54 protein-coding genes, 3 pseudogenes and 1 riboswitch (1 of these 58 running past the window's edge) are annotated in these 57671 nt (G+C 42.2%); of the genes and pseudogenes, 3 read left to right on the plus strand and 54 right to left on the minus strand.

The window, feature by feature from the left end; translation table 11 throughout:
* From DOT_RS10820 to DOT_RS10870, 11 genes and pseudogenes are all read right to left on the minus strand, one after another.
* On the minus strand, nt 1-202 hold a 202-nt coding region (locus tag DOT_RS10820), incomplete at its 3' end, for an NAD-dependent epimerase/dehydratase family protein (RefSeq protein ID WP_009618241.1).
* Between the two features lie 138 nt (nt 203-340).
* The gene (locus DOT_RS10825) at nt 341-904 is read right to left on the minus strand and encodes a hypothetical protein (RefSeq protein WP_009618243.1); all 564 of its coding nucleotides are present in this window, start codon (nt 902-904) and stop codon (nt 341-343) included.
* 302 nt (nt 905-1206) lie between these two features.
* Nucleotides 1207-1887 carry a class I SAM-dependent methyltransferase gene (locus tag DOT_RS10830; protein ID WP_009618245.1) on the minus strand — a complete coding sequence of 227 codons (681 nt, stop codon included), beginning with the start codon at nt 1885-1887 and terminating at the stop codon, nt 1207-1209.
* Between the two features lie 565 nt (nt 1888-2452).
* On the minus strand, nt 2453-2785 hold the full coding sequence (locus tag DOT_RS10840) for a DUF6054 family protein (RefSeq protein WP_009618247.1): 333 nt from the start codon (nt 2783-2785) through the stop codon (nt 2453-2455).
* A gap of 105 nt (nt 2786-2890) precedes the next feature.
* Nucleotides 2891-3025: pseudogene (locus tag DOT_RS29685) on the minus strand (S26 family signal peptidase); the annotation flags it as partial.
* A gap of 34 nt (nt 3026-3059) precedes the next feature.
* The gene (locus DOT_RS10845) at nt 3060-3317 is read right to left on the minus strand and encodes a hypothetical protein (RefSeq protein ID WP_009618250.1); all 258 of its coding nucleotides are present in this window, start codon (nt 3315-3317) and stop codon (nt 3060-3062) included.
* A gap of 230 nt (nt 3318-3547) precedes the next feature.
* Nucleotides 3548-4144, minus strand: a complete 597-nt coding sequence (locus DOT_RS10850; protein ID WP_009618252.1) for a DJ-1/PfpI family protein — start codon at nt 4142-4144, stop codon at nt 3548-3550.
* Between the two features lie 141 nt (nt 4145-4285).
* Nucleotides 4286-4885, minus strand: coding sequence for a hypothetical protein (locus DOT_RS10855; RefSeq protein WP_009618254.1), 600 nt, complete (start codon nt 4883-4885; stop codon nt 4286-4288).
* Between the two features lie 332 nt (nt 4886-5217).
* Entirely contained in the window at nt 5218-5523 is a 306-nt protein-coding gene (locus DOT_RS10860) for a hypothetical protein (protein ID WP_040411876.1), read from the minus strand.
* Nucleotides 5524-5845: 322 nt separating this feature from the next.
* Nucleotides 5846-6331 (minus strand): GNAT family N-acetyltransferase, encoded by a 486-nt coding sequence (locus tag DOT_RS10865; RefSeq protein WP_040411899.1) that lies wholly within the window; start codon nt 6329-6331, stop codon nt 5846-5848.
* Between the two features lie 86 nt (nt 6332-6417).
* Nucleotides 6418-6660: pseudogene (locus DOT_RS10870) on the minus strand (ATP-dependent RecD-like DNA helicase); the annotation flags it as partial.
* 194 nt (nt 6661-6854) lie between these two features.
* Between DOT_RS10870 and DOT_RS10875 the strand changes: the two are divergent.
* A complete protein-coding gene (locus tag DOT_RS10875) occupies nt 6855-7478 on the plus strand; it encodes a leucine-rich repeat domain-containing protein (RefSeq protein WP_009618260.1) in 624 nt (207 codons plus the stop codon).
* Nucleotides 7479-7612: 134 nt separating this feature from the next.
* On the opposite strand, the gene DOT_RS10880 is transcribed toward DOT_RS10875, so the two are convergent.
* From DOT_RS10880 to DOT_RS10985, 21 genes and pseudogenes are all read right to left on the minus strand, one after another.
* Nucleotides 7613-8353: a TatD family hydrolase gene (locus tag DOT_RS10880; RefSeq protein WP_040411878.1), complete on the minus strand. Its 741-nt coding sequence runs from the start codon at nt 8351-8353 to the stop codon at nt 7613-7615.
* A 375-nt stretch (nt 8354-8728) separates the two neighbouring features.
* Nucleotides 8729-9274 carry a cysteine hydrolase family protein gene (locus DOT_RS10885; protein WP_009618264.1) on the minus strand — a complete coding sequence of 182 codons (546 nt, stop codon included), beginning with the start codon at nt 9272-9274 and terminating at the stop codon, nt 8729-8731.
* A 106-nt stretch (nt 9275-9380) separates the two neighbouring features.
* Nucleotides 9381-9608 (minus strand): hypothetical protein, encoded by a 228-nt coding sequence (locus DOT_RS30395; protein WP_040411879.1) that lies wholly within the window; start codon nt 9606-9608, stop codon nt 9381-9383.
* A gap of 91 nt (nt 9609-9699) precedes the next feature.
* Entirely contained in the window at nt 9700-9915 is a 216-nt protein-coding gene (locus DOT_RS30400) for a hypothetical protein (protein WP_009618266.1), read from the minus strand.
* Between the two features lie 1070 nt (nt 9916-10985).
* A pseudogene (locus DOT_RS31820) lies at nt 10986-11126 on the minus strand (metallophosphoesterase); the annotation flags it as partial.
* Nucleotides 11127-11266: 140 nt separating this feature from the next.
* Nucleotides 11267-11875: an AAA family ATPase gene (locus tag DOT_RS10905; protein ID WP_242833818.1), complete on the minus strand. Its 609-nt coding sequence runs from the start codon at nt 11873-11875 to the stop codon at nt 11267-11269.
* A gap of 267 nt (nt 11876-12142) precedes the next feature.
* A complete protein-coding gene (locus DOT_RS10910; RefSeq protein ID WP_242833819.1) occupies nt 12143-12574 on the minus strand; it encodes a hypothetical protein in 432 nt (143 codons plus the stop codon).
* A 1393-nt stretch (nt 12575-13967) separates the two neighbouring features.
* Nucleotides 13968-14417 (minus strand): GNAT family N-acetyltransferase, encoded by a 450-nt coding sequence (locus DOT_RS10920; protein ID WP_009618282.1) that lies wholly within the window; start codon nt 14415-14417, stop codon nt 13968-13970.
* Between the two features lie 457 nt (nt 14418-14874).
* Nucleotides 14875-15870 (minus strand): M42 family metallopeptidase, encoded by a 996-nt coding sequence (locus tag DOT_RS10925; RefSeq protein WP_009618284.1) that lies wholly within the window; start codon nt 15868-15870, stop codon nt 14875-14877.
* A gap of 29 nt (nt 15871-15899) precedes the next feature.
* Complete coding sequence (locus tag DOT_RS10930) at nt 15900-16913, minus strand: M42 family metallopeptidase (RefSeq protein ID WP_009618291.1); 1014 nt, start codon at nt 16911-16913, stop codon at nt 15900-15902.
* On the minus strand, nt 16904-17971 hold the full coding sequence (locus DOT_RS10935; RefSeq protein ID WP_040411902.1) for a M42 family metallopeptidase: 1068 nt from the start codon (nt 17969-17971) through the stop codon (nt 16904-16906). Before DOT_RS10935 ends, DOT_RS10930 begins: the two co-directional genes overlap by 10 nt.
* A 1626-nt stretch (nt 17972-19597) precedes the next feature.
* A complete protein-coding gene (gene larA, locus DOT_RS10940; RefSeq protein WP_009618295.1) occupies nt 19598-20881 on the minus strand; it encodes a nickel-dependent lactate racemase in 1284 nt (427 codons plus the stop codon).
* A 72-nt stretch (nt 20882-20953) separates the two neighbouring features.
* On the minus strand, nt 20954-22231 hold the full coding sequence (locus DOT_RS10945; protein ID WP_009618297.1) for a (Fe-S)-binding protein: 1278 nt from the start codon (nt 22229-22231) through the stop codon (nt 20954-20956).
* Nucleotides 22232-22235: 4 nt separating this feature from the next.
* Complete coding sequence (locus tag DOT_RS10950) at nt 22236-23627, minus strand: FAD-linked oxidase C-terminal domain-containing protein (protein ID WP_009618298.1); 1392 nt, start codon at nt 23625-23627, stop codon at nt 22236-22238.
* A 25-nt stretch (nt 23628-23652) separates the two neighbouring features.
* Nucleotides 23653-24801, minus strand: a complete 1149-nt coding sequence (locus tag DOT_RS27765; RefSeq protein ID WP_050809863.1) for a GDSL-type esterase/lipase family protein — start codon at nt 24799-24801, stop codon at nt 23653-23655.
* Nucleotides 24802-25254: 453 nt separating this feature from the next.
* The gene (locus DOT_RS10960; protein ID WP_009618300.1) at nt 25255-25425 is read right to left on the minus strand and encodes an aspartyl-phosphate phosphatase Spo0E family protein; all 171 of its coding nucleotides are present in this window, start codon (nt 25423-25425) and stop codon (nt 25255-25257) included.
* 178 nt (nt 25426-25603) lie between these two features.
* Nucleotides 25604-26233, minus strand: a complete 630-nt coding sequence (gene thiE, locus DOT_RS10965) for a thiamine phosphate synthase (protein ID WP_040411885.1) — start codon at nt 26231-26233, stop codon at nt 25604-25606.
* Nucleotides 26226-26978: a hydroxyethylthiazole kinase gene (thiM, locus tag DOT_RS10970; protein WP_139024188.1), complete on the minus strand. Its 753-nt coding sequence runs from the start codon at nt 26976-26978 to the stop codon at nt 26226-26228. Before thiM ends, thiE begins: the two co-directional genes overlap by 8 nt.
* Before the next feature lie 25 nt (nt 26979-27003).
* Complete coding sequence (cytX, locus tag DOT_RS10975; protein WP_009618304.1) at nt 27004-28233, minus strand: putative hydroxymethylpyrimidine transporter CytX; 1230 nt, start codon at nt 28231-28233, stop codon at nt 27004-27006.
* Complete coding sequence (gene thiD / locus DOT_RS10980; protein ID WP_009618306.1) at nt 28230-29033, minus strand: bifunctional hydroxymethylpyrimidine kinase/phosphomethylpyrimidine kinase; 804 nt, start codon at nt 29031-29033, stop codon at nt 28230-28232. The genes cytX and thiD overlap by 4 nt, the downstream gene beginning before the upstream one ends.
* 83 nt (nt 29034-29116) lie before the next feature.
* Nucleotides 29117-29229: riboswitch (TPP riboswitch) on the minus strand.
* Nucleotides 29230-29294: 65 nt separating this feature from the next.
* Nucleotides 29295-31913, minus strand: coding sequence for an HD domain-containing phosphohydrolase (locus tag DOT_RS10985; RefSeq protein WP_040411887.1), 2619 nt, complete (start codon nt 31911-31913; stop codon nt 29295-29297).
* A 310-nt stretch (nt 31914-32223) separates the two neighbouring features.
* Here DOT_RS10985 and rmuC point away from each other — a divergent pair, with 310 nt between their 5' ends.
* A complete protein-coding gene (rmuC, locus tag DOT_RS10990; RefSeq protein WP_009618310.1) occupies nt 32224-33552 on the plus strand; it encodes a DNA recombination protein RmuC in 1329 nt (442 codons plus the stop codon).
* A gap of 183 nt (nt 33553-33735) precedes the next feature.
* A complete protein-coding gene (locus DOT_RS10995; RefSeq protein ID WP_009618312.1) occupies nt 33736-34374 on the plus strand; it encodes a lactate utilization protein in 639 nt (212 codons plus the stop codon).
* Nucleotides 34375-34456: 82 nt separating this feature from the next.
* Here the strand turns inward: DOT_RS10995 and DOT_RS11000 are convergent, their stop codons facing one another.
* The 22 genes from DOT_RS11000 to eutL form a co-directional block, all read right to left on the minus strand.
* A complete protein-coding gene (locus DOT_RS11000) occupies nt 34457-34741 on the minus strand; it encodes a LysM domain-containing protein (RefSeq protein ID WP_040411888.1) in 285 nt (94 codons plus the stop codon).
* Between the two features lie 115 nt (nt 34742-34856).
* Entirely contained in the window at nt 34857-36584 is a 1728-nt protein-coding gene (cydC, locus tag DOT_RS11005) for a thiol reductant ABC exporter subunit CydC (RefSeq protein ID WP_009618314.1), read from the minus strand.
* Nucleotides 36581-38344: a thiol reductant ABC exporter subunit CydD gene (gene cydD / locus DOT_RS11010; RefSeq protein ID WP_009618315.1), complete on the minus strand. Its 1764-nt coding sequence runs from the start codon at nt 38342-38344 to the stop codon at nt 36581-36583. The genes cydC and cydD overlap by 4 nt, the downstream gene beginning before the upstream one ends.
* Before the next feature lie 398 nt (nt 38345-38742).
* Entirely contained in the window at nt 38743-39747 is a 1005-nt protein-coding gene (gene cydB, locus DOT_RS11015) for a cytochrome d ubiquinol oxidase subunit II (protein WP_009618316.1), read from the minus strand.
* Complete coding sequence (locus DOT_RS11020; RefSeq protein WP_009618317.1) at nt 39738-41126, minus strand: cytochrome ubiquinol oxidase subunit I; 1389 nt, start codon at nt 41124-41126, stop codon at nt 39738-39740. The genes cydB and DOT_RS11020 overlap by 10 nt, the downstream gene beginning before the upstream one ends.
* A gap of 381 nt (nt 41127-41507) precedes the next feature.
* Nucleotides 41508-42371 (minus strand): uroporphyrinogen decarboxylase family protein, encoded by an 864-nt coding sequence (locus DOT_RS11025; protein WP_009618320.1) that lies wholly within the window; start codon nt 42369-42371, stop codon nt 41508-41510.
* A gap of 167 nt (nt 42372-42538) precedes the next feature.
* Complete coding sequence (locus tag DOT_RS11030) at nt 42539-43372, minus strand: putative manganese transporter (protein ID WP_009618322.1); 834 nt, start codon at nt 43370-43372, stop codon at nt 42539-42541.
* Nucleotides 43357-44301 (minus strand): GTP-binding protein, encoded by a 945-nt coding sequence (locus tag DOT_RS11035; RefSeq protein ID WP_040411890.1) that lies wholly within the window; start codon nt 44299-44301, stop codon nt 43357-43359. Before DOT_RS11035 ends, DOT_RS11030 begins: the two co-directional genes overlap by 16 nt.
* Nucleotides 44302-44313: 12 nt before the next feature.
* Nucleotides 44314-46056 carry an ASKHA domain-containing protein gene (locus tag DOT_RS11040; RefSeq protein ID WP_009618326.1) on the minus strand — a complete coding sequence of 581 codons (1743 nt, stop codon included), beginning with the start codon at nt 46054-46056 and terminating at the stop codon, nt 44314-44316.
* A gap of 1 nt (nt 46057) precedes the next feature.
* The gene (locus DOT_RS11045; protein WP_009618328.1) at nt 46058-47062 is read right to left on the minus strand and encodes a uroporphyrinogen decarboxylase family protein; all 1005 of its coding nucleotides are present in this window, start codon (nt 47060-47062) and stop codon (nt 46058-46060) included.
* 2 nt (nt 47063-47064) lie between these two features.
* Nucleotides 47065-48120, minus strand: coding sequence for a uroporphyrinogen decarboxylase family protein (locus tag DOT_RS11050; RefSeq protein WP_009618330.1), 1056 nt, complete (start codon nt 48118-48120; stop codon nt 47065-47067).
* Nucleotide 48121: 1 nt separating this feature from the next.
* Nucleotides 48122-48769 carry a corrinoid protein gene (locus DOT_RS11055; RefSeq protein ID WP_040411893.1) on the minus strand — a complete coding sequence of 216 codons (648 nt, stop codon included), beginning with the start codon at nt 48767-48769 and terminating at the stop codon, nt 48122-48124.
* A gap of 156 nt (nt 48770-48925) precedes the next feature.
* Nucleotides 48926-49243 carry a hypothetical protein gene (locus DOT_RS11060; RefSeq protein ID WP_009618334.1) on the minus strand — a complete coding sequence of 106 codons (318 nt, stop codon included), beginning with the start codon at nt 49241-49243 and terminating at the stop codon, nt 48926-48928.
* Between the two features lie 473 nt (nt 49244-49716).
* Nucleotides 49717-50373 (minus strand): cupin domain-containing protein, encoded by a 657-nt coding sequence (locus DOT_RS11065; protein ID WP_009618336.1) that lies wholly within the window; start codon nt 50371-50373, stop codon nt 49717-49719.
* A 222-nt stretch (nt 50374-50595) separates the two neighbouring features.
* Nucleotides 50596-51144, minus strand: coding sequence for a BMC domain-containing protein (locus DOT_RS11070; RefSeq protein ID WP_009618338.1), 549 nt, complete (start codon nt 51142-51144; stop codon nt 50596-50598).
* Complete coding sequence (locus tag DOT_RS11075; protein ID WP_009618340.1) at nt 51141-52481, minus strand: 4Fe-4S dicluster domain-containing protein; 1341 nt, start codon at nt 52479-52481, stop codon at nt 51141-51143. Before DOT_RS11075 ends, DOT_RS11070 begins: the two co-directional genes overlap by 4 nt.
* Nucleotides 52482-52497: 16 nt before the next feature.
* Nucleotides 52498-52791 (minus strand): EutN/CcmL family microcompartment protein, encoded by a 294-nt coding sequence (locus DOT_RS11080; protein WP_009618341.1) that lies wholly within the window; start codon nt 52789-52791, stop codon nt 52498-52500.
* On the minus strand, nt 52788-53672 hold the full coding sequence (locus tag DOT_RS11085; protein ID WP_009618343.1) for a flavoprotein: 885 nt from the start codon (nt 53670-53672) through the stop codon (nt 52788-52790). Before DOT_RS11085 ends, DOT_RS11080 begins: the two co-directional genes overlap by 4 nt.
* A gap of 3 nt (nt 53673-53675) precedes the next feature.
* Nucleotides 53676-55016, minus strand: coding sequence for a phosphate propanoyltransferase (gene pduL, locus DOT_RS11090; RefSeq protein WP_009618345.1), 1341 nt, complete (start codon nt 55014-55016; stop codon nt 53676-53678).
* 124 nt (nt 55017-55140) lie between these two features.
* A complete protein-coding gene (locus DOT_RS11095) occupies nt 55141-55452 on the minus strand; it encodes a BMC domain-containing protein (protein ID WP_009618347.1) in 312 nt (103 codons plus the stop codon).
* Between the two features lie 61 nt (nt 55453-55513).
* Complete coding sequence (locus DOT_RS11100; protein ID WP_009618349.1) at nt 55514-57004, minus strand: acetaldehyde dehydrogenase (acetylating); 1491 nt, start codon at nt 57002-57004, stop codon at nt 55514-55516.
* A 24-nt stretch (nt 57005-57028) separates the two neighbouring features.
* A protein-coding gene (gene eutL, locus DOT_RS11105; RefSeq protein ID WP_009618350.1) for an ethanolamine utilization microcompartment protein EutL crosses the window boundary here: on the minus strand, nt 57029-57671 show its 3' portion. It continues 5 nt past the right edge of the window; 643 of the gene's 648 nt are visible here — the last part of the coding sequence; its start codon lies beyond the right edge, outside the window; it ends in the stop codon at nt 57029-57031.

Below are 57671 nucleotides of genomic sequence, written 5' to 3' on the forward strand. Positions count from 1 at the left end.
CTACGTCAATTTCTGGTAGCTTATGAATAGAAGATAGCGGGGAGATATTGTCCCATTCTATTAGCTGAACTTTATTTCCCAAGCTGCTGGCAGTTTTTCGAGAATTCCTCGTTACAACATATACGTGATATCCATAAGCAAGTAATTCCCCTGTCAGGTTTCTTCCAACAAAACCTGTTCCTCCGAAAATTAAAACATTCATCTGCCCACCTCCGGAATGATGATTCTGCAAAGTGTCGGGAATCCGTGTTATACAATGCCGACCCTAGATTCATAGGCTGTCATGAACGAAGACTTCTTCAAATACTGTCCACTATTAGCACTTAGTAAATAAATTTCCTTATAGGAATTTTTGAGTTATATCAGCATCCAACTTATCAAGAAAGCGCACTTTGGGACTGCTGAATTTATCCTGAGAAAATCTAAATACTTGAAGAAAATAATCTTTTCCTTCAATGCTTCTGGTTATTTTATTATTGAGAAAGTCCAATTCTATCGTTTTACCATTTGGTTCGTTTCGACCATATACCACTATCAATCTGTCGTAACCATTTTCTACTGTTTGTCCGAAGTCATGAACACCATATTTTTGATTGACATCTGCTCGACCTGTTATATTACTTCCGCCTAAGCATACATATCTACTCGCAATCAAACTTTGTGGTTTATAATATACCATTCCTAATTGACCTGAAATATTATTTGTAAAAAGTACAAATTGTTCATTTCTACTTTCGGTCATCTGAATTATTTTCACACCAGAAGCTGCTCTCTTCTCAATATCTTTGGCAATGTCGTTTTTATTTAAGTTAATAGTGTATAAATTAATATAGAAATACGCGATTAGAACGCTAATAATAGTCAAAGTAAATACCGCAAGTAATTTCCGGAGGTTATTTTTCACTTAATTCCTCTTCTTTCCCGTGACTGGGCACTCGCACTCGCGAAGTGTCCTTACATGCATCTTGACAAGTTTCGTGAACTGCCTGTATAAGTAATTGGATAATGTGTCGAGCTTAACATTTTACTTATGAATTGAGATTAGTACTTTCCGGTTACCCAAATCTTGAATCTTTATCAATGCACTTTCCTGTCCCATTCCGACATATATAACCGCCAGCGAATCGTCTGGTGGAAATGATCCCTGGACTGATTTAATTGGGCCAAACTGTAATCGTTTAAGACCATTTTATCTGTTTCCGAAGGTTACGGCTTAATTCCACCGAAGATAGCATAATTAAAGTAACGCCAGTGACAACCAACATTAACAAATCCTATTTCTTGTAACCATTTTGTCTGTTCTTCTATTGATGCTGGGATATCTTCTTCCAAGTACTTACTAAACCATTTTTCATCGTCTTCGCCGTTACTTCTTATGTACTCACGCCATATGCAATGATATTGGTTTGTTAATGCCGGTGAATCTCCTAATACTACTTCCCGATTTATAAAAACCCCTCCTGGGTTCATTGATTTATAGATCTTTCTATATAAATTCGGCTTTGCCTTATCATTTAAATGGTGGGTAGCTAGGCCAGATACAATAAGATCGTACCCTCCCCCTATATCATCCCGACCAAAATCCCCTTTCTTCAAGGTTAGACGATTTTTGTATGTGTGTAAATTCTTTTCACATGCCACAAGCATATTTTCTGTCAAATCGAAGGCAACCACTCTCGCCTTTGGAAATTCCATTAAGATGAGATATGATAATATTCCAGTGCCGCACCCTAAATCTAGAACATTCATTTCTGTAGATTTGTCGAACGGAATAATGGATAATATCACATCGTTTTGCTCGTAGTATTTTGGAATAATCCGAGGGATCAGTTCATCATATTCAAATGCTTCTTTTTCGAAGTGTTTGCGCACTTTTTCTAAATTCATATTGCTCATTCCTCCTTTTTCAAACCCAACTATCAAGATCGATCACTTAAGATCAATTAAAATTCAAACTGAAAATGCAAGTATATAATTTTAACGCTTAATTATGTTACACTAATCTGTATATAACTATCATTACACCTACGATATAAAGTGTTGTAAAGATAATTTTGTTATTTTTCGCTACCCACTTCGGTAGAAAAATATCAAATCCAACGTCAGTCCGTTCGGTGTATCTCTCTCCCAGACTGGTAAGCGGACATCGCCATCTGTTAATAAGTAGAATGATTCCTTCCATTATGATTAAAGCAATTGCAAACCAAGTCAAGATATCTATCCTGTCTGTTATTGCCGAATACAGGATGTACAATATAATAAGAACAAAAAATGCCCAAATTACGGTATGAAGAACCTTGATCGTTAAGAGTCTGCAGCTAGGATTTTTAGATTTCCCCACTTAAAACACTCTTGAATATAGATAATTAATTCGTTCTTCCACCATCTGTCATACAATGTCACGAAGGTTTACGACGCCGGCAGAGAATATCATGCTAACCCCCTTATCCTATTACTTATCTACAATGTAATGATGTAGTATTTTCTGGACACTACCGGCAAATTTTTCAGCTGCACCCCAGTCAAATTTTAAAAAAGCTCCTTGTGAACTACCCGTGGAAATTGATCGTACGTCAGTAGCACCATAAATATTGTCAATAATCACAACCAAGGCTACCCGACTTTCAACTCTCATAAAGTATTTTTCGAATACCAATGTACCAATATAAACATTATTGCCTAGGTTATGAATCTCTTCATGAACTAAGTCCGCATTTTCATTTTCCTTGACCAAGTTCATTGCTTCTTCCGGAGTAATTCTTACTTTAAAATTGTATGTACTCATACCCTTTCATCCCCTTTAAGTGTCTCTATTTAATGCATTCCTTTTCCACCCCTATGACAAATCCCCTGTCAAGCAACTTGCTATGCCCCCCCGGGCTGTGTTGACTTAATTCCCGCTGTCTAAAGATCCAACACGATTAAGTGGCCAATATCGAATGAATACCTTACCAACGATGTTTTGATGGGATAATTCACCCCAGTAGTGACTGTCCTTACTGTTGTTCCGGTTATCTCCCAAGACGAAATACGAGCCCTAACAACCTTCAAACTAATACTTACCTATGACTATAAATTATTTGAGTAGCTTTATGAACATCTTCTTTCCTGACAAAAATTTCATAATTCTCTCCTATGTTTGAACTAATTGCCATCATAGAGCGCCCTACGCTGCTAGAAGAATTATTGGTTATCTTAATTTTTGTTTTTACCCCATTGTCAATAAGCCTCCCTCGTATGCGAGCATATTCATCAATATTGCTTGTGAGGTAAACCGTTTCCCAGCCAAATAATATACTAAGTATTCTCTTAATCATATAAATCCATCTCTTTCAATCTATTACGTCATGCCATATTATGAGTGCTCTTTGGTCAAAGAATTACTTTGGTTTTCTTCCTGCAGAACAGTATCCATTTTATAACGCTTAGATGATCAACGAAATATCCCATGAATAACCACAAATGGATACTACATCATATCCTCTAGGATAGTCTGTTGGAACGTTTTTAAACCCTCTGTTAGAAAAAGCCGCTCATTTCCTGAAGTTCAAATACTAATGTCATACTCCATTCTCTTAGCCGTTGTCCTTGCAATCTCTTCTCCAATGAGTTTTGTAATCAGAAAAAATGACATATTAATTCCGGCCGAGATCCCACCAGATGTTATTATTGAACCCTCATCAACATACTTAACCCCTCGTTGGACTACAACATCTGCGAATTCCTTCTCTAACCTATCAATATCTATCCAGTGAGTTGTGGCTCTCTTGCCGTCCAATAAACCCGCTTTAGCCAGCAAAAAAGCACCGGTGCATACAGATGTCATTATTGAGACCTTATTCATTTGATCTTTTATCCAACTGATAAGTATATTGTTATGAATTTCAATCTCTTCCGCACCATATCCACCTGGGATAATCAAAATATCGAAGTCTGGATTATCCGCAAAGCTATAATCAGGTAAAACCTGAAGTCCATAGCGAGTCTGGACTGTTTCTTTTGTTTGAGCAACTGTCTTAACATCAAATGGTTTAACGTTGGACCTTGGGTAAGTGGTAATAGATAATACCTCAAATGGTCCAGCAAAGTCCATTACCTCAACTTCGTTAAAAAGTAAAATTCCTATCTTCCACTGTTGATCCAATTTTTCCTCCTCCAAACAATACCTGACTAGACACTGATTCCATGTCTATGAAGTTTTTTCGTGAGGATAGCGAAGGCGATTTATATCTTCTCAGATTTTAGGAATACGCTATTTGTGCACGTTACTTTAAATTTATCCTAATTAATTTCCATTGTTCACCCCTAAGATCTGAAGAAACCTTTTCATCGCCAATAAATCATTATCGAGATCATCAGAATCGATCCAGACATTATACGCCAACTCATACCCTTTTATTGGTATTATTGCATAATATTCAGTCCATGTCCTTGGGTCTTTAGGCATATCTCGTTCTAATATGTATAATTTTCCATTTCCTAGACCTGATCTAATACCTTCAACACTTAGAATTGAACTATGATTCGGACGACCAGACCCAGATGCATCTCCGTAATACCCAAAAATCTCTAATGAACCAACTTGTTTACCTTGTTTAAATATTTGTCCCTGGTTTTTCATCGGAAAAGATATATTCCAACCTTCCGGCAAATCCCCTGTTAATTTGAATTCTACCTTATCATAATTAAACGCGGCTGTATGGGGAGCCATTTCCTCTATATATACTTTTGTCTCTGCCGGGCCACCATCATGCAAAATGCCATTAGGTTTAACAGTATCACTTGACCTTTGAAAGGTGGATACAGTTACATGAGGAGTTCCACATCCCGATAATACCGCTAATACTAGAACGCAACATATCAATATCAGACGCCTTGTCATCATCTTTTCACCTCAATTCAAAACAATTTAAGATACTTAGATACAACCCTTTGGAAAGTTTTACTATCCTCATGTTAATCTCATCTCTACAAATGTTAGCTATCTTTTCCAACATTCTACATATTTTGTCTTTATCCTTCCTAAGAGTAATATTAGACAAAAATCTTACCCAAGTAGGAACTTTATATAACGTCCTCTGGGTTTGCGACGCGTCCCAACCGCTTTCATAGTGTCGTGTAACCCTCTGTTGTACGGCGGTATAGCCCTAGATATAAACATGCACTGAACATTATCTGCTCAGTGCTTAATCAATTACAATATTTTCTTGATCTTAGCTAAGGAATAGGCAAGATACTCCATATCACATAGTTTATAAAAACATAAATCAATGCGTACATTGAAATAAATAGCAAGTTAATAATCAAATTAGCCAACCTGTATGGGGCAGTTAGCTTTATCGTTAAGATTAGGCTTATTAATGTGGGTATAAATGAAAATATCAAATAATCATTCATAATATCTACTACAGGATCTGATATTGATATTGGCCTGAAAAAATAAACCCAGAGAATAATTATGGCAGTGATCCAATTTATACATCCAACTGCAAGTGCTAAACAATTATAATCTATTTTCTTCATATCTATACCACCATATCCCTATTGCTGGATTCTTCTACCCATATTACCTATATTACTAAATCCTCAATTAATGAGTATTCTTGCTGCATCCGGCGACAGCAATCAACTATTTGTACAAACCATGAAACATCGAAGAATGGAATCCTTCGACATGGTAGTACGTCGGAGCACTGCGCACGACGTAACTGCCCCCTTCACTCTATTTCATATACACGTTTCACAAAACGTTAAGGTATTCTCACGCGTCTCAACCAATTCCAGCATCCTCTCTAAGTGACGGGAATACAGTGTTGTAAAGTAACGCTTCCACAGATCAATACATTCAAGTACTTAATATTGCGAGCTTGTATAATGAAATGAATCTTCCTTTGATATTTGAAGGAACCTTCTCAATAAATTGAGCACCTACTTTATCGTAAAACCCTATTGCATTTGGATCTGAAAGAATATGTAAGCAAACAATATTCTTTCTTCTACACAATTCCTTAGCGAATGATACAAGTTCAGAACCCACTCTTTTCCCGATAAAATCCGGATGAACAAAAATATGATCCAACCAAAAACCTTTTCTTATCAATAATTCTTCTACCTGAAAATCCTTTTTAACTTCGGCTATCGAAATAAATCCGACTATCTCCCTATCAACCTTTGCGACATAAACTTCATTCTTATTTATGTAATCTAGAGTGATTGTCAATTCATCCTTCCACACTTCGAAATACTCTTTGGGATATTTCCAATATCGTTTAGCTGCAAATGCAATTGATGTCAGCATATTGCTTTCTACACCTACAGCACGCCTAATCATAATATTCACTTGCCACACCTCTACTCATTTCTATTTGAAAGTTACAGAGTTCGGCAATCGGTATATTGAGTCCTCCGTCATTGGGGGATACCAACAACGGTTGCCGGAAGGGTTCCATGATAATCTTGAGCTGCAAACTGCTTCCCGAATTTGCTGTCCATCTTCCATTCGCCCTTAAGACAAATGATTAATCCAACATTCACAGCAGTCAGGCTTCCCACGACAGTTACGAGGTCAGCATACCCATTGGATTTTATTTTGATGACACTGAAACCATTATCTTCATTTTCGAAGGTAATTCTCTCGACAACTCCGCTTATGTATTCCATTTTGAGACCTGCCAATCATAAATCTATAGCAGCGCTTCGCCACATTGCAATACGCCTATCCGCTCTAAGATCGGTTCCTCCGGCCAAAATCCATTCTGTAGTTCTCCCATTATAGAAGGAATTTTTAATTGAATTAGTGAAATATAATTTTACAAGTGGTAGAGGATGGAGAAACGTAGTGGAGAGGGAGATATATGAGAATACTTAAAATTAGTAAAGTAACTACATTTATGGTCGGTATCTTGATGACGGCTATTTTATTGGGTGGTTGTAGCAACAAAGTACAATCAATCCAACCAAACCAGGAAAGCGATTTCACTTACATTGCAATAGCTGGCGAAGCCCAAATTAAGAAGTATATTGGGGCTGGAGGAGTTGTTACAATACCAAGCACATTTGGTGGAACATATCCTGTAACAAGTATCGGCATAGATGCTTTTAAAGATTGCAGAGACTTAACTAGTATTAGTCTTCCGCAAGAATTGATAAGTATTGGCGACGAGGCTTTTTCCGGTTGCTGGCATTTAACTACTATTAGAATTCCGCAAGGAGTAACAAGTATCGGTAGAAGTGCTTTTAAAGAATGCACATGCTTAACTACTATTACGATTCCACTAGGAGTAACAAGTATCGGCATGGGGGCTTTTTACGATTGCAAAAGCTTAAATACTATTAGATTTAACTCGGCAACAACAACAATACCTAATGCTTGGGATACAATTCCAGCAACAACAACCATTATAGGCAATGACCCATCTACAGCAAAAACATACTCTACAAAATATAAAAATGATTTCGAAGTAATAGCGTTGCATTAAAATAATTCGTCCTTGTCGAAGTTATATGGATAATTCCAAACCCGACAAGTAGTTCGTTCTCTAGGATTGTCAAGGAACCTGAACAATACATCAAATTTGATTTCTTCAAGGCAGCCTCAGCTACACATACAAATTCACGAAAGAGTGGGGCCTAATAACTTATTTACATTTGCTGTGGTCACTTCAGCCACTTCACTTTTGGTTACTTTTTTTAGCAACGCTACTGCCTCACATACATCCACTACCTGCGCAGGCTCATTGGAGTCTGTTTCCAGCACTATCTCATTAAGAGTTAAGGTTTCCAGTACCGGGTTAATTGCAGGAAAGTTACGTTTATTTATAGAAATCAGAAACCCCTTCTGTCGATACTCTCGGGCTTCATCGACAGTACCGCTAAAACCATGAACAATGCCCCGTAGTGTCCGATCTTTATAATTGTCAAATACCTCTAAAATTTCCCTAGTGGAACCACGGTCATGCAAGACAAGAAATATATTACTATTTACGGCCAAACGTACCTGAGCACGAAAAGCTTTTATTTGTACTTCTAAGGGAAGTGGTTGCAATTCAGTTCGGAAATCATCGGCCATCCGGCGAACCAAATCAATTCCGGTTTCACTGATTGCAGTCACTTTACCCTTTTGAATCAAATCGGCCATATCTTTTTCCGTTTTCGGTGAAAAAAGATTGACACGCCAAGGATGCATACCAATACAAGCCTTTACCTGGCTGTACTTTTCGGCCAGTAAAACATTTATACGCGAACTAGTTATATCAGTGGCGGCTGCGAGTACAATACTAACATTGGCACTTTGCGCCCTTAATAAAGAAGGAGCCGGGTACTTATCCAAATGCACATGCACGTCTGCTAACATGATGGTCCCTCCACTCACAGAGTAGCGTATTCCAACCTTACCTCCTGACACACACTCCACCAACATTCATTTAAAGCCGCTGGATGTGCCTTATATATAATTTGAGATTTTACACATAATATATTAAGCAATGCTAAAGGAGATGACTATTCTCAATGAAAATAGTCAGATTTATTGTCGAATTAAAAGAACCCTTGAAACGTAGGTCAGCGCTAGGTAAGCAAAGAGACAACCTTTGTGATTAAGCTTGTCTCTTTGCTTGTTTTGCCTACAATTAGAGTCTAATAATGATTATGGCAAGAACACCAGGACAGGTGCACTAAAGCGCTATTCAGATCTGCGTTGTTTTGTGAAATTAAATTTCCAGTTAGTGAATTACATTGCGTCCAATATATTCTCGCTCGGCACCACTTCAGCGAACCAGTCAGGATGATAGGAATAAATATAGGCCAATTGTTGCCTAATTTGTTCGGCAGATAAAACAAGGTTATCAAAAGTGCTGTGGGCATCACCAACCAGAACAACCTGGTACCCCAGAGAAAATGCCCTTCTGCAAGTAGTATCCACGCAAAATTCGGTCTGGAAACCAGTCACTATTAATTTTTTGATGCCCTTTTGTTTTAAAACCTCATCTAGGTTGGTTCCCAAAAAAGAATCCGGGGTAGTTTTACATATAACTAGATCATTCTCAGTAGGGGCAATTGCCTGGTGAATTGCACCTAACAGGGTTCCATCGATCTGAACGCCCAATTTATCTCCCACCAGATGCTGTATATATATGACTGGAACATCAGAAACTCTAGCCTTGGAGATTAGAGCCTTGATCTTGCTCACCACTTCCTCTCCAATATAAATGGGGCGCGTTTCATGAAAAAAGAAATTTTGCACATCAATTACCAAAAGCGCTGTATTAGCACTCACTAGCCTTACCCCCTTTAGGTCTGATACCATTTATAGGCTGTTTATATTATTTCTGTATATGGACAATTATTCCTGCAATTACCCTTCCCATCATTCTAATAAATATTTAACATCTTCTTCGTGTTGTTAATAAAAGCCCGCGTAACTTGATAATGTTCGGTATATTCATAATTATAGCCATTCCTTTCGCTGCGACCTCATGTTCCAACACCTTTCCCCCGTCTAACACATCCGCTTTCAGCGTCTTCCTGATAAGGTAGATAAACTTCCTATCGGCTATGTCATGTTCGAGAAATCGAATCGTCCACTCATGGTCGAAGGTGTCGCTAAACATACTTCTCAGATTTTACAAACCCTCTTTTAGGTGAAGGCCGACAAATTAATCCAACCTTTATCTTTATAAGCCTAACCTATCCGTAAAAAAATTAACTTCTTTGCTGAAATAAGTTAATTGCTTGCAAGATAACACCAAAGAGAATAAAAACCTTCAAAATATTAAAACCCAGAATTACTATTGAACCAAAATATGATACTAAGGTATTTGAGTCTTCAGATTTGTCAACTTCTCGAGACAACAGAATTGTAGCTAGATGTAATACTATGCCAATAAACAAAAGCCAGATGATTGTTACAATCCCCACATCATATCCCTTCCTTCGATAAACGTTCAATTCAAGAAATCTCGCTACTAGTTAAATATATTTTCGAGAAGACAACCCCTTTCAGCCCAATCTATCCATTATTCCCTTTCTTCTAGTGACGATTTCCAGTCCTGCACGTTCCGCGTATTCCCAAATTCTGGTCACTACCTTCAGATCTCTCTTATTTTGGGAATTGTTGTTGTTTTATTTGTCCCAATATTCAGAAATAATCACGGACATGAGTCCTTTAAACGTTCCCCTAAACTGTATTAATGCACTGAATAATATTCTGAGTAGCATTCTTTTACGACGAACTAACTTTTTAGGAGATTATAAGTTTCATTATTAAAAGAAAAACAATAGTAGATATATCTAAAATGATCGTTTGGGAAATAATCCTGCGATCTTTAATTTTCACGTATGTCAAATAATTCAGCGTAGTTACGCAAAGACAAAGTGCAATCAATAATAAAGGAAAAATGAAAATAGATAGTTTATTATGAGGTGATAAATCGTGAATATAGCCAGAGACCAAAATCACTATAAGCAATCCTATATCAAACATTCTTTTTTTAAAACTATCTTCCTGGTTCCCGTTTAGGTATGGGTAATATTCCCCTTTATTAAACATATAGATTTCACGGATTATCATGAAAACAATTACAATACATAAAATTGTTACATAAAGATAATTAGGCAAATTATCACTCCTGTCACTACACATTTTCTACAAATGAGCAGTAATTAGAACTTCAACAACAATTCCTTCCAAATCCGGGCAAGGAAGCCTGTTTCCTGCATGGTAATAATTGATCTCCTGCCTCTGCTAACACGCAGGGTATCCCGAATAAGAATAATTTGCTTGACGAATCTGAACGTTCATTACGTGCGGCAAATGTTTTCATTCGCCTGATCCTTAATTAACTCCTAGTAATTGTTTCCATTTCTTATTCCACTCTTTGTCCATTCTATTAAGACGGTCTTTTTGCAAATTCTCTTTCATAATCCACCGAATGTCTTTGTCTTCATTCATTTTAATCGATCAATTTGTTATCTCATCAATTAGCTCTTCATGTTTGAACTAAAGTCACCAAGACAATCTCGGGTCTATTGTAAAACCTTATTGGCAACACGCTTTCTCCTAAACCACCATTTATAATCATATTCGTAGAACCGGAAGTAAATTGGCCGTAATCAAGCTCAGGGAAAAGAGTTTAGCTCCCAAAATCAAACCTCCCTCAAATTCCACTTCGATAGCATAATGACAAATAACGTCCCGATAGTTTGCGATGTCAGGTTACTACCCATAATGTATTCTCCGAAGTTGCAAACCCTCTGTAGGCGGCGGGCCCTACTCTTCGAAGAGTTTCCGTAAATAACGACCTCTATTTTCCAGAAAACCTTTGGTAATCCGATAATGTGAGGTATCTTCATACGTTGTTTGAGAAACCGGTGAAGTATCGAAATCGAGAATTTGTGCATCTGGGTAAGCCAAAATAATTGGAGAATGTGTTGCAATAATAAACTGGGATTGACTGTCTTGTTCTAAATCCTTTATGATTCTCAACAAGGTGAGTTGACGAGTTGGAGAAAGAGCTGCCTCCGGTTCATCTAATAGATAGATTCCTTGTTTTCCAAATCTATTGGCGAATACGGACAAAAATGATTCTCCATGTGACTGTTTGTGTAGGGATTTTCCGCCGTAAGGCTTATAAGCTTCTGGTCCAAGACTATCAATATGAGATGCAAAGTTATAGAGGCTTTCCGCCCTCAGAAAAAAACCATTTGTAATTTTCGGAGCCCAAGAAAGCCTTATAAAATCACCTAACGCTGATTCAGCGGAGTGGACTTCATAAAAGTTATTCCTTCCTCCACCAGCCGTGTTGAAATCACATTTATAGGCAATAGCTTCAAGGAACGTCGATTTTCCTGAGCCATTCTCTCCAACGAAAAATGTCACATTGTTGTTAAACTCGATCGTATCCAATCCCTTAAACGCTGCTATTGAGAACGGATAGACATTGTGTCTTGAATCCTTTCATTTAGAAAACTCACTCTTCGCAAAAACATTCTCAGTCTCTCCCATCTTTGCTTGCAAGGGTCTGTCGTCTAACCTTCCGCGTATTCCCGAAGTCTGGTTATTACATTCATATATTCTCCGATGTTGCAAACCCTCGGTTATGCGACGCCGGCAGATGCTTACTAAATTGCCTCATAAATTTGAGTTTTAGTCTTGAGTATCATAGTTCTTTAGAGATTTCTTACGTCCGAGAAAATAACCAATACAAGTTATTATTAATGGTAGAAACATACATACTATAAATAATTGAATTGTCATAAATTCAAAAAACATAAACCCGTTCACAGGAGCCATAAATGCAAAAGTTACCAGAATCAATGGATTAGGACCCAGATTCATTGCAACTAATGAAATTCCTAATCCTATTGCCCAAAATACAATTGCAAAGATAAAAAAACTTGTTTTTCCTTCACGCCCTCTAAAAATGCCAAATAATAACCATAATGTTAAAAAGAGCAAGGATAAAATTAGGTTGAAAACTGTTGGAGATGGACCATCTGCTAATCCTCTACTATTAATAAAAAAGTATAGTATGATGCTCAGAACCGCAAAAATAATATTTACTATTATAATAGACACCACCTTACTTAATATATCTACCTAGTACTGACCCAGGTGTCGCATAACGTCCCGAGGGCGACGCGTCCCAACCACATTCATCTTTGCAAAGTGTCGTTAAACCCTCTGTTATTCGATGCCGGCAGATATATACTTTCACAAACATTATTAATAACTTCTATGAAATTAGAGTCAATAAGTCGTTACGGATCATCATCGAAGTAACGCTCGAGGCAAGCGGCCAGATAAACACTCTTTTATATTACCGGAACCCATGATGAAGTTTTCCTAACAAAATAGCCTCAAACAAGTTGCTTTTTTTCGTTCCGCCGACTTTCATATAACGTTCCGGGTCATTCTCGAAGTTTGGTTATTACATTCATATCCTCTCAGATTTTGGAATACGCTGTTAGCCGAAGTACACCGACCCTTTATTCAGAGTCCGCCATGGACGGCGGACCCTCAAACTACCTCTGCTAATGCCACTATCTACGGTCCCGCATGGTCTGTCGTCTAACGTTCCGAGAGTTTACGACTTCGGGTTACTACCTTCATATTCTCTCTGATGTTGCAAACCCTCGGTTATCCGATGCCGCGGCAAAGCAAACCTAGAGTTCAAGCTATATGTTTTTCTGAGTATTGGTTTCGAAGTATTTGAAGAGAATGATTAATAACTCACATACCATTTTCCATATTATTGAGAGAATAATAAAAGTAACAACTCCACCAATCACTCCCAAAGGTACGTTATTTACATCTTGGAAAGTAGACATAAGCTGTCCATTAAAAGAAGTTTGTATTTCTGTGGAATAAGTGTTGGTTAAGTAAATGAAATTACCCATATAAAAGGATGGAACAATTAATGGTAACAATCCGAAATAGAAAAGAATGGTAATCGCTCGAAATGATGTTATTTTCCCGAAGATAAAGACGTACATCACGAGATATATCCCCTTTTCAATTTATTTAATATTTAAGCAATATACCTTTATCAGGTAGTAAATATATTTTATGAAAGTTTTTTATCACCTGTAACTTTGCCTAATATCTTTGGTTGTTACAAAATCTCTTTCAATTGTAAACATTATACATACCTCTTCTTATTTTTTACTTTGTAACAAGCAGATGTGCTAAAGCAGAAGCTACGAACCCTTTCCTGCAAATTAGCACCATGGAAGGCGCGTGCGTTTGTGTCCGATTTCACCTAACGTTTAGGAGTTTGCGACGCGTCATACTACATTCATCTTTTCTAAGTGTCGCAAACTCTGTGTTAGACGATGGATAACGCCCCGTGATTCAGAAGCCGCCACGGACGGCGGCTCCTTGAATTCTTCGCCAAGAATACTATAACAGTCGATGAATAACTAGTTGCTCTAATTAAAGTGACATTACAAAACCTGTTTTTCTTCCTCTTTCAAATCCTGCCTTCATAAAACTTTAATGTTTTTTCCTCTTTCGAACTTGTCAAAAGCATTACCTTATAACAATTGTTTTCATTTGCTATCTCAATCGCTTTATTCAATACTTTTGTTCCAAGTCCTTTCCGCCTATAATCAGGGTGCGTCACAACATTCTCAATCAACCCGTATGGATGCAAGTTCCTAGTCAAATTCTTAATTATTGCCAATGTGCATGTAGAAACCACCTTACCATCATACTCAGCAACAATATAGGAAATATTCGAATCATTACATATATCAGTCCAAAGTCCTTCTAATTCATTATTCCCATTGACTTCCGGGTCATCATCGTGAAGATGTTTGTATAGACTCAATAATTCATATAGCTCATCTTTTCGAATCAGCCTTATATTTTCACTCATTTGATAGCCCCTCTCGGAATAATCCAAAGCTAAAATATCCACAAAGAACCCTGCTTAATGCCAACGCTAGTCCTATTAATAAAAAAATCCGGCAAACAGCATGTATTATTTTCGAACTCAATTCAAAAGCACATCCCTTCAATGACGATTCCAAAAAGGTTTCAACGTTTAGTCATAGTAGATTAGATTGTGGTGGTTTCGGATAACGTACAGGATATCTTCCTTTAAACAGCCAAATTCGTTAAAGATAAACTTCGTTCTCGTAAGTTAAATACCTTCTAGTGACTGCAATTAATTAACTCTATTTACTGGATTTTCTTATTCGCTGTCAAAATCGGTAGTCAGAGCAAACTTTAAGGAACCCTAGCTTCAAATCGCCTCTGGGTATTTAGAGACGAGACCAACGTCAGACTAACGCAATCGCTATGATGCCAATCGAAATCTGATGATAAAGAGACAGAAAAAGAGCTCATCCTAGGACGAGCTCTTTTTTCTGTCTCTATAATCCTGTAGGACGTTCTAGCAGCGCCACTAGTAAATCAACGGCTGCTTCAACATCATATTTATCAATCATTTCGGATGGGCTATGAACATATCGCGTAGGAATCGAGAGAACGCCTGAGGGCACCCCTCCTCTGGCCAAATGAATAGCTCCTGAATCCGTTCCCCCATACTCTAAAACCTCCCACTGGAAAGGAATGTTTAGTTCTGTGGCTATATCAGCCATCCAACGTTTAATTTGAGGAGAGGTAATCATAGAACGGTCGAGTACCTTTATCCCTACACCGCTTCCTAGTTCTACGGACATTGGATGCGCTTTAGGGGTATCCCCGGTTGCTGTCACATCGACAGCGATTGCCAAATCAGGTTCGAGAGCATAGGCAGCCGTTCGGGCACCGCGGGTCCCGATTTCTTCTTGTACGGTAAAGACAAACGCCAACTCATGTGTGGACTGGGTTCGTTTAAGAGCTTCAATCGCCACAAAACAACCTATTCGATCATCAAGGGCCTTGGATATAATCCTAGATCCTGATTCTATAAAATCCCCCACAAAAACCCCAGTTTCCCCTATACGGACAAACTGCTCGGCCTCTTCCCGAGTCGATGCACCAATATCGAGATAGAGTTTATCAAGTTTAAAATCACTGGGCTTATCTAATTTTTCCACCCCAATCGTTCCGATTCTACCCTTGCTAAACTTTACTCTTTGCCCAATAAGGTTGGGAATACGCACTCCGCCAAGAGGGGCGAAACGCAAGAACCCTTCTTTATCAATATGGGTTACCATCAAGCCAATTTCGTCCATATGAGCAGCTATCATGATTTTCTTACCAGTTCCATGGCGCCGGACTATGAGATTCCCCAAGGTATCTATTGTCTGTTCATCACAGTAAGAACTCAGTTGTCCAGCTATAAATTCCGCGACTCGCTCTTCAGAACCGGACGGGCCCGATATTTGGGTTAAATATCCAAGCATTGCATAGTTCAGATCCATTACAAATTAACCTCCTATCATAAAGCTAGCTAAAGCATACGAGGAAAGTCCTTTAAAAGTTCATCCACGAGCTTAAGACATGCTGTAAAATCGTATTCTGAGATAATCGAGGCAAAAGAATGGATATAACGACACGGTACATTTAAAACAATTGTCGGGATTCCAGCTTTGCTCACATGTATTGGACCAGCGTCATTTCCGCCGCTGGTTCCGCGTCGAAACTGGAGGGGAATTCCTTTTTGACGAGCTAAGTCCGTCACCCAATGGATAAGTTTTGGACTGTAGAGGGTTGTTCTATCCAGCAGCGAACAAGCAGGTCCTTTGCCTAACTCCGTAACCCAGCCCTCTTCTTTACACTCTGACACGTCTGCAGCGACAGTTCCCTCGATGACAATGGCAAAATCCGGAGCAAGATGATAAGCAGCGACCTTGGCACCCCGAAGACCTACCTCCTCTTGTACTGTAAAAGCGGCTACTAAGGGATAATCATAGTCTCGCTTAAGAAGCTCTACTAAGATGGCACAACCAACCCGATCATCAAATGCCTTTCCTTTGTAAAGCCCCTCTCCGAAAGGCTCACATTTCGTCATGAAATAAGCATAATCGCCGAGTTTCACCTTACTGGAGGCATCTTCTTTAGATTTAGCTCCGATATCAATATATAATTGGTCAAAGGACAAAGCCCTCTGGCGTTCTGAACGTTTTTGTAAATGGATGGCTTTGGCCCCGATTACTCCGACTAGGGATTGGTTAATTTGTACTGGTTTAGAGACGAGGATTCGGGCATCAATTCCACCGACTGGTCGGAACTTGAGAAAACCGTCGTTAGTAATCTCCATGATCATCAACGCCACTTCATCCATATGAGCTGTAAGCACAACTTTAGGGCCCGTTAGATGCCCTTTTTTGGTCGCAATCAAATTTCCCATTTTATCAACGCTTATCGTGTCGACATAGGGTTCAATTTGTTGGCGCAAAAAATCACGCACGAGGGCTTCAGCCCCTGAGGTACCGTTTAATTCGCTCAGGCTCTTTAATAACATAAAAATCCCTCCAAATCATCCGGTAAAGAGGCAATAAAATGAGCAAGTAGTTTTCCAGAATTAAGTACGTCTTGCATATCGAGCGTTTCCACAGAGGTATGCATATAGCGCAAGGGAATTGAGACCAGCCCCGTAGGAATACCTGCTCTAGTTACTTGAATAACCCAAGCATCCGTTCCAGAATGTCCTGGGATTGGTTCGATTTGTATGGGTAGACGGTGCTCTTGCGCAGTTTCTGTGAGCTGACGATAGATGGCGGGGTGAATGTTAGGACCGAGAGCCACTGCCGGCCCCTTTCCCAATTCAATCGTAACTTGACCCTTAGTATCTGGCGTACTCGCGTGGGTAACATCAATAGCCACGGCTAAATCCGGATTAAGCGTATAAGCACTGGTAAGCGCTCCCCGAATCCCCTCTTCTTCTTGAGTCGTAGCCACGGCAATGACATCGTGAAGATGCTGTAGGCGGGAGAGCTCTTCTAGGCAAACCATCATCACCACGACCCCGGCGCGGTCATCCAACGATTTTCCTGCCATCACGTTATTTAGCAATGGGTATGTCTCTCTCTTTAGCGTAATAGTATCCCCCACTTGAATAAGCTCCTTGATTTTAGCGAGAGAAAGCCCTACATCAATGGTCATGTCCTCCATCTTAACGGCTTGATCATAATCCTCATTTGCTAAAAGGTGGGGAGGCACGGAGCCAATAATCCCGGGAATCACCTGGCGTCCATGAATAAGCACTTCTTGAGACAAGAGAGTTCGCTGGTCTATTCCTCCAATGGAGGTGAAACGTAGAAAACCTCGCGGATCGATTCCTTTCACGATAAGACCGATTTCATCCATATGAGCCGCTAACATGATTTTTTTGTGGCTTTTGCTGTTGCCCTTTTTCAAAGCATATACATTGCCAAATGTATCGCAGCGCACCTCATCAGTTAATTTCTTGAATCGTTCCATAACTAAAGAAGCGATAGCAATTTCATAGCCGGATACCCCTGAGCTAATCGATAAAAGACTAAGGAATTCTCTCGCACCCTGCCTTTGCGCGTTAAGCAAACGATCACCTTCTCTCAGAAAAACTGTTTCAATTTCATAATTTTTATATATTACTTCGCCTTGCCATTCAGAATACCTTCTATACATATCTCCCTGTTCAATCTTCGGTTATAGGTCCTCCAAAAAGACCAAAAAATAGAGGCCACTCATTGAGTGACCTTTAAATCTAATTTGAATCCCGCAAAGTTCCTCCAGAATTAATGGATGCACGACTCGAGATTAATCTTAAACCAAACTTTCCGAACTGTCATTAACCGGAGTAAAATAGGTTAGAGCTAATATACCCTACAACTAAGCAACCGAACAAGAAATCGTTCCGAAAAACCGAATTGGTAATGGTAATTGCTTTTAACTAAACTAAGAACTTAAACCAGTCAAAAACAACTTAAGGTAAGGAAACTAATCTGGACAAATCCTCCACTAGTTCCGTCGACAAAAACCAACTGGGGTCAATCTGAAAACAGCCCATTCAAATCTGAACTCAATTTCCCAGCTTATTAAAATAGACTACCGATAAGGAAGACTTAACTCAGACTGACTGGGAGGAACTCTGCGGGAAAGCTTTCTTTTCTAATGACAAAAACCACCCTTCTAGGTGGCTTCAATTCTCAAAATCCAGCATTTGCTAAATTAACTCAACGGATTGCAATGCCTAAATCTTCGAAGAATCGAAATTTCACCTAGCACGCGACCACTAAATTAGTACAATAGACTGAATTACTGATAACTAAGTTGATTATAGTCTTATTATATCAAAATTGGGTACCTTGTCAAGGTCTAAATTCTGCTAATTCAAAAAGTAAGGGCCACTCATTGAGTGGCCCTTAAAACTTAATTTAAATCCCGCAAAGTTCCTCCAGAATTAATGGATACACGGCTCGAGATTAATCTAACTTTACTCTTTACTAAATCATTATTAACCGGAATAACATAGGTTTTTGTAACGAACACACCTTACAACTAAGCCAAATTACTAGATAAAGAATGATCTTAAAAACCAAACTCGTAAGGATTAAATACTTTGACCTAAACTAAAGCAAACCAGTCAAAAACTAAGTTTAAGGTAAGGAAACTAATCTGGACAAATCCTCCACTATTTCATCTGTTAACTTTAAGGTCTAACTGGGGTCAATCTGACAACAGCCCTTTAATAATCGGGAAACGTTAAAGTTGCAATCACCTGAATTCTGAACTTAATTTCCTTGATTTACAGACTACCGGAAAGGAACGCTTAACTCAGACAGACTGACTGGAGGAGAAACTTTGCGGGAAACTTTTCTTTTAAACAACAAAAACCACCCTTCTAGGTGGCTCCAACTCTCCGAAATCCAGCATTGGCTTAACTGATTGCAATGCTGAAACCTTCGATGAATCGAAACTTTACCTAGCACGCTACCACAAGTTAATAAATAGACTGAATCTTTTTTTGGTTCAAGTATCTTGATTGATTATGTCTACATTATAGCTGAATTCTGGGTTTTGTCAAGTGAAAGTTGAGGTAATTCTACCCCAACTTTCAACTTAAACTTGCGGCAAACACAGTTTCCTTGTTCGTGAACGACATCTCACCTAAGAGGTAGCGAACTCTTAGTGAACGTTGGTAAAAAGCAAATTACAACATTGAAGCTAATTCACAATGGGAAAGGTGTTTCCGCCGTGAGGCATTAAATAAACGGAATCCGGTTGGTGCCCAAGGATTTGCGAGGCTAACTGCAAAGCTTCGTCAGCAGAATGGGCTGGGATCATCTTCACCCGTTTAACCACGTCTTCAGGTAGCGAACTGATCAAAATGACTGGTGTCTTTCGACAGATGCTGGCCGTTCTTAAACTTACAAACCCTGGCATAGTAAAGTCGGCATGAAGCTGTGCATTCATGTTTTCGACCTCACCGTGCTTAAAGAACTCCTCAAATGGTCGAGAACCAATCCCATCTGAGCATTCACTCACTAGGATAATGACTCCACCTTCCCGAACCGCATAAGTAGAATTATCCAAGGCTTTGATCGCTTGGTAAAGTTGAATATCCTTAGGATACCCCCCACTTGAAACAATGACTAACTCTGCTTTTTCATCTATTTCAATACCAAAGATTTCTTCAGTAACTCTGCAGCCCGCTAAATGTGCTTGCTCCAACTCACCAGCTGCAATATAGACAAATTCCTTTTTCTCGTTGACTACCACGTTTAGAATGAAATCCACCCCAACTCTCAGGGCTATTTCTAACATGTCCTCGGCAACCGGATTGCCGTCCATTTTTCCGGTCTCGATGTTTGGATTAATTCCCGAGGGACCAGCATCTTTAAGTGCCAAAGCATGATTTTTCTGGATCATTCCGTAGCCACAAACTCCGGGAGCAATTGACTTGCGACCACCACCGAATCCTGCGAGCAGATGATAGGCAATGCCTCCGGTCAGAATTACTTTATCCGCTTCCCATACGCGACGATTGACAAGAATAGGTGTTCCCTGTGATGATTTGCCCAAATCCACCAAATCATCCGCCTTGCACTCATGATCGTAAATAGGAACCCTTGCTAAAACCTTTGTACCACAAATTGCCGTGTGTTCTTCTAACGTTTGTACACGGTGATCCCCCGTTGCTGTGACAATAGAGATATCCTTATCTGGTACCCCAGCCTCATTCAAGACGTCCAGCAAAACCGGCAAGAGAACATCCGTTCTTATCCAAAGCCGGGTAACATCACTAACGACAATAACCACTTGGTCCCCTGCTTTGACCACCTTTGCCAATGGAGCCGTTCCAAGAGGATGAGCCACTGCTTGGCGAATCGCCTGTTCAATATCCGGAATTGGCTGGCTGGCCTTCGCCTCAATCTCCTGAACTTTCACAGAGGCCGGAAGCTCAAAAGACAGCATTTCTTTACCATAAGCAAGTTCAAAACGAGTCATGCTTTACACTCCCTCATTTTTCTTAGGTTATCTAAATCCACTTCAAAAGCAATATCTGGTCATGATGCAGAATTAACTATTGTTCTTTGCAGTGTATGCCATTTCTAAAAGTTGGGCTGTATGGATCACCTTCACCGGGACGTTCTGACGATGCAGACCGTCCGCGATGTGCATTCGACAGGCAGAGCACCCAGTAACCAACACCTCTGCACCTGTTTGCTTAATATCATTAACTTTATGGTCATTGATTTGGGTCGAAAGTTCATAATGAGCTAAACTGAAAGAACCTCCACTTCCACAACAGGTATCTGATTTTTGCATTTCATTAAAAATCACTCCCGAAATACTTTTAATGATCTGCCTAGGTTGCTCTTTTACCTTTAATCCTCTGACGAGATGACAAGGATCATGGTAGGTCACTTTCATTGGCAAATGACCTATTCTGTCCGCAAATCCCTCCAAGGAGACCACCAGTTCTGTGAAATCTTTAACTAAGACTCCTAACTTCTTGGCCTTTTCAGCATAAATTGGGTCATCTTCGAGTAACTCAGCATACTCTTCCTTAAGCGCCAAGCCACAGGTCCCACAGGCCACGACGATCAAATCAACCTCCTCTTTCCAGAAAACATCGATGTTCGCTTTGGCCATCTCTTTAGCAGATTCATAATCTCCGTTAATCCGAACAGGGGTACCGCAACAGTTTTGGAGAGAGGGAATAACGACCTCAACTCCATTGTGTTTAAGTACATTGATGACTGCGTTACCGGTATCTGTATAAATATAGTTAATCATACATCCCGTAAAAAAGGCAACCCGCAGTTTAGCACCTGAAACTTTAATTACTTGAGGATATCCCGACCTGAACGATTTGGGTGCCAGTGGCGAAAGAAGTCTTCTTTTGTCCAGTCCCAGCGACATTCTTGGCAACATTCCTTGACCTTGAGGCCCTTTGCGGAAGACCAATCCTTGGAATACACTGCCCGCCTTCATTCCTGTGTTGAAAACCCAACGGTTTTTTAAAACCAAACGAAAGATCAGTTTCTTAAGCAGAGAGAGTCCTTTCTGCTCTGCGATTTCTTTACGAGCCGCCTCCACTAGTTTGTCCACTTTCACACCACTGGGACAGTTAACAACGCAGGCTTTACACATCAAGCACAACGACATTTTGTCGCTAAAACCTTCAGTAAGATCTAATTCTTTTGTGATCACTCCGCTTATTAGCTTAACTCTTCCTCGCGCTACCGTGGATTCAGCCTGAAGCTCTTTAAATACCGGACAGACATTTTGGCAGGCACCACAACGAATACAGCGAATGACTTCTTTTTCCCAAGACTCAAATGAACGTTCCATCCCATCACGCTCCAAACATTACGCCGGGGTTTAAGATATTGTTAGGATCAAGCGCTTGTTTAATCCGGTGTTGTACTTCAAGTCCAACCTCCCCGGTCTGTCGTGTAATGAACTTGGATTTTGCCCGACCGATTCCATGTTCACCACTTAAGGATCCGCCCATTTCCACGGTCGCTACAAAGATTTCGTCGATGGCCTTTTCTACCCGCGCCGCCTCCTCCAGGTCCGTGGCATCAGTAAGGATCGTAGCGTGCAAGTTCCCGTCCCCGGCATGTCCGAGGATGGCAATGATAATATTATACTTAGCTGCAATTTCTTGAATCCGTCTTACAGCAACAGGAATACTGCTTCGAGGAACAGTCGCATCTTCACCGATAATGGTTGGTTTCACTCTAGATACTGCAGCAAAGGCTGAACGGCGCGCACGCCATAATTCGTTGGCTTCTTCTTTCGTCTTGGCAATCCGGATCTGTACTGCCCCTAGCCGTCTACAAGTTTGCTCTATCTTCCCAATCTGCTTAGCTAAAATTTCCGAATCCCCATCAACCTCTATCAAAAGAACTGCACCGGCGTCTGTTGGCAGCCCAACTTTAGCATACTCCTCGATGTTTTTAATATAAATATTATCTAACAACTCAAGCGAGCAGGGAACCAATCCGCCAGCAATGATTTCAGAAACGGTCTCACAGGCTTGGTCGATCTCAGAGAAAACTGCCATCATGGTGCTCTTACCTTCGGGTAAAGGGATAAGTTTGACAATGATTTTAGTTATGACACACAAAGTTCCTTCTGAACCCGTAAAGAGGTTTGTCATGTCATAACCCGTTACGTTCTTGATTGTTCTTCCACCGGTATTAATAACCTCTCCGGTCGGTAGCACGACTTCAAGCCCGATTACATAATCCCGAGTCACTCCGTATTTAACGCCACGCGGTCCTCCTGCACATTCCGCCACGTTCCCACCCATGGTGGAAAAAGCTTGGCTAGCAGGATCTGGTGGATAAAACAAGCCTACACTCTCAACTTCACTTTGCAATTGGCCCGTGATGACCCCTGTTTCTACAACGGCAATCAAATTTTTCCGGTCAATCTCCAGTATTTTGTTCATTCTCTTCAAAACCAAAACAATGCAGTCCCCAATAGAAATCGTCCCTCCACTGACATTTGACCCTGCTCCTCGCGGAACGACTGGGATTTTTTCGAGATTTGCAAGCTTTAGAATTCGGGAAACTTCTTCGGTGTTTCCTGGATACACAGCAACTCCTGCTAAATCTTTTTTAATATCTGCTTTAACAAAGGAAGCATCATAGGTATAACAATATAGATCCTCTAAAGCTGTATATATATTGTCTCCCCCAACAATTTCTGTAAGCCTCTGGATAATCTCTGATTTCAAAATCGTTGCCTTCTTCCATTTATTTTCATTCCACCGTGAAATCCATTCTTACGCTTCTATCTAATTTCCGACTTGATTCAGAAAGTAACCCATCCTTTATCAGAAGGCTATAAGGACCCGAGGAATAGCCATTAGGAGGAGGAAACACGCTGAGGGAATCGGACCCTACTCCTCCGAGTTTAACAGTGACATTCACCGGGAGGCCAGTTGCAGTATAGACTTGAACGAATTTTCCGGCTGAGTCGGCCAAGGGCATGTTGAATTTAATAGTCCATGTCTTGTTTGTCACAACCCCTGCTTTGCTTTCCCAAGGAGAAGCATCAGCCAGATTGAATAGGATCGTCAGTATTTGGGAAATCATCTTGTGACCTTGTTGAGTAGGATGTGGGTCGATTTGGTCTTGGAACAAATCAAAGTTCAACGGTTTTTGCGCGCTTTCTTCCCGAAAATAGGTATAAATATCTGCTGTAGTGTAACCATCTCCGGCCTTGATCGTTGAATTAATTTGCTGGACATAAGGATCAAATAGAGAAAATAAGAGATCATCCTGAGGAAATGGGTTATAAACGGTCAAAACGTAAATTTGACTCTTGGGGGCCTGAGTTTTAAGTAATTCGGCCACTTTCGGCCAATTCTCCTTAAACTTGGTCACTCCCGCGTTCAACTCTGTTTCCAGGGTCTCAGAAAGTGCTACTCTGAGAAGAGTGTTGTTCTGATTTTTATCACTTTCAATAGCTTTATCAAGTTTATCATCCAATTTTGGGTCTGTTGGATCCAGATGGTAAGCAGTTGCTACGCACCAAATTACTGGTTCAAGAAGATTGTTTCCACCAATACTTACGGTTACAACACGTGCGTTTCCTAGGTGACCTTTCAGATTACCATCGCTTTCTAATTGATCTAAGAGATCGCAACTCTGAGCACCTGGTTGGGATAGATTGTATAATCTTGTACCTGCTAATTCAGGTCTGCTTTGTAAATAGGAATAAAAGAGCTCAGAATATCCTTGCCCAGCAGACGCTCCTAAACCATAACCTATTGAATCCCCTAAAGAAACCATATCCAGGGTCCCATTTAGGCTGGCTACTGCGGACTTGGGCATAAACATACTAACGGGTAATATAATGATGAGACATAAGATAAGTGCATATGTAATTGTTTTGCGAAATATCAAGGACTTTCCTCCTTTAGCCAGTTTCGAATGACCATAAATTAGCCAGAGATATCTAATATCAGACAAATAATTATATCATACGTCAAGCTTCGAGTAACCTTGTTTATTCTATATTGCTTCCCCACTTCCATCTTCTTCAACACTTCTACTGCAAGCTTTTAAAGGAAAACCGGGCAGGAGTCCGAAGACACTGTCTTAGCACGTACTAGCCTTCTTGCAGGATGGCCAAGTGCCCCTGTAACCCCAAAACTCGAACAGGACGTTCGAGGTTAGAGCGCCGCCATGGATGGCTTGGTGCCGTGATGGCAAGAAGGGACCGCTGGCCATGGATGGCCGAGTGTCCCTGTAGCCCGAAGACACGGTCTTCGCACGTATTAACCTTCTTACAGGATAGCGAGAAGGGACCTTCTTAACTAGTTCAAAAAGACAGAGGCTAATTGTAATGATTTACAATTAGCCTCTGTCTTGATTGATCAATTCTTGGTATTTATTTAAGACTTGATCCAATCTTTGACTTGCTGTTATTACTTCCTTATCGGTATAAGATCTTCCCTCTTTAATCTTAATAAGACTTAGGCGTAGTTCTTCAATTTGCTGAATTATTTGATCAATTGTTTCAGACACTCTTTCCCTCCATGTTAAGCCGATAATCTACAAACATTTATATAGTTTACACCATTTTTCCGCAATATGAAAGCACTAACAACAAATAGCAACTTCTATCCTTAGAGGTCGCTATTTGTTGCAGATTCAAGAAATACAGCCATAAATTAATGCGCTCGTCTAAGGAAGAGCGCATTATTTATGACCTAATCAGTTCTTGCAACTTCTTTGCGGCAGTTAAAATGTCTGTCTTCGCCAAAATAGCAGATACGACTGAAACACCGTCAATACCAGTAGCCAGAACCTGTTTTATGTTCATTTCATTGATTCCGCCGATTGCAACCACGGGAATTGTAACCGATTTCTTAATGATTTCTAATTGCTCAAGACTGACCTCAGAGGCATCAGTTTTAGTCGATGTGCTAAAAATGGCTCCGACTCCTAAATAGTCAGCACCCTGTTGTTGGGCAAGTAGGGCTTCTGCCAAAGTGCTAGCCGAAACCCCAATAATTTTACGGGGTCCTAAGAGCTCTCTTGCTTTGGGCAAGGGGAGATCATCTTGTCCAACATGTAATCCGTCAGCATCAACAGCAAGGGCAATGTCAAGTCGGTCGTTAATAATTAGAGGTATTCGATGATGAGATGTTATCTCTTTTACCCTTATAGCCAACTGTAAAAACTCGCGGGTTGAAACTGACTTTTCTCGAAGTTGCACCAAGGTAACCCCGCCCTGAATAGCTAGTTCAATACTCTGACCCAGATCTCTTTCATGAAGCATGCTCCGATCCGTGACAAGGTACAGACTATAGTCCACCAAGACATCACTCATAGCTGATTTTACCTTCTCTGGCCAAGGTTTCGGGGGTTAGATTATAGATACTATCCAATAACCGGGCTCGAAATGTTCCTATTCCCTCACCATGGTGCAACGAAGCCTGTGCATTCTCACCCGCTAGGCCCATGCTGATTATGCCAGCCACGGCTGCCGTGAAATAATCAGAGGTTGCGCCACAAAAGGTACCTACAAGGGAGCTTGTCATACACCCTGTACCTGTGACATCAGCCAAAATTTGATGTCCATTGTCCAGTAGACAAACTTGACGGCCGTCGGAAACGACATCTGTTTTTCCTGTAATGGCAATCACGCAGTTTAATTCTGAGGCCAGCTTTTTGGCAATTATTGAACTGTTTTGTTCGTCTGCAAGCGAATCGACCCCCTTGATAGCTACGTCAAGGCCTGCTAAAACTTTGATTTCGGACATATTACCCCGGATTACCTCAGGCTTCAGCTCTCTAATGAGTTTCTCAGCAGTATTAGTTCGTAGCCTAGTAGCTCCTACTCCAACTGGATCTAGAATCACCGGCACGCTCAATTCCTTCGCCCGTTGGCCAGCAACCAACATACTTTCAATTGTTCTGGAGTTTAGAGTGCCAATATTAAGAACTAGTGCTGAGGCAAAACCAACCATCTCGGTTACTTCTTCGAGATCATCTGCCATCACCGGAGAACCTCCGATGGCCAGGACGATATTAGCGCAGTCATTGACGGTAACATAATTAGTGATGTGGTGAATTAACGGTTTTTTTCTTTTACTGCGCTTAAGTTGGCAAGGATTTTTTCACGTATATCCATTTCTCAGTCAACCTCCAAGTTATTAAACGTATTAAGCTGATAATCAGCATAACCGGAATGGTGTAACCCAGGACAAGGTGCAGCTTAACAAACCAGTAATATAATCCCGTCCCTATTACACAGAGACCTAGGGTCGCCCAATTTACTAACAGTTCTGTTTGTATCTTTTTATTCTTTAATAGAAAGTAGTCCGTCAAAAGGATGGCGAACAGAGGCGCAAACACCGAACCAATAGCATAGAGGAAGTCCTGATACTGTTCAATATTGACGACGATTGCCAAGATGGTTCCTAGAGCAGTCATCACTATAGCGACCGATTTTTCGTTTAGTTTAGAAAAGACGTTTAAAAAAGTAACACCTGCTGAATAAGCGTCCAGAAAGGTAGTTGTTACCGTCGCTAAGACGATAATTCCTAAGGCTACAATACCTAGATTGGCAGCCAGTAACATTGCCGAAGGGTCAGGATCTGAGGCAATGATGGCTGCACCCAAACCGATAATATACATCCAACTGCTGCCGAAAAAGTAACCCAGCCAGCTACCCACAGCTCCTCCTCGCTTCGACTTGGCAAAGCGAGTATAGTCAGAAATCAAAGGTAACCAAGATAAGGGCATGAGTACAGCCATCTCTAAGGCTGAACCAAACACCATATCTCCAACAACTGGTTTGCTGAACAACTCAGGGTTACGGAAAATAATAACGCTTAAAACAATGGTCAACATGAACAACAAAACAACGGCGATGTTGTTGGCCTTTTTCCAGCCACTATCTTTTCCTAACCAAACCCAAACGAGAATAAATACTCCGATGATTACACTCCAGACTGACAGATGATCAAAGGACCATAAGATTTTAGTAATTTGATTAACCGACCGAGCCCCGGTTATAATCATCACTGCCGTCCAACCTAACAGCTGTAAAACGTTTAAGATTGAAAATAGGTAAGAACCGTACTGTCCAAAGGAGATTCTAGTGGACACTAGGGCTGGAATTCTTTCCGTGGTTCCGATGATTCCTCCTAAAACTAAAAGAGTTGTTCCCACTAAATGTCCAAGAAGGATCGCCAAAAGCCCCATTTTAAAACCTAAAGGAGCCAGCAACCCACCAGTTAAAATTTCGGCCACCGAAATCGCTGCGCCAAACCAGAGGGTCGTAAAGTTAAACATACTCAAGTTATTTTTTTCAGAGACGCTCACTCGATTAATCCCGCCTTTTTGTAAAGAGCATAAAAGTGATGTGTCGGCCCTACGCCTTTACCGATCGATAAAGAATGTTGAATGGCAATGGTAATGTACTCCTTAGCTAAAGAGACGGCCTCGTTTAAACTATATCCCAAGGCTAGATTTGAGGTGATAGCAGAAGATAATGTACAACCGGTTCCATGGGTGTTTTTTGTAGCAATCCGCGAAGAGAAAAAGTAGCTAAATTCCTGTCCATCATAGAGGATATCGATAGCATCATCCTCTAAGTGCCCCCCCTTAAGTAGAACATTCTTAACTCCCATCTGGTAAATGATTCTGGAAGCCTCCTCCATTTGCTCCAATGTCTGAATGGACGTTTGGGTCATGACCTCAGCCTCAGGAATATTAGGTGTAACGAGCGTAGCCAAAGGCAGCAATTCCTTAATCAGAGTTACTTCCGCCTCCGGGTTTAACAAGTGGTAGCCGCTTTTCGATACCATGACTGGATCAACAACAATCGTTTGGGGCGCGTAGTGTCTCAGCAGCTCCGCAATCACTTCGATAGTTTGTACTTGAGAAACCATGCCCACTTTCACTCCATCGACCTCAATATCATCAAAGATGGCCTCAATTTGTTTCCCAATGACATCTCGAGAAATATCCTGTACCGCAGTGACACCTTGGGTATTCTGGGCCGTGACCGCAGTTATAACACTCATCCCATAGACTCCATGAGCAGAAAACGTTTTTAAATCGGCTTGAATCCCAGCTCCCCCGCTACAATCTGAACCAGCTATGGTCAGTACCTTTTTCATTGAACGTCCTCCTAAATTTCTGTAAATTCTTTTCAACAAAAAGAGCACAAATCCCAGAATAGGGTTTGTGCTCTTTCATCTTCTAAAAGAGTAAACTGCTTACCTACGCTGGCATTATCCAGATCAGGTTATAAGGGTCCTAGACCTTATAGTGTCTAAATCTCAGCTGGCCTTTCCAGCCCCCCCGCCCATTATCATATTTACTTTTGTTAAATCTAACATGGAAGTAGCTTTAAGTCAACGCAAGAAAATGTATTCCCTTTACAATTGGTGAGCAATCACTTTAATGAATATCGGTACTAATTGGGGATCAAATTGGATTCCGACATTTTTATTTAATTCTCTAAAGGCTTCCTCTTGACTTAACGCTTTCCGATACGGACGATCGCTGGTCATAGCATCATAAGCATCAGCAATTGCCAAAATACGACACTCCAAAGGGATAGCATCCGCCTTAAGGCCCAAGGGATAACCCTTACCGTTCCACCACTCGTGGTGTCTCAAAATGTGATCCGCAATAGGCAATAAATCAGGCGCTGATTGGGCAATTCGATGCCCTATTTCACTGTGTCGTTGCATTTCCTTGAATTCTTCGCTATTAAGACGTCCTGACTTAAAAAGTATCCGATCTGGAATACCGACTTTACCAATGTCATGGAATTGTGCCAAGAGACGCAAATCGGCCAAGTTTCGTTCGGACAAATCTATTTCTCTGCCTAATGAAACCACCAGGTCTTGTAAACGGTCTGCATGCCCTTCGGTAATAAAATCTCTAACTTCCAGTGCTTTCATGAGGGCCTGAACTATAGCGCTGCGAGTGCTTTTACTGCGATGCAGTTTCTCGCGGTACATGTTATTGTCCGCTTCTTTAAACACATCGCTAACGTTCACATTTGTTAACTCACTCACAGCAAATCCAACAGATAAACTAAGAGGAAACTCGATGTTTTCTTTATTATGCCGTTCAACAGCCCTTCGAATTCTATGACAGGCTTGTTGAACTAACAGTAATTCGCTTTGGGGCAAAATTATCGCAAACTCGTCGCCACCTATCCTAAATAAGAGATCCTCTTGGCGAAAACATGCTTTAATGATACTGGCAGTCAATCGAAGTAATTGATCACCAGTGGTGTGTCCAAGTGTGTCATTAACCAGTTTTAATCCATCGACATCACAAACAATCATCCCCACCGGAGCGAAACAAACCGCTTCCAAAAGACGCAGTTTTTCTTCAAAATACGTCCGGTTAAAAAGGCCGGTTAGAGCGTCATGGAAACTCATATACTCAAGTTTTTTTTGAAATTGCTTACGCACTGTGATATCTTCACCGATACTGGAAACTCCAGAGACGTTGCCCTCGAGATCAAATAACAAGGTATTATTCCAATTAACCGAACGTTTTTCTCCGTTTTTGGTTTGAATGGGATAGTTATTATGTCCTACTATTTTCTTCTCAATTAATATTTGTTCAAACCAAGTTTTAGCATTTTTTAGCGTTTCGTTAGGGATAAAAATATCAAAATAGTTTTTTCCGATCACTTCGTTCTTTTGGAACCCAGTTAGACTTAGCGCAAAGTCATTACAGAAAATCACGTTACCGTTCTTATCAATAATTACGGTAATAAGTTCAACGTTTTCAAGCATCGAACGAAATCGGCGTTCAGATTCCCTCAAGGCAACTTCTTTTGATTGAAGTTTTTCATAGTTACACCTTAGTTCTTCCTCAGAAGCCTCAAGTTCTTCATAACTTTTCTCCAAATCCACTTGCATTAATGATCTCTCAATAATTTCATTTTCTAGGTTAGCCTTCGAACTTTCCAGATCTCGAAAACTCTCCTGAAGTGCTGCAACCATCTTCCGAAAGTTAGCTGCCAAGGTTTTAACTTCAATCACCGGACTATTAAGTTGGTAAATGTCCACCCTTTCATGCAAATTATCATTAAGCTCCGTAGTAAATTCGGCTAACTTAGTAAGGGGGACGACCAGCCAGTGACTCAAGAAATATGCTAGTAGAAAACCAAAAAATATGGTCGTAACTATAAAATAGATCGGCAAATAACGGAGTTGATTAGCCACATAGGCTACAGGGACTGTCACTCCCATAGACCATTTGACACCCGGCACCGGGACGTAAGCTAAATATTTATCCTCATTTTGAAAAGAATACCTAGTAAACCCTGTTTCCCCTCGAACCATTTTATGAATAGCGTCTTTTAAATCCGGGGAAGCATTTTCATCTTTAAGTGGATTGTAAGTCATGATCAATTTATGGTCCGGGTGAGTAATAACCAAGCCGTCTTGCTGAACTAAAAAAGAGCTGCCAATCTCACCAACCTCTTTCGAGGTTACAATTTTAATGAGTTCTGTCAGTTTGATATTACCACCAATGAGACCGACCACCTTATTATCTTTGATAATAGGGGCTGCGACGACAATAATCTGGTTGCCAGTTCCCTTAGAAATCAAAGGATCTGATATTACTGACATGCCTGTAGCCATGACTTTATTGAAATAATCACGGTCTACTGCATTACCAATCTGGCCTGAATCTGTGAAGAATCCGCCCAAGTTATTCATGACAAAAAATTGCTCATAGTCAATATTCCGCTTAGTTTCTTTTCTCAAATAGGAAATAATGGCATTCTGATCTCCATTTTCAATAAGTGGGGTATCGGCCATAACCTCCATTTCTTTTTTATGTGCTAACAACCATAACCCCACTTCAGCACCCGATGATAGGGTCAGCGACGATATCTGCGTTTCTAAGTCAGTATTTAACACTTCTCTCGTCTTAATATAGGTTAATAAGGATAGGCCTCCTAAGCCGAATAGCAAGGCCACAATTATCAAAGTCGTTAGATTTATTTTAAGCTTCTTCATATTTTCCTCCAATATTAAAACAAGCCAACCCATAAGCCCTTAAACTGTCACATGACCTTCTATGTATATTCTCTTTATAAATCGCAAAATCCTTCATAAAATTATCTGCATCGTCATATTATCTTTTTTATTTGCTTATTTCGACAATAAAGAGGCGGTTCTTCTTACGGAAAAATCACGGTTTCTTACTCATCCATTCAAAAACTCCCAGACTTGTTTGTCACCGATTTATAAAATTTTTTATAAGACCCGGTATGCAGTATGGTAAAGTATTAATCAAAAGCACACTACATAACAGGAGGCTCTATATATGACAGAATCATTGCTAATCGGATTAATTGCTCTAGTCGTCATAGCCATCATCCTACTAATTATCCTATTAATACGATCATCACACACCTCCGTTGTCCAGTTCGAGAGCAAATTTGCTTCTTTAGAGAAATCCCTCGAACGCAACGAGCGACTTGTCAATGGAGAAATTTCCAGGAACCGAGAGGAATCATCTATTAACGCCAGACAAGTCCGCGAAGAACTAAATCAGTCCGTCCTTTCTTTTAATGAATCTGTACTGACGCGTATGACGGAAATTGCAACTCTTCAACGCAATCAATTGGACATTTTCGCCAATCAATTAGCTGCCTTGACCAAAACAAATGATCAGAAATTAGAACAACTACGCAAAACGGTGGAAGAACGGCTTATTCTTATCCAACAAGATAACGGCCAGAAATTAGACCAGATGCGAGCAACAGTGGACGAAAAGCTAAAGGCCACTCTTGAACAACGCTTAGGAGAATCTTTTAAATTAGTCAGTGAGCGCTTAGAAGCGGTGCATAAAGGGCTTGGAGAAATGCAAAGCCTGGCTTCCGGCGTCGGGGACTTAAAGAAAGTCCTCACCAATGTAAAAACTCGAGGAATATGGGGAGAAATTCAACTCGGGAATTTATTAGAACAAATCCTAACTCCTGAACAATATGCCAAGAATGTCCCGACCAAAGTTGGCAGCAACGACCGCGTCGAATTTGCCATCAAACTTCCTGCTCGAGACGGCCATGACCGCTTCATTTGGCTCCCGATCGATGCGAAATTCCCGCTGGAAGATTATGAACGCTTAATTGAAGCTCAAGATAATGCCAACCTTCCACGCATTGAGGAACTCGGAAAATCCCTGGAAAACCGCATCAAGCTTGAGGGGAGAACCATTCGTGATAAATATATTGATCCCCCTAATACCACGGATTTTGGCATCTTATTCTTACCTGTTGAAGGATTGTATGCAGAGGTGTTGCGTCGTCCCGGCCTTTGTGAACTCCTCCAACGAGAGTACAAAGTCATCATTACCGGCCCAACTACACTTGCAGCCCTCCTCAATAGCTTACAAATGGGCTTTAGAACCTTGGCCATTGAAAAGCGCTCCAGCGAAGTATGGAACTTACTTGGCGCTGTAAAAACCGAATTTGGCAAATTTGTGGAGGTCCTTGAAAAAACCCAGAAAAAACTCCAAGAAGCGAGCAACACCATCGAAACTGCGACTAGAAAGTCGCGAACGATTGCCCGTAAACTTAAAAATGTGCAGACACTTCCAGCCAATGAAGTTGAGTCGCTTTTGGGGCAAGGGACGGAGAGCGAAGACTGTTAAAACATTCTTTCATTTCTCACTGCATTCCTTTTAGATAGTATCTACCCTTTAAGTGCATACTATCTTTTTGTCATAAATATCATATATAATTAAAAGCGTAGAGAAAGACTAATAAACAAAAGCTAGAATCGAGGTAACAAGAGGTATAGAAGTTGTTGTTTTAGCTAAAAAGGAGGAACTATTATGGAAATAAAAAATTGGCATAAGGAAACAATTGGTCAAAAAGCGGTTGAAGCTTTTAAAAAAAATGAGTTTGATGCGGTGTATTTCTCAACTGCCGAGGAGGCTGCGGCTTTTATTATGAGTCACGTCAAACCTGAAATGACAGTGGGTTTTGGTGGATCGATGACAATAAAGAAGATGGGAATTCAAGATAAGGTTAAAGCTGTTGGTGGGAAGGTTTTGGATCACGGCACACCGGGTATTACGCGCGAAGAAATGTTAGCTATTGCCAGAGAAGAAATGCTAAGTGATTTATACTTATGCAGCAGTAATGCAATTACTATGGATGGTATGCTTGTAAATATAGATGGGATTGGAAATAGAGTAGGTGCCATGAGTTTTGGTCCTAAAAAAGTTATCATAGTAGCAAGTGTTGACAAAGTATGCAAAAATGAAAATGCTGCTTTCGAAAGATTAGAAGGCATTGCAGCTCCAATGAATAATAAAAGACTGGAAACTCCAAATCCATGTACAAAAACCGGCGTATGTGTTAATTGTCAGGCCCAAACTAGAATATGTAGGGTATATTCTGTAATGAGAAAAAAGCCAGTGGCAACCGATATAACTGTAGTAATTATACCTGAGAGCTACGGATTCTAATCTTTGATTCTTTCATATATTGAGATGAGCAAATCCCGCTGTAAACATTCAGCGGGATTTTTATTATATTGTGAAATTTAATTTACCGACCATAGTGTTTCGAGTATTCTCGGCCTCTTTGAGATTCGGCTTGGCCCCTTCGGTATGCTTCGCGACCCCTTTTATATTCTTCTTGGCCTCTCTGGTATTCGATTCCCCTCCATGGATTGAGAACGCTCCATTGATTACCAACCTCAATTCTTTGACCAACATGAATTTTATGAGGATTGCTGATTCGAGAATTTAAATTCATCAAACGTCTAACCGTTGTATGATACTGCATAGCAATATTGTGCAGAGAATCTCCTGGTTGAACTATATAGTACATCACTAGACATCCCTTCTCTTGTAAATTTATCCATATTCATTTTATGGCAGGACAAATTTTTTCTGTGCACGTATTTTCGCAAGAGAATTCAATAATTTCCAGCAAAGTAATATTTTTAATTAAATACCGACTCTGTCTCCCACAACATATGGTAGAGCCTTTGTTGTTGAAGGAGCTCTCCATGTTTACCACGTTCCACGATCCGCCCCTGGTCAAGCACTAATATCTCATCCATTTTCTCTAATCCGAGAAGGCGATGCGTTATCACTAAAGTTGTCCGCCCTTCCATAAGTCGATAGATTTCATCCATGACCTCTCGTTCAGTCAAAGGATCGAGTCCTGCCATGGCTTCGTCAAGGATTAAGATCGGAGCGTTTTTCAAAAAGACTCGAGCAATCGCCAAGCGTTGTCTCTGTCCCCCCGATAGTTTAAATCCACCTTCCCCAACGCGACTATCATACCCTTGAGGCGTTGACAGGATGAAATCATGGAGCTTTGCCTGCTGAGCCGCTTGAATCAGTTCATCTTCCGTTGCCTCAGGCTTGGCCAAAAGGAGATTTTCCCTAATTGTTGCATTAAACAAATGCGTTCGTTGGGTCACAACCCCAATAAAACCTCGAACATCCTCCGGAGTGTAATCCCTGAGCGAATACCCACCCAAGTCAATCTGCCCCTCATCATAGTCCCAAAAACGAAGCAGAAGGTTCACCACGCTGGTTTTGCCGGCTCCACTTGGTCCAACAATCGCCATCTTACCGTATTGTGGAATCCGAAAGGTGAGCTGATTCAAAGCCCATGGGGCGTCTGACTCATACCTAAAGCTCACTTCATCAAATGCCAAATCCATTCCCTTCGGCTTTGGAGACAGTACCCCACTACTTTTAAATGCGGGTTCACTTTCGATCAACTCAAGCAAGCGCTCCGCTGCTGCACGGTTTTGCTCCAGATAATGCGGAACAAGCGCTAAGGGAAACAACGCTTCAAAGCTGCTGAAGGTCCCTAGAGCTAACATCCCTAAGTTCACTCCACTTAAATTCCCTTTTTCAACGAGTAGAATCCCCAGAACAAGAACGGCCCACAAGCCCAGATTCGCAATCATTCCTGTCAGAGCGCTAGACAGCGCGGAAAGTCCGGCGATTCTGCCTTGCTGCGCATTCAATTTCTGGTCAGTTCGTTGGATTTTTGCCAAGTGCTTTTGGACTTGACCATAAACCACTAATTCGGTCATTCCCAAGAGGGTATCAGCGACTTGTGTACTCAGCTCGGCCTTCAAGGCGACCATCCGGCGTCCGACACCTCGACTCAAACCTTTTATACCCAACGGAATTCCAAGCCCTGCTACCAGAAAGCAGGCAGCAAGAATAAAGGAGAATCGTACATCATAATGAGCTAAAAAAAGCCCATAGCCAAACAGAACCAGCACGGCGACGAACGGAGGAGCAAAAACACGCAAAAAAAGATTCTGCTGTATTTCCACATCCGCCACAATCCTGCTCAGCAAATCTCCACTTCGAACGTTTAACAACCGGGCAGGGGCTAGTGGTTCTAAGCCTTGATAAAACTTCACTCGAATTTGACTTAAGACCCGAAACGTCACATCATGCGACACATAGCGCTCTAAGTAGCGAAATATTGCGCGCGAAAGCCCAAAAACCCGTACACCGACAATCGTTACCATTAAATCCAGAATCGGCGGATGAAGAGCAGCCCGGGCGAGCAAATAGGCAGACGCTGCCATCAAACCGATATGACTCGTAATTGCAAGCGTACTTAAGATCAAAGCCAACAAGATTCGCCGCCAATAAGGTAACATCAAGCGGATTAACCATCTCATGCTCTTCATATTGATCCACCTCGGTATTCTGTAACCATTCGATAATAGAGCCCCTGCTTCCTCATCAATTCCTCGTGCTTACCCTGTTCTAAAATTCGCCCCTGCTCCATCACTACGATAAGATCAGCTTGACGAACTGTGCTCAGCCGATGGGCGATAATTAAAGCGGTCTTTTCCAGCATCAGTCGTTTCAAGGCCTGCTGAACATAATGCTCACTCTCCGAGTCCAATCCAGACGTCGCTTCATCCAAGATGAGCAGCGGGGCATCTTTCAAGATAGCCCTAGCAATAGCAATCCTCTGGGCCTGTCCGCCACTTAAGAGAGTACCCCCTTCTCCAAGCTGGGTTTGATAACCGTCTGGAAGTTGCGAAATAAACTCGTGGGCCGCGGCTCCTCGTGCCGCAGTCATGACCTCTTCGATCGTAGCAGATGGACCTCCAAAGCGAATATTCTCCTCAATACTTCCCGCAAATAGATAAGGACTCTGGGATACATAAGCAATCTGTTCCCGCCAACTCTCGAGTGAGATGGTCCTATGCAAACCTCCGTTGACATAAATTTCTCCCGCAGTAGGCTCTATAAAGCGAAGAATTAACTGAGCAAGCGAAGTTTTTCCAGCTCCACTAGGCCCGACAAGAGCAATTTTCTCGCCAGAATGCAGGGACAAATTGATTCCATTTAGAGCCAGTGTAGAACCTGGTTGGTACGTCAGCTTAATGTTTTGAAACGAAAGATGAAAATCGGTGGATAATACATGCTCCCGGCGTATTTTTAGAGTATCCCCCTCCTTGTTAACAGCTTCCTCATCGATACCCATTAAAGGTTGATCCATAATTTCAAAGATTCGCCCTGCAGCGTTTACCCCAGATAAACCTGCGTGAAAATTTAATCCGAGAGTTCTGAGTGGGGTGTAAAATTCAGGAGCAAGTAGCAACAGAAACAATCCCGCAGAGAAAGATAGTGTTCCATACACTAGCCTTAACCCTATAGTTACAGCGACTAAGGCTGTACTCATCGTGGCTAGGAGCTCTAGGACTAGTGCCGATAAAAAAGCAATCTGCAACACACTTAGTGTAGCTTTCCTATATGATTCACTAACCCTCGAAATCACCCGTACTTGATCTTTAGTACGGCCAAAAACTTTTAACATCGTCATTCCTTGCAAAATATCTAAGAAATGAGCACTCATCCAACTTAAATCTTGGAACTGGTGCAAGGATTTTTTCTCGGCCAGCTTTCCAATCAGCATCATAAATACAGGGATAAGCGGTCCTGTCAAAAGAAGAATTAAGCCAGATTTCCAATCTAGAGGAAACACAAACCCTAAAATAAGCAGAGGTATTCCTACGGCAAGAACAAGTTGCGGCAGATACTTCGAAAAATATTCCTCTAGAGATTCTATGCCATCCACTACCGTGGTGATTAACTCTCCTGCCCTTTCCCCTCGAGCATACACCGGCCCTAATGAGACAATATGGTTCATTAAACGTTTGCGCAGACTCAGCTTGATGCGAGAAGATGCTTCATGAGCACTTATTTCACTGACACATTGCAAGACAGCTCGCAACACAATAATCCCAAGAATTGTGCAAAGTGCATTCCAAACGGTTCTAAGGGTAGCTCCCTCCAGGAACACTCCGGCCACAACCCGGGAGACAAACCAAGCTTGAGCAACTGCCAGAAAAGCAATCCCCATACTCAACCCAACTGTGAGCAACAGGTACCTCCAGACAGGCCTCCCCTCTTGAACTAATCGCTTATCAAACATTAAGGTCATCTCCCGTTTAGCATTTGTGGGAGGAAGTGTCTTAGCATCCTACGCCGGTAGATTCCTTTAAGGGATCACGGCTTCGGCGATACTAATCCTCAGCGCGATTGTATTCGTTAATGGCCGTGCGCTTTCGGCGATAGTCTCCACTGGAGACTATCGTCACTGGAGACTATCGTATTCGCACACGCTGCATTGCTATTCGCTTGACGCAATTTCGCTAAAGTGCTCTCTAAGCTAAGACACTTCCTCTGTGCTTGAATCTAATGTGTATTAGGCGCAATCTATTTTCGTTTCCGTATATCATGAACCTTTGCTATAGAGTATCCCAAAAGGTCTAAGGATGCAAAATGAAGGGGCAAGACGTCACTTGCCCCTTCATTTTTGAGGGTACCAACTTAGTAGCGAAGGTCTCTTTCTGTAACGCGTTTGCGAAAAACCCAATAGGTCCATCCCTGATACAACAGAATAATCGGGACCATAGTCAGGGCAATGATCGTCATAATCTTCAAAGTGTACGGACTGGATGAGGCATTATAGATAGTTAGGCTCCACTCTGGATTCAGACTGGAAATTATCACGCGGGGAAACAGTCCCCAAAATAAAGCTCCTGTGAACAAGAGAATCGTTACACTATTGGTGACAAAAGCCCAGCCCCCTTTGTGAGAACGGATTAAAACATTCGTCAAGACTAGGGCTACTCCTGCGGCTAGCAAAGTGATACCAGCCCCAAGATTAGTGAACAAATCTGTTTGAAAATAAGTTAAACCCGCAAACAACAGAACAACCAGAATTCCGACCAAGGCTATCTTCTTGGCTATCTTTGACGCTCGGTCAGCCATCTCACCCGTAGTCTTCAAGTTGAGATACAAGGCTCCATGAAGCATGAAAACAAGCAACGTCGTAAGACCGCCAACTATTGCATAAGGATTGAGTAGGGTGAAAAAGGTACCAACGTATTGCATATGAGCATCAATCGGCACTCCTTTAACTATATTCGTCATAGCAACGCCCCACAGGATTGCTGACAGAAAACTGCCAGTGAATATCATCCAATCCCCAGTGGCCCGCCAACGGGGACTGCTGTCACTACTGCGAAATTCAAAGGCGACACCACGGATAATTAAGGCAAACAACACCAGAAACAAAGCAAGATAGAAGCCACTAAACAAAGTTGCATACCAATTTGGAAAGGCTGCAAACATTGCTCCACCGGCCGTAATCATCCAGACCTCATTCCCGTCCCAGACAGGCCCGATTGTATTAATGATCACACGACGCTCTAAATCGTTTTTCCCTAGAAAAGGAAGGAGAATTCCTACTCCGAAATCAAAACCTTCCAGAAAAAAGAATCCGACAAACAAGACGGTAATGAGTATGAACCAGAGGATGTTTAAGTCCACAATGACGCCCCCTTTATTCCACTTTTCAGCGTTTCTTCCGTGTTAGTATCTTCTGGACCCCTCTTAATAAACTTTAACAAGAGATAGACGTCCGCTACCGCCAAAATTCCATAAATCAGGGTGAAACCCACTAAAGTAATAAGGATAGAGGTTGCCGAAACCGAGGTGGATAGACCTGCCTCTGATTTTTGTAATCCATAAACGATCCAAGGTTGACGTCCAACTTCTGCCATGAACCAACCTGCGGTATTGGCGATATAGGGTACCGGAATAGTCCATAGTAATACTTTTAAGAACCACGACTTTTTGTCTAAACTTCTTTTCTTATAAAAGTAAAGCCCCAAAAGAGGGATCAAGACTAACCATAAACCTGCAATTAACATAATTCGAAAACTCCAGAACAGAGAGGTTACTGGTGGTATATAGTTGCCTGGTCCAAATTTCTCGACTGCAGAAGCCTGAAGTTCATTAATTCCTTTAACCTCACCTGTAAAACGGTTGTAGGACAGAAAGCTTAATAAACCAGGAATTTTAAGCTCAGCGTTGTTTTTATGTCCCTGCTGATCAATAGAGGCGTATAACAATAACCCTGCGGGATTTTCCGTCTCCCAATGCGCTTCAGCTGCTGACATCTTCATAGGCTGCGTTTGCACAAGATGCATTGCCTGTAAATGCCCTACACCTGCGACTCCAACAGCACTAATTAACCCGAAAATCACAGCCATATGAAATGATCGACGAAAAACGTCCAGATGGTTCTTTTTCAACATATGATAAGCACTAATTCCCATAACAAAGAATGCTGCGGTCACAAATCCACTGAGAACAGCATGCGGAAACTGATAATAAACATGAGGATTCGTAATTAAGGCCCAGAAATCAGTCATCTCGGCCCGGCCATTGCGTAAGACATACCCGACCGGTTCTTGCATAAAGGAGTTGGCAATCAAAATCCAAAGTGCAGACACATTGGAGGCAATAGCCACAAGCCAAATACTAAGTGCATGTACCTTTTGCGGTAATTTATCCCATCCAAAAACCCACAAACCTAAAAATGTGGACTCTATAAAGAATGCTACTAAGGCCTCAACGGCCAATGGTGCTCCGAAGATATCTCCGACAAACCTGGAATACTCTGACCAGTTCATACCAAATAAAAATTCTTGAACTAAGCCGGTCACAACCCCCATGGCGAAGTTAATAAGGAATAACTTGCCCCAGAATTTCGTCATTTTTTTGTACGCTTCGTTCCCAGTACGTACATACCAAGTCTCCATCATTGCAACTAATACAGATAACCCCAGTGTCAATGGCACGAATAAAAAATGATAAGATGAGACCGCCGCAAATTGTAACCTGGACAAGATAAGTTCAGTCATCGTTGCACCCCCAATTTTTAGTATAATTAACTAACTTGTCGTTCCCATTTCCTAAGGATATCGTTTGGTTAACATTCCCCCTTACTCAGATCAGATAGATATATACCCCCTTATAATATATAAATTATTATTTATTATTATACTAATTATAAATTAATCAGTCAACTAAATTAATTGAATTTGTATGACTTTTGAGTTAATTGCAGATTTCAGCGTAAAGAGAAAACCGTTACCATCATATCTTCTCAGTGCTGACAATTTGTAAGAAATATGGGAGACCGGTCAAACCCGGTCTCCCATTAATTACTTAAATAGTACAGGACTCCTATCAAAGGATCTTTGTAACATTATATTAATTTACCTAGCATTAAAATACTGTTATTAAATTAAATCAATCCCCCAAATAACCGCTTGATTCACCTTGTCTAAACTTCCCTTAATACATCTATGCCCAATCGCAATGGGCTCAGTCAACGTATCTTGCAGTCCTAACAATGCCTGCCCATAAGTCGAAGCTTCATCTACGTCGATAGGAAAAGATCTAGCCATCTCTATTTTTTCCAGTGCAGTTGAAGTCTTTCCGCAGAGATGGAGAAGTACTTTCCCACCTGCTTGTTTAATACCCTTAATAATTCTCCAACTTGAGGGCCCGCTATACTCCCTATATACTTTTGGTCCCAAAATACCTATTGCTCCAACTGGGTCCCCGTAAGAAATAATTGAGGCTCCCCGCTTGATACCTTCAAGGCTATATCGAATGATACCCTCTTCAACGACCGTCAGAATTTCCTGAATCCGCTGTGGCTCTTTCCGTAAGCCTTTATAAAAATCCATGGGATCTATAAGTGACGATAGAATCGTAAAAGGACCCTCCACACTCAGAGCCACCTTTTCTCCCGCCTTCGCTAGAATTTCCACGGCGTTTAGGACTTCTCTGATGCGGCCTTCATTTAAGTTCAAACTCTGGATATTGGACATTTCTTCAATCGAAGTATACCGGTAACTTTCTACCCTGGGCCCATTCATAGCATCGCCCAGCTTGATAAGCGCGCCGTATGCCTCTCCTTCTACCGTAACACAGAAAGGAACCCTAGCTATAACATCCCCTCTGTGTTTCCTTAGCTCTTTGGCAAGCGTTGCCATATTATTTTTGTCCGAATGAGCGCCAGGAAAGGTAATACCCGTTTTTTCAATCACCTCTTCCGGAATCTGCTCCAGATCATCTCCCGTACACTTGAAGTCCATTACTCATTCCCCTTTTCGATGTTCGATATTCGAGATTCGAAGTTCGAATATTTAACTCTTGAGTGAGCTCAACTATACCTGTCTGAAAAGGTATACTGTTTCCTTAAACTGATTAAGAACGACGGAGACCGCCTTCATCTCCAATGATAGAAGTCAGGGACTTTCAGCTACGCTATCACAAAATAAAATAACTCCCCCACCAAGATACTAATAGCTTGTAAGAGCAGGATAATCCCAAAGGTTTTTTTCAAGGAAAGTTCCCTGAAAAGAACTAGGATCCCAAATCCCGTATTGGCTAATAACCCAGAGATAAGGGATCCGAAACCTAAGGCTCCTTTGATGAAACCCTCGGCGATGAGCACAGAAGAAAAACAGCTTGGAATCATACCGATCAATGCAGCGAAAACCGGTTGAAGAAAGGAATTTCGTCCAAGCAGAGCATAGATTCCCTCTTCTCCGAACTGATCCGCTAAGATCCCGATGATAAAAACAGTAACGTACAAAAAGAGAGCAATTTTCAAGGTATGAACCAGACTATTTATCAGGATACTCTTATGTTTGCCACATTTTGGACAATCACAATCAATGCCACATCCTTTGAGACGGTTACGTTTCTCCTTGATCACTAGGTTTATAAAATAGCCGGCTCCGATCCCTGCCAAGATCTTAATCCCTATAATCCCTAACATCAGAGACAGCTTATCCGGATGGGCTCCGATGACAATCAGGGCTTCATCTGAACCAGCCAGGAAAACGGCTATGAGCATCCCCAAGGAGATATAACCATTCCCATAAAGTTTGGCGAAAGCCACTGATATGCCGCATTGAGGGATGATTCCCAGTAGAGCCCCGCCGGGGACATCCAGTCGAGCTAGACGACTGAAAAAAGGTGTTCCTTTTTCGACCTTACCGGTAATCCAATTTGTTAAGAGGATAACCAGAAGCAAAATGGGAACAACCTTGATCACATCTTGGAAGCTGTCTGTTAGAATTTCAACCAACTAAACATCCCCTCACTTTTAATCTTAAACAAGTTCTTAATCTCCTTCTGCTTAAGATTTTTTCCAATCAGACACAGTTTGCCACTAGAGTTAAATTTACTTGGCGATACCATAAACTGTCCATTCGTATAACTAAAATCCAAGAAACCCTGAGGACTTTTGAGAAAACCCTTACCTCTCAAAACCTGGCCATATTGGGGCTGTCCCAAAAGAGAAAGAATAAGTTCTAGTTCCTCTTGGCTAAAAGCGCGCGAGGTCTTAAGGGCTAAGGTTTGGAATTCGTTTTCACTACAAGGTTTATACTCCGTATGAAGAATATCACTAAAATCCAAATCTGCTTGCCCATCAAGGAGATTCTCGACTTCGGCAGGACCAAAGCTATCCCAAGGCTTGCTGATTATTTCAGCATCTTGGTTAAATCCTCTGAGAGAAGTAATGATCTTATCTATGGTTTCACTTTCAACGAGTTGACTTTTACTTAAGGTTAGGAACGAGGCATTCGTGATCTGGTCCTCGAAAAATTCTCCAAAGACTTCACACTGCTGCAGGTAATTAACGCAGTCCACAACTGTCACTAGAGAGTTAATCTCCAGGAGGGCAGCGAATTCAGGTTTACGTAGAATATCGATAATTTCACTCAGGATACTGATGCCAGTAGGCTCAATAATAATCCTTTGAGGATGGAACTCTTTAATAATTCGGGCCAGCATTTGGACAAAATCCTTTTGCATGATACAACAAATACATCCACTAGAGATTTCGAAGACTTCAAAACCTTCCCGCTCAATCAGTTCGCCATCAATGCCGATATCACCGAATTCGTTTTCAATTAAAACTACCTTTTCCTGATGATGAACTTGAAGAAGTTTCTTAACCAGAGTGGTCTTCCCCGAACCCAAAAAACCCGAGATTACATCTACCTTAATCATCATTACACCCCCTTAAAAGCCCAACGCTTTAACAAAATAGTCCTGAAAGCGTGGATTTGTGGAAAGCTCTAGAACCTCTATCCTGTTCTTCAATTCCTGGATCTGGAACATCACACCTTTATTGATCAGGGCCAAACGGGCTCCTTCCGCCGAAGAATTACCAACAAAGTTTATCTTCCCTTTAAACCCTTTGGGCAGGAGACCGATTTCTCGAATACTATCTGGATTAATATGATATCCGAAGGCCCCAGCAATGACCGCTTCTTCTATAGTTTCGAGAGGGATGCCTGCTTCTTCGAGAAGCAGAGTAACGCCTGCGGAAATAGCACCCTTAGCCAGTTGAATCTGGCGGATATCTGTTTGGGAAATGTAAATTTCCTCTGTGAGATAAAACTTTTTATCCCGAACCCTATCTTTGATTCGAGGGTCAGGGCTAGGATTAAAGCGCCCGCTGGCCAGGACTAGTTTCCGTTTGACCATAGCCGCAGTGATATCTATCAATCCACTCCCGCAGATTCCCTTGGGTTGAGCAGCGCCAATCGTAGTAAAATGAAGATTAAACGAATTATCTATTGAAAAGGTATCTATGGCTCCTTCTTCCGCACGACAACCACACGAAATGTTCATGCCTTCCAAGGCCGGACCGGCAGCAGTCGAGGTTGCAATGAGTCTACCTCCAAGATTAGCCACGATTTCACCATTTGTTCCAATATCTAAGAAAACTGCCGGGTAGTCTTTTTTGTCAAAGGCTGTGGCAACCACACCAGCAAGGATATCAGCCCCAACATACCCTGATGCTGAAGGCAAAAGGGTTACCCTTCCTTCCGGACAAATCAGTATTCCTGCCTCCCTAGCTTTCATGTCAACTTGTTCAAGAAAGACTGGGCGATAGGGCGCTCGGGCTATGGACCCGGGGTAAATACCCAAGACAAAGTGCAGCATAGTCGTATTACCAGCTATCACTACCTGGTAAACACGCTCTGTTCTAGCAATGCTACCAGTAAGGTTTATCACCAATTCATTTAGTTTTCCTAAGATTATTTCCCTTAGTTGCGCTGGCCCATGGGGATTATCGAGACAGTAACTTATCCGTGATAAGACATCTCCCCCGAACTCTGTTTGAGGGTTTAGACAGGACTGTTTCTGGAGGATCCCCCCGGAGGTCAAATCCAGGAGATAAGCGGATATTCCTGTCGTACCTATGTCAATAGCCACTCCCAGGATTTCGTCAGGCCCGAAACCCAGGTCAACAAGGTCGTTGTCAACTAGGACACCATAAACGGGATTGGCATTGGCTCCCCCCTGTTCCAGCCCACCCGCCTTCTGATAAATGTCCACCGAGCCAAAGTTATAGGGTAGACTCTCTAGGTAGGGCTGAGCTGTTCTTTCGAGAGGTGGTAACAAGACTTGTTTAACGAAGCTGTCGATTACAACTTCGATTGCCAAACCTTGATTTATGGTCTTGAGCTGGTTACCTTTAGGGGGTAACTCAATCCAAACCTCACCCTTTGCTCTGGCGAGACAGGCCAAACGAATGTTCGGGGCATTAATAAACCCACTTTCCAAATCCTCAGGAGGGTAAAGGTCACCCCAAGCCTTGATTCGGCATTTGCCGCAAAGACCTAAGCCATTACAGGGAGTCTCCAAGACCAGACCCGCTGCCCGAATACATTCAGTAAGCCGCTCTCCTTCGGTAACTTCTATTGTAAGATCTTCTATTGCATGGTCCTCTTGGGTGAAATGCACCTTAACCATCTTAATTGTAAGGACCTTCTTTCACGTAATCTGTCATGGCTTTGAGATTACTTATCGACGTTGCCATGCTAAGACCACAAGCGGGAGCAACGATATCAACCTCTGACTGGAGCGCATTGCGAGTGATGGACACAATTTTCGCTTGTTCCCCGGTGTGCAGAAGTTGGGTACTTACATTGCCCATAAGTCCCGTTTTCAGTCCCTCTCGAGCGTTCTTCATGTTGACTATAGAATCAAAGCTTACTGCATTAGCGTTAACCTCATTCAGTGATCCGATGAGGTTCGTGGCATTACCACAAATGTGAAGGATGACCGGTATGCCTTCCGTATGAAGAGCATTGATGATTTTATGATAGTAAGGAAGCGCAAACTTCTGAAAATTGCGTGGTCCCAGTATTTCTCCTGTAGCCGTGGGATCCGATATGGAAATTACGTCAGCCCCAGCCTTGACCATCTCCAATGCGTATTTAACAAGATAGTCATTAATAAAGGTCAGAAAACTGGCTGCCCGTTCAGGGTCCCGTCTCAGCATTTTAAACATTTCTAGCGGATCAATGACTGAGGATGCAGTACTGATATGTCCTGAGACATTACCAATAACAGGAATCTTGTCGTTTCTGAGTTGACGGATCGCCTCTAAAATTACCCCCATTCTGCCACTGGTAACATCTGCTTGGGAGTAGTTTTCCATGATCGTTTCCAGGGGATCGTCATTATACCGGGTAACTCTCGGTTCGATAAAGTTATCTCCTATATTAACGCTGGCACCTAATGTTTCAACTTCAGAAGTTAGGCAAAATGGCACTCCATAATTTTCAAAGCCCGTTAGCTCATTAATTTTTTGCGCAGCACTTACCATGGCTTGCGAACCTGAGTGATGACCGCCCCCTACTTGATCGGATATCTCCGTAACACAGGCACTCATCATGCCTCCTGGGCAAATAACGGGAGGCCGGTCAACCCGGTCTCCCTTCAGTGCGGTTAATAGACGTACTTTTTCATCCAAGATTATTCACCTTCTTTATACTCATAAAGACCGTGACTCCGAGCCACATCAAGCATCGCCTGAATATGCTCGAAAGGCACTTTATTACCCGTTTCGCACCCTGTGGAGAGGATGAAGGCAGGGGTATAGCCTTTCATAGTGTCGATAGCCTCAACACAGACTTTTTCAATTTCTTCCACGGGTCCAAATAGGAGTTCGTTGGCAGGATCAATATTACCAAGAATGAGTGCTCTGCCAGCAACCTTTTCCCGAGCGATCGTGAGATCGCATTTGTCGATACTAATTACATCAGACCCGGTGTCGGTCATCTTGTCTATAATCTTGTGAGTCTTACCACAGATATGCAGCGGAACAAGTGCTTGGAGCTCGTGGGATAAGTCCACAAGTTCTTTAATATAGGGAAAAGCAATTTTATCAAACATTTTGGGGCTAAACAGACTGCCGGAAGCAATAGGTTCTAGGATAATAGGCATAGCACCGTAACGAACGATTTCTCGAATTAAGTTTTTGCAACTGTCAGTAGCCATTCTTAAGAGGGTATGGCAAAGTTCTGGATCAGAGTAGGTATCGCGGGCAAAAGCTTCTACACCTCGCAGTGTGGCAGCGGTGGAAACGGGTCCAGAAAAGCAAACAGAGATAAAAACCTGGTCGCCTACTTCTTTATTAAGGATCTCCAGTGCTTCGTAGTAAACAGGCAGTTGACCGTCATTCTTTTCCGCAACTTTGATTTTACTTAAGTCATCCCGAGAGTTAATTATGGGAACCTCACAATTAGCCGGTTCATTCTCAGAATAATCCAGTTCAGCCCCCATAGCCTCAGCCACGTAGGAACAGTTCGTGAAAAGATAAATCAAATCATAGCCAAATTTCTTGAACGCAGCAAGATGCGCTTCAGCCATAACCTTGCCATCGAGTTGAAATTCTTTCACAGTTTTGCCAATGAGTTGAGCAGTATTTGTCGTTACAATAGGCATGCAGATAATTCTGTCGAGGGGTTTTCCGGTTAGGAGAGCCATAACCCTTTCTTTGGGGGTTAAAATATCTTCCCTGACTAACATATTAGGCCCTCCCCATCAGTTCTTTGGCTTTTCTCACAGCTGAGCTGGCATCATTTGCGTAAAGGTCAGCTCCGATTTTATCGCAAAAGGTCTGTGAAATAGGCCCGCCGCCAATGAGAACTTTGTATTTGTCCCGAAGATTTCTTTCCTTTAAACGATCTATGACAGTTTTCATTCCATCCATAGTCGTGGTCATCAAAGTAGACATGCAGATCATATCACTTTCAACTTCTTCAGCTTTATCAATAAATTGATTAAGAGGCACATCACGTCCAAGATCGTAGACTTCGAAACCCGAGGCTCCCGATAAAATTCGAACCAAGTTTTTACCAATATCATGGGTATCCCCTTCGACAACCCCAATGACTATCTTGATGGGTTTTTCCAGGGAATTTTTGTCTAGATGAGGATTCACCACATCAAGACCAGCGTTGAAGGCATCTGAGCACATCAAGACCTCTGGAAGGAAATATTCTTCTTCCTCATATAACCTACTGACCTCTTTCATGCCAGTGACTAAGCCCTCTGTAATCGTTTCATAAGCAGGTATGTTCTGTTGTATAGTTTCCTCGGCCAGTTCTGCCACTTTTTCAACTTCAAACTCTACCAAGGCGTGTGAGATTTCTTGAAACAATGTTGCTTTGTCCAATACTGTTACCTCCAATATTATAAATATCCTTATGATTATATATTATCATAAGGATATCTATATAGTATAGAGAAATATTGACAGTAAATAAAAGGCTATGCTAGCTAATCTTAATGAATAACTACATAGCCTCCAACGCCATCTCACTTCACTGTGTTACTTCAACTTGCCTTGAACACTTAAAGCGTAATTAATATATTTCCTATCCTCAAATATGTCTTGAACAGTCAAAGGTACATATTCTTTAACGTACCTACCGACATCCGGCGTATAACAGTATTTGGTGAAATTATCCTGTTTGTCTATCCTAATGGTTACGGGCATATTGTCAACCACTTCAGAACCATCTTCGCCCGGCAGGATACGTTCATACATCCAACTCTGTACATGGTACTGAGCTGGTGATTCGTTACCTATTTCCCTAAAGTGGTCTAGAAAGTATTGCGCATCTTCTAAAGTCTCAATAGTATTCATTATTACAACTCCCTTTTACTTTTACTTGTACTCTACAACAAACTTCATTATCAGAAATATAAACTTCCTAGGTAGGCAGTGCGGATTCCTCTCATACTTAACTGTCCCGAATTCCTTCCCCCCTTAAATTGCTATTATCGACATAATACCACATGACATATTCAAAGAGCAAAATGTTGTTTGTTTTCTGTTATCTATATTTGTTTAAGCCGGATCTAGTTTGGTCAAAGAAATTCTTGACTTGCATAAATACGCGCCGAATAGAGGTTAACAATAGAGAGTTATTAGTTCACTTTAAAAGAATATCTTCAAGCTTTAGACCTTTCGGGAAAATATTAACGCCCCAGCAATTAACATTTTGCTGAGGCTTTTAATATTTTTATAAAATAATCATGTAATTAATCCAGTCTGCGAAATACCTCAAGAGAATAAGTTAATGTCAGTGGCTCCAACATATCTGACTTACCTTATTCTCAAAACTCCGCCCAATTGGCTGGATAGGTGGCATAAAACACTTTGCAAAACGTTGGCGAAGAAAAGACTACCTTGCTTCCCTTCGGAATATAGAGCACGTCACCTGCTACAGCGTGGAACATTTTGCCCTCCACCTCTAGAACAAACTCTCCTTCTATGACGTAATCCACTTCATCATAGTTTAGAAACCAGGGTAATCTGGAGTGGTCAAACGTCATAAAGCCGGAAGCGAGGTTCCCAACCCGTGCATCAATAACATCCACCAGTCCAACCTTTTGCCCAGGAGGAGCTTCTAAAAAGGGCTGAATAACCACGTTTTTACCGACCACATGGGTCGCTCTAGGACTCTCACAGGCAGGTTTTAAGACCTCACTCAGAATTTTCTGCACGGTTTTTTTAAGGTCATCGTTTTGATTTTCAGCACCAGTAACGTCAGAAGTTACCTGTAGTTCGTTTAGATAATTTGCCGGTTGTCCTACCGATTGACCGATAACACTCTGGCTGACGATTTCTTGTCGTCCTTTGGTGATCGTAATCCCTAACTCTTTGGCTAGATCTTTAGCTGAAGGAGTCAGTACACTGTTGTCTTCTAAAATGATATTTTTATCCACTTTGGCCATATCCCGTAAAACCGATTCCGAAATAAAACGCCCCATTGATACACCTCCCTTTTCGATGTTCGAGGTTCGATATTCGTAGTTCGATTCTAAGTTACGAACATCGTACATTTCGCACATCTTACTTCTTGCTTCTAACTTCTAACTTCTAACTTCTAACTTCTAACTTCTAACTTCTAACTTCTAACTTCTAACTTCTAACTTCTAACTTCTAACTTCTAACTTCTAACTTCTAACTTCGCGCATCGTACTCGTGCTCCGCTATAACAAACTCTCAATGAGTTGCTTCGCTGGACGCGGTATGACGACTTGACGAATGAGTAGTCCCTTATCACTTGCCAAGGCACTCCCAGCTCCGACAGCGGCTTTTACGGACGCGACTTCGCCTGTGAGAATTGTGTAACTCTTACCGCCGATCCCAAAGGCAAGATGAAGGAGTAAAGGCTCAACATTGCCTGCTTTAACTGCCTCATCTGCTGCCTCAATCAGGGAAGCTACGCTATAGGTTTCAATGATCCCAAGTGCTTTAATGTCTTTTAAGGTATTCGTGCCACTGATTGCTGGTAAAATCGAGGGATGGACATTGGGAATCACGAAGTAATCCACTACGGTTTCTGCACCTAAGTCCCTACCAGCATTCACCGATTGTTGAACACTAGACACATCTCCGCTCACCAAGACAATATATTTTCCGGGGCAAGTGGTTTTCGCCACTAAAATGTTGACGTCTGCAGTTTTGGCCATGATATCCGCGCATTCTATGCCTTGAGCAATGCTTGTAAACTCAACCAACCCAATTGCATGGATCATTTTGCAGCACCACCTTTCCGTAGGGTTATCATTTGGGGCGTGATTTGAACCACTGTTCCGTTAATACTAGCATGGACCTTAGCACCTAACGATCTTTCCGGTATTTCTCCGATGATTTGGCCTAGCTTTACGACCTCTCCTAGTTTGACCACTGGAACAGCCGGTGCTCCGATATGCTGTTGAAGCTTTAGCTTCACTTCGTCCGGTTCATAGATCTCTAAGGATAAAGGTGCCTCCTGGTACCACGGGTGCAATCTCAAACGTTCCACTAAACGGGACGATGGAATTAAGCGATTCCTGGCCATCGGGTCTTCGTTTCCTAGGTCTCCTTGATAGCTAATGCCCTTGGCACGCAGCTCTGCTTTCAAGGCGCGATTCACTCTAAGCGGAGAGATTCCCACCGGACAAGCATAGGCTTCACACACACCGCACTCAGAACATGTCAGGGCGCTTGTCAACATCAACGGATCTCCAATATTTTTGTAATTCATCGCCCGGATGAGTAAATGCGGCGATAATTCGTGACCGATCATGTGTCGAGGACAAAGCTCTGTACAAAAGCTACACTGTTCACACACCGTTTTGGCAATGCGCAAAACCGTTTCAAAGGACATACTTTTTCTTTTGATAAGCATGTGATCACTCGGTAAGGCTATTAACCCTCCGGTGGTCTTGGTTACCGGGAAGGAAAGGTCGGTAATCAGCGTACCCATCATCGGGCCTCCATTGATATACGTTATATCCTCTTCCTTACCTCCACCGGCGAGATCGATGACTTCTCGCAGCGAAGTACCAAGCGGGACCGTCACGGTGATTGGATTTTTTACCGCCCCATTGACCGTGAGGGTACGCGTCGTAACAGGCTCGCCATCAACCGCTTTAGCCACATTGATCAAGGTCTGAACATTATTCACTACTACCCCAATATTTAAAGGAATTCCACCCGGGGGGACGCGCCGACCAGTAGTTAACCAAATCGTAATGACTTCATCACCCGCCGGATAGATATCCGGCAGGATCGCGATCTGGATTTTATCGGTTAAATAGGGCTCCAAGGCAGTTAACGAAGCTTTATACTTAGCCTTCAACGCGATAATCCCTTTTTGAGCACCTGTTGCCTCCAGCGCTAATGTTAAACCTTTAACAACTTGCTCTGGAAAACGTGCTGCCAACTGTTGGTCTGTTTTCAACATTGGCTCACATTCTGCAGCGTTCACCACTACAATCTCTGCCTGCGCGGAAAGCTTGACATGCGTTGGAAAACCTGCACCGCCTGCACCAACAACCCCAGCCTCCCGAACATTCAGGCTTATATCTTTCGTACTTATATCTTTCATTCTTTCACCTACTAGCTTACGCTTCAAAGGTTTCTTTGTCGATAATGCCTACGATTATGGCATCTATAGGTATGTTATTATTCGCCAAACCCTGTCTAGCAGAAGAACCGCTGGCGATCATAACAATCTCATCTTCTCCAGCTCCGATCTGGTCCGCAGCGATGAGAGAATTTCCAAGCTCCGTTAGCCTTGCTGTCCCATCTGCATCATAGGAGAGGGTTACTGGTTGGACGACAAGAAACTTCAGACCACGCAAGGATTCTTCTTTTCGCGTTGACCACACATTTCCAATGACGCGAGCCAAAATCATTGTCTTCCTCCCTCCATCTCCTGACGCAATTCGATGCGACGCATCTTCAAAGTATCTCGGGCCAACGGAGAAATGACCGTTAATCGTTTCACCAAAACGATTGATTCTTCTGGAAAACCATAAGCATCTTTATCCGCTAAATACTTCTTTGCATAGCGAATCGGTTCCCGTGAAGGTACCTCCTGCTCCAGGGGCATTGATCCCGAGTCATAATGGCCTGTTTGACAGGATTGATCGCGTTTCGAAACGCCAGGCTCCTCAACAGAAACGACTTTCCCTTTGCCCGTAACCAGTCTTTGCTCGACCAAAGACGCTCTGTCCTGGCCCTGGTCCTTAATCATGGTGCACTCATCTCCTAAAGTTGAATACACCATGACACCGTAGGACTGTACCTTCTGAATATATCCTTCATAGAGTTCAAAGTACGCTGGGGGCGTCTGCAGGGTCAATCCGAGGTACTCGGTCACTAACTCAATGGATTTGCCTTGAGTCAGTCCACGCCCGATCATCTCACTAATAGGGTTATCTCGTAAACCTAAGGCGGCTTTAGCAAGGGTATTTAGAGAACACGCCGGGATTATGATTCTTTGCCAATTATCTTTGGCATAAGCATCCTGAGGTGTAATCCAGTTCATCCCCTCGGGTAATTCAGGGTTGAACTTAAAAACGCTTTCACTGGGTAAAATGTTCAGCGTGCATTCCGCTCCAAAGCGTTTCTTTACCGTCTTTAAGACCCGTTCGAAATCCGGGACAAAGTTCAATAGAACTAACCCCTCCGGCTTAACCGCCATTGTTTCTTCGTCAGTTCCTTGCATTAGGCTTTGAAAGGCAGGTTCGGATAGGATACGGCGCACGATTTGGTTGATAAGTTCTTCATTCATGGCTTATACCCCCATGAGCAGACCCTGGCTCTGTGGCTCAAGAAATGCTGCATTAGCCTCATCCACATCTAAGTGCATCTCCTTACGGAAATGTTCACTGACTCGTATTAAAACGTCTTCAAAAATCATTGGGCGTTTGCTTTGGACTTTAACTCGAACCCGTTCCCCATCCTTCAAGGACCATTGCTGGGCATCATCGCTGTGTAAGTGAATATGCCGACTGGCGACCATCACACCAGACTCCAGTTCAACGTTCCCTAATGGCCCGACAATTTGAAGACCGGGAGTTCCATCATGTTGCCCTGAATCTCGAATAACGGGCTTTATCCCCAACTTATAACAATCTGTGACACTAATTTCTGCTTGTGTGCTTTTTCTTACGGGCCCCAACACACGTACCTTTTCCAGGCATCCTTTAGGGCCAACCAAGGTGACCGTTTCTTTGGCTGCAAACTGACCCGGTTGGGAGAGCTCTTTTTGTAAGGCTAAGGCATAGTTATCTCCGAACAGGATGTATAAATCGTCTTTTGAGAGATGTATATGACGATTCGAGGTTCCAATGGGAACTCTTTTCTCCAGTTGAAGCCTACCTCGAACTTCACAGGCTAAAATATATAAGGCACTAGACAGCCGATTTAAAGCCTGGATCAGGTCAGTACGACTGCATACCCCCAAATCATCGGTGAATGCCCGGTTGGCGTAGAGTTCAACTTCTCGTGACTTCGCTCTCAAATGATGGAGCTTAGACACCACTTTCCCATGGGTATAACTTAACGGTGTGTGTTCCACTCCAAAATACTTCTTGGGATTATGAGACCGTTCCCGTAGTTCCTCTGGTTTCAGTCCAATGAGGGTTGCCCATTGAAACGGTTCGTCTTTGACTTCACTGACCATGAGTTGTCGGGCGAAGGATGAGATTTCCTCTAATTTAAGAGTTAACCCCTCTTCGCCCTCTTGGGCAAAGAAACCTTGGGCCTCGACCAATTCACACTGAAACAAATCGAGTTGTCCTCGATAGGCAATCACCGGGTGTGTTTTGGTAACCAAGGCTCCAATGCGCAGATGAGTCATGTGTTCCGGTTTAACGACCGAGGAATTTTGACTTTGACAAGGGGCATTTAGCTTTTCTTCGAAGGATTTTTGCTGAACGGCCGTTTGCTGTGCATTGGAAATTGTCCTTTGGTGACTAGTGAGAATCCTGTTTCCTTCAATTCGGACATCGATTCCCTTGGACCGGATAAAGTCCCACGCAGAAGGCGTTATCACGCTCCCTTGCGGTAACGTGATAATTCTATCCTTGGTTTTGTGCCAATTGGCTCTTAATTCATACTCCGTGACGATCAAGTCCTCACCTCATTACAGAAGTCAGAGGTCAGATGCCAGAGGTCAGATATCGATATCTGATTTGACCTATGGTGGAGTTGAGTCTCCACTGAAGCTCCGATCTTTTCTTTAGTAAAATTTCAGATTATTTTTCACCGTAGCTTTTATTATCGGCAACCGGCAAAATGTATTCGACGTCCTTATGCGGGCGCGGAATAACATGCACACTGAGAAGCTCGCCCACCCGCTGAGCGGCTGCCGCTCCGGCATCCACTGCTGCTTTTACTGCACCGACATCTCCACGAACCATTACTGAAATCAGTCCTCCTGAGACATGCTCTTTTCCGCAAAGCGTCACGTTGGCCGCTTTTAACATTTGATCCGCAGCTTCGATCGCCGGGATTAAGCCCTTGGTTTCTATCATTCCGAGTGCGATTACACTTCGATCTTGTGCCATCTTGTTCCCTCCTCAATTCGATGCGCATGCTCGTTGCGCAATCTTGATCTATTTTTTTACGTTAGCACTTGATACTGTTTAAATGCTGCATGACTTGTTTGATAATTTCTTGGACCAACTGGGCATCGACTTGTGAAGTTTGGCTCAGAGCTACTTGAGCTGTCCCATCAACCTTCATCGACTCCACCGGTTTGCGTTCGGGTATCCGTTGATGCCAGGCGACCCTTTTAATGTTGAGCAAGTGGAGTGGGGTAACATTTTCTGAAACACTCGATCCTGCCCAAGTTCCACACCCTAAGGTAAAGGACGGAGACAAACCCGTTGTCGCCCCAACTCCTCCCATAGCTGCGGGAGTGTTCACCAGCAACCGATTAATAGGTTTTTTTAACGCGAATTCCCGGATAATCTCTTCGTTATTACAGTGAATCGCTAAACTATGACCAATTCCGCCAGCCTCTAAAAGTTGAAGGCAACGCTCACATCCGACATGCCAATCCGCAACTCGATAAAAGCCTAGAACAGTCGTGAGTTTCTCATACGATAAGGGCCATTGCGACCCAACACCTGACAGGGGAGCAGCCAAACATTTCGTTTGATCTGGAATAGAAATTCCCGCCAGCTGGGCAATAAATTTCGGGTCCTTACCCACTACTTTGGGGTTAACCCCTCCATTTGGTAATATAACAACCTTAGAAACTTTTTGGACCTCTTCGGGATTAAGAAAATGCGCTCCATTCCGCTTGAGATGCGTTATAAGTTCATCGGCAATGCACTCTTCCGCCACGATAGCTTGTTCCGAAGCACAAATCGTTCCATTATCAAAGGTCTTGCCCATCACGATGTATTCGGCAGCCTTGGGCAGGTCTGCACTCCGTTCGACAAAGGCTGGTACATTTCCCGGTCCAACTCCCAGAGCTGGCTTTCCACTACTGTAAGCTGCTTTAACTAAGGCACTTCCGCCCGTCGCCAAGATCAAGGCCACACTTGGATGTTTCATTAGTTCCGTTGTTGCACCCATCGAAATATTCATGATACAGCCTATAACACCTTCTGGTGCTCCTGCCGCGACAGCGGCCTGATGCATAAGTTTAGCCGCTTCATTCGTACAGCGAACGGCCGAAGGATGTGGCGAAAACACAATCGCATTGCGAGATTTCAAAGCAATCATCGCTTTGTAAATCACCGTTGACGTGGGATTCGTAGTGGGTATAATACCCGCGATCACGCCTACGGGCTCTGCTATTTCCCAAATTTTTTGTTTGTTGTCCTCGCGGATAATCCCGACAGTTTTCATGTCTTTAATCGACTCATAAAGCGTCCGAGATGCAAAATAGTTCTTAAAACATTTGTCGTTGTAATTTCCCATCCCTGTTTCTGAAACGGCCATCATGGCTAACCTCGCTGCATTCGCTTCCCCAGCCTCGCGCATCACGTCTATAATATGATCCACTTGTTCCTGCGTGAAGTTCATAAGGGCTTCTTGGGCTTTGCGGGCAGCTCGAATTAAATTTCTTGCTTCTTGTAAGGAGCATAAATCACGATCAAGTTCCATTACAAAGCTGCGCCTCCCCTTCTTCTAGAATTTAAGACCATTTTCCACAACATCCATCACCGAGCGTTGAAAGGCCTCACAGGCGGACTTACACGCGCTTTGCGATCCAGTTAACAAGCCGCCACCAAAGTTAGTTTCCGTCGGTGGTCCATAGAACGCTTGCATGGTGACTTCTGCAGCTTTTAGAGCTGCGTCCATTCCGTACATAGCCTCAATTGGCGGGGCAATCAGATAAGCTAGAGGTTGACCTTCCTCAATTCCTGCAATCTTGGAAAGGTAACTCCCCGTCCGAGAAACCGTGTGCGGAAACCAAGCTGTTTTACCCCCATCACACGTATAGAAAAAACAATCATTTTCTAAATGGTCGATACATGCGTCAATACCTGAACGCACTTCTGCAGGGCTCGGGCCGGCTAAAATTCCGATAATTTCTCCCGATAACGGGCCTGATGCACGGGCCGCGCCGCAATAGAAACTTTTCGCATAGACGACGTCAACCTCAGCTTTTTTGGTTGCTTCATCTAAAGCAACGTAGGTGCAGTCATCAATGTCTGCTGTGATCATGCCAATGGAACGCTGATAACCCGTTAGTCCCAACTTTTCAGCCAAATCCGGAGCGACATTGGCAATTAACCTAACCGCTAAAACCTTAGGTTTAATAGGCTCA

The sequence above is a fragment of the Desulfosporosinus sp. OT genome, assembly GCF_000224515.1.
In the GTDB taxonomy this organism is placed as follows: domain Bacteria; phylum Bacillota; class Desulfitobacteriia; order Desulfitobacteriales; family Desulfitobacteriaceae; genus Desulfosporosinus.

Coding starts and splice junctions, on each gene's coding strand:
- DOT_RS10830 (WP_009618245.1), bottom strand. CDS start 1,887: ATGAATTTAGAAAAAGTGCGCAAACACTTCGAAAAAGAAGCATTTGAA.
- DOT_RS10840 (WP_009618247.1), bottom strand. CDS start 2,785: ATGAGTACATACAATTTTAAAGTAAGAATTACTCCGGAAGAAGCAATG.
- DOT_RS10845 (WP_009618250.1), bottom strand. CDS start 3,317: ATGATTAAGAGAATACTTAGTATATTATTTGGCTGGGAAACGGTTTAC.
- DOT_RS10855 (WP_009618254.1), bottom strand. CDS start 4,885: ATGATGACAAGGCGTCTGATATTGATATGTTGCGTTCTAGTATTAGCG.
- DOT_RS10860 (WP_040411876.1), bottom strand. CDS start 5,523: ATGAAGAAAATAGATTATAATTGTTTAGCACTTGCAGTTGGATGTATA.
- DOT_RS10865 (WP_040411899.1), bottom strand. CDS start 6,331: ATGATTAGGCGTGCTGTAGGTGTAGAAAGCAATATGCTGACATCAATT.
- DOT_RS10875 (WP_009618260.1), top strand. CDS start 6,855: ATGAGAATACTTAAAATTAGTAAAGTAACTACATTTATGGTCGGTATC.
- DOT_RS10880 (WP_040411878.1), bottom strand. CDS start 8,353: ATGTTAGCAGACGTGCATGTGCATTTGGATAAGTACCCGGCTCCTTCT.
- DOT_RS30395 (WP_040411879.1), bottom strand. CDS start 9,608: ATGTTTAGCGACACCTTCGACCATGAGTGGACGATTCGATTTCTCGAA.
- DOT_RS10925 (WP_009618284.1), bottom strand. CDS start 15,870: ATGGATCTGAACTATGCAATGCTTGGATATTTAACCCAAATATCGGGC.
- DOT_RS10930 (WP_009618291.1), bottom strand. CDS start 16,913: ATGTTATTAAAGAGCCTGAGCGAATTAAACGGTACCTCAGGGGCTGAA.
- larA (WP_009618295.1), bottom strand. CDS start 20,881: ATGACTCGTTTTGAACTTGCTTATGGTAAAGAAATGCTGTCTTTTGAG.
- DOT_RS10945 (WP_009618297.1), bottom strand. CDS start 22,231: ATGGAACGTTCATTTGAGTCTTGGGAAAAAGAAGTCATTCGCTGTATT.
- thiE (WP_040411885.1), bottom strand. CDS start 26,233: ATGAGTGATGTCTTGGTGGACTATAGTCTGTACCTTGTCACGGATCGG.
- thiD (WP_009618306.1), bottom strand. CDS start 29,033: ATGAAAAAGGTACTGACCATAGCTGGTTCAGATTGTAGCGGGGGAGCT.
- DOT_RS10985 (WP_040411887.1), bottom strand. CDS start 31,913: ATGAAGAAGCTTAAAATAAATCTAACGACTTTGATAATTGTGGCCTTG.
- rmuC (WP_009618310.1), top strand. CDS start 32,224: ATGACAGAATCATTGCTAATCGGATTAATTGCTCTAGTCGTCATAGCC.
- DOT_RS10995 (WP_009618312.1), top strand. CDS start 33,736: ATGGAAATAAAAAATTGGCATAAGGAAACAATTGGTCAAAAAGCGGTT.
- DOT_RS11000 (WP_040411888.1), bottom strand. CDS start 34,741: ATGTACTATATAGTTCAACCAGGAGATTCTCTGCACAATATTGCTATG.
- cydC (WP_009618314.1), bottom strand. CDS start 36,584: ATGAAGAGCATGAGATGGTTAATCCGCTTGATGTTACCTTATTGGCGG.
- cydD (WP_009618315.1), bottom strand. CDS start 38,344: ATGTTTGATAAGCGATTAGTTCAAGAGGGGAGGCCTGTCTGGAGGTAC.
- DOT_RS11020 (WP_009618317.1), bottom strand. CDS start 41,126: ATGACTGAACTTATCTTGTCCAGGTTACAATTTGCGGCGGTCTCATCT.
- DOT_RS11025 (WP_009618320.1), bottom strand. CDS start 42,371: ATGGACTTCAAGTGTACGGGAGATGATCTGGAGCAGATTCCGGAAGAG.
- DOT_RS11035 (WP_040411890.1), bottom strand. CDS start 44,301: ATGATTAAGGTAGATGTAATCTCGGGTTTTTTGGGTTCGGGGAAGACC.
- DOT_RS11040 (WP_009618326.1), bottom strand. CDS start 46,056: ATGGTTAAGGTGCATTTCACCCAAGAGGACCATGCAATAGAAGATCTT.
- DOT_RS11050 (WP_009618330.1), bottom strand. CDS start 48,120: ATGTTAGTCAGGGAAGATATTTTAACCCCCAAAGAAAGGGTTATGGCT.
- DOT_RS11060 (WP_009618334.1), bottom strand. CDS start 49,243: ATGAATACTATTGAGACTTTAGAAGATGCGCAATACTTTCTAGACCAC.
- DOT_RS11065 (WP_009618336.1), bottom strand. CDS start 50,373: ATGGGGCGTTTTATTTCGGAATCGGTTTTACGGGATATGGCCAAAGTG.
- DOT_RS11070 (WP_009618338.1), bottom strand. CDS start 51,144: ATGATCCATGCAATTGGGTTGGTTGAGTTTACAAGCATTGCTCAAGGC.
- DOT_RS11075 (WP_009618340.1), bottom strand. CDS start 52,481: ATGAAAGATATAAGTACGAAAGATATAAGCCTGAATGTTCGGGAGGCT.
- DOT_RS11080 (WP_009618341.1), bottom strand. CDS start 52,791: ATGATTTTGGCTCGCGTCATTGGAAATGTGTGGTCAACGCGAAAAGAA.
- DOT_RS11085 (WP_009618343.1), bottom strand. CDS start 53,672: ATGAATGAAGAACTTATCAACCAAATCGTGCGCCGTATCCTATCCGAA.
- DOT_RS11095 (WP_009618347.1), bottom strand. CDS start 55,452: ATGGCACAAGATCGAAGTGTAATCGCACTCGGAATGATAGAAACCAAG.
- DOT_RS11100 (WP_009618349.1), bottom strand. CDS start 57,004: ATGGAACTTGATCGTGATTTATGCTCCTTACAAGAAGCAAGAAATTTA.